Origin of the sequence: Chryseobacterium shigense (assembly GCF_900156575.1) — a bacterium.
In the GTDB taxonomy this organism is placed as follows: Bacteria; Bacteroidota; Bacteroidia; order Flavobacteriales; family Weeksellaceae; genus Chryseobacterium; species Chryseobacterium shigense.
Map to the genome: position 1 here is coordinate 115344 of NZ_FTNY01000006.1, position 57671 is coordinate 173014.

46 protein-coding genes, 16 tRNA genes and 1 pseudogene (2 of these 63 cut by a window edge) are annotated in these 57671 nt (G+C 35.5%); 49 read left to right on the plus strand and 14 right to left on the minus strand.

From position 1 onward, the window contains the following. The 3 genes from BW964_RS19115 to BW964_RS19125 all read right to left on the minus strand — a co-directional run. Positions 1–312 carry the beginning of a PDDEXK nuclease domain-containing protein gene (locus BW964_RS19115; RefSeq protein WP_076509896.1) on the minus strand. The gene continues 726 nt to the left of window position 1, outside the view, so the window shows 312 of its 1038 coding nt (coding positions 1–312); its start codon is at positions 310–312; its stop codon lies off the left edge, out of view. A 13-nt stretch (positions 313–325) separates the two neighbouring features. Then, positions 326–3328: a type I restriction endonuclease subunit R gene (locus BW964_RS19120; RefSeq protein WP_076509670.1), complete on the minus strand. Its 3003-nt coding sequence runs from the start codon at positions 3326–3328 to the stop codon at positions 326–328. Between the two features lie 97 nt (positions 3329–3425). Next, complete coding sequence (locus BW964_RS19125; protein WP_076509672.1) at positions 3426–4652, minus strand: site-specific integrase; 1227 nt, start codon at positions 4650–4652, stop codon at positions 3426–3428. 474 nt (positions 4653–5126) lie between these two features. On the opposite strand from BW964_RS19125, the pseudogene BW964_RS22850 reads away from it, so the two are divergent. From BW964_RS22850 to BW964_RS22750, 3 genes and pseudogenes are all read left to right on the plus strand, one after another. Then, positions 5127–5270 (plus strand): annotated as a pseudogene (locus BW964_RS22850) (Arm DNA-binding domain-containing protein); the annotation flags it as partial. 48 nt (positions 5271–5318) lie between these two features. Then, the gene (locus tag BW964_RS22855) at positions 5319–5690 is read left to right on the plus strand and encodes a phage integrase SAM-like domain-containing protein (RefSeq protein WP_262484551.1); all 372 of its coding nucleotides are present in this window, start codon (positions 5319–5321) and stop codon (positions 5688–5690) included. 26 nt (positions 5691–5716) lie between these two features. Then, positions 5717–6247 (plus strand): site-specific integrase, encoded by a 531-nt coding sequence (locus BW964_RS22750; protein ID WP_228431926.1) that lies wholly within the window; start codon positions 5717–5719, stop codon positions 6245–6247. A 12-nt stretch (positions 6248–6259) separates the two neighbouring features. Here the strand turns inward: BW964_RS22750 and BW964_RS19135 are convergent, their stop codons facing one another. Beyond that, a complete protein-coding gene (locus tag BW964_RS19135; RefSeq protein WP_076509674.1) occupies positions 6260–6754 on the minus strand; it encodes a hypothetical protein in 495 nt (164 codons plus the stop codon). Between the two features lie 173 nt (positions 6755–6927). On the opposite strand from BW964_RS19135, the gene BW964_RS19140 reads away from it, so the two are divergent. From BW964_RS19140 to BW964_RS19165, 6 genes are all read left to right on the plus strand, one after another. Continuing rightward, a complete protein-coding gene (locus BW964_RS19140) occupies positions 6928–7983 on the plus strand; it encodes a DUF3871 family protein (protein WP_228431928.1) in 1056 nt (351 codons plus the stop codon). Between the two features lie 66 nt (positions 7984–8049). Beyond that, a complete protein-coding gene (locus tag BW964_RS19145; RefSeq protein WP_076509676.1) occupies positions 8050–11478 on the plus strand; it encodes a tetratricopeptide repeat protein in 3429 nt (1142 codons plus the stop codon). Beyond that, the gene (locus BW964_RS19150) at positions 11468–11923 is read left to right on the plus strand and encodes a response regulator (RefSeq protein WP_165789163.1); all 456 of its coding nucleotides are present in this window, start codon (positions 11468–11470) and stop codon (positions 11921–11923) included. Before BW964_RS19145 ends, BW964_RS19150 begins: the two co-directional genes overlap by 11 nt. Then, entirely contained in the window at positions 11920–13014 is a 1095-nt protein-coding gene (locus BW964_RS19155) for a response regulator (RefSeq protein ID WP_076509680.1), read from the plus strand. Before BW964_RS19150 ends, BW964_RS19155 begins: the two co-directional genes overlap by 4 nt. 228 nt (positions 13015–13242) lie before the next feature. Then, positions 13243–13629 (plus strand): hypothetical protein, encoded by a 387-nt coding sequence (locus tag BW964_RS19160; RefSeq protein WP_076509900.1) that lies wholly within the window; start codon positions 13243–13245, stop codon positions 13627–13629. A 444-nt stretch (positions 13630–14073) separates the two neighbouring features. Next, on the plus strand, positions 14074–14463 hold the full coding sequence (locus BW964_RS19165; protein ID WP_076509682.1) for a nuclear transport factor 2 family protein: 390 nt from the start codon (positions 14074–14076) through the stop codon (positions 14461–14463). 124 nt (positions 14464–14587) lie between these two features. Here BW964_RS19165 and BW964_RS22935 read toward each other — a convergent pair whose 3' ends face one another. Together BW964_RS22935 and BW964_RS19170 are read right to left on the minus strand one after the other, a co-directional pair. After that, positions 14588–14734 (minus strand): bacteriocin-like protein, encoded by a 147-nt coding sequence (locus tag BW964_RS22935; protein WP_449384817.1) that lies wholly within the window; start codon positions 14732–14734, stop codon positions 14588–14590. A gap of 116 nt (positions 14735–14850) precedes the next feature. Then, a complete protein-coding gene (locus BW964_RS19170; protein WP_076509684.1) occupies positions 14851–16992 on the minus strand; it encodes an outer membrane beta-barrel family protein in 2142 nt (713 codons plus the stop codon). 267 nt (positions 16993–17259) lie between these two features. Here BW964_RS19170 and BW964_RS19175 point away from each other — a divergent pair, with 267 nt between their 5' ends. Continuing rightward, on the plus strand, positions 17260–18306 hold the full coding sequence (locus tag BW964_RS19175; RefSeq protein ID WP_076509686.1) for an MBL fold metallo-hydrolase: 1047 nt from the start codon (positions 17260–17262) through the stop codon (positions 18304–18306). 124 nt (positions 18307–18430) lie between these two features. On the opposite strand, the gene BW964_RS22755 is transcribed toward BW964_RS19175, so the two are convergent. Next, the gene (locus BW964_RS22755; RefSeq protein WP_076509688.1) at positions 18431–19282 is read right to left on the minus strand and encodes a DUF4822 domain-containing protein; all 852 of its coding nucleotides are present in this window, start codon (positions 19280–19282) and stop codon (positions 18431–18433) included. 179 nt (positions 19283–19461) lie between these two features. On the opposite strand from BW964_RS22755, the gene BW964_RS19185 reads away from it, so the two are divergent. From BW964_RS19185 to BW964_RS19230, 9 genes are all read left to right on the plus strand, one after another. Then, the gene (locus BW964_RS19185; protein WP_076509690.1) at positions 19462–20175 is read left to right on the plus strand and encodes a DUF434 domain-containing protein; all 714 of its coding nucleotides are present in this window, start codon (positions 19462–19464) and stop codon (positions 20173–20175) included. A 2-nt stretch (positions 20176–20177) separates the two neighbouring features. After that, on the plus strand, positions 20178–20828 hold the full coding sequence (locus tag BW964_RS19190; protein ID WP_076509692.1) for a hypothetical protein: 651 nt from the start codon (positions 20178–20180) through the stop codon (positions 20826–20828). Between the two features lie 69 nt (positions 20829–20897). After that, a complete protein-coding gene (locus tag BW964_RS19195; RefSeq protein WP_076509694.1) occupies positions 20898–22262 on the plus strand; it encodes an SDR family NAD(P)-dependent oxidoreductase in 1365 nt (454 codons plus the stop codon). A gap of 5 nt (positions 22263–22267) precedes the next feature. Then, positions 22268–22337: transfer RNA gene (locus BW964_RS19200), tRNA-Ala, on the plus strand. Positions 22338–22452: 115 nt separating this feature from the next. Next, positions 22453–22878 (plus strand): hypothetical protein, encoded by a 426-nt coding sequence (locus tag BW964_RS22235; protein WP_084176030.1) that lies wholly within the window; start codon positions 22453–22455, stop codon positions 22876–22878. After that, complete coding sequence (locus tag BW964_RS19210; RefSeq protein ID WP_076509696.1) at positions 22865–24781, plus strand: hypothetical protein; 1917 nt, start codon at positions 22865–22867, stop codon at positions 24779–24781. The genes BW964_RS22235 and BW964_RS19210 overlap by 14 nt, the downstream gene beginning before the upstream one ends. A gap of 130 nt (positions 24782–24911) precedes the next feature. Further along, a tRNA-Ser gene (locus tag BW964_RS19220) sits at positions 24912–24980 on the plus strand. A gap of 20 nt (positions 24981–25000) precedes the next feature. Continuing rightward, a complete protein-coding gene (locus tag BW964_RS19225) occupies positions 25001–25327 on the plus strand; it encodes a hypothetical protein (protein WP_076509698.1) in 327 nt (108 codons plus the stop codon). Continuing rightward, positions 25311–26096, plus strand: a complete 786-nt coding sequence (locus BW964_RS19230; RefSeq protein ID WP_076509700.1) for a TatD family hydrolase — start codon at positions 25311–25313, stop codon at positions 26094–26096. The genes BW964_RS19225 and BW964_RS19230 overlap by 17 nt, the downstream gene beginning before the upstream one ends. Before the next feature lie 76 nt (positions 26097–26172). On the opposite strand, the gene deoD is transcribed toward BW964_RS19230, so the two are convergent. Beyond that, the gene (gene deoD, locus BW964_RS19235) at positions 26173–26883 is read right to left on the minus strand and encodes a purine-nucleoside phosphorylase (protein ID WP_076509702.1); all 711 of its coding nucleotides are present in this window, start codon (positions 26881–26883) and stop codon (positions 26173–26175) included. Between the two features lie 361 nt (positions 26884–27244). On the opposite strand from deoD, the gene BW964_RS19240 reads away from it, so the two are divergent. Genes BW964_RS19240 through BW964_RS19270 form a run of 7 tightly spaced genes read left to right on the plus strand, consistent with a single transcriptional unit; the run spans position 27245 to position 35534 of the window. Beyond that, complete coding sequence (locus BW964_RS19240; RefSeq protein WP_228431930.1) at positions 27245–27892, plus strand: hypothetical protein; 648 nt, start codon at positions 27245–27247, stop codon at positions 27890–27892. After that, positions 27882–28598: a hypothetical protein gene (locus BW964_RS19245; RefSeq protein ID WP_076509704.1), complete on the plus strand. Its 717-nt coding sequence runs from the start codon at positions 27882–27884 to the stop codon at positions 28596–28598. Before BW964_RS19240 ends, BW964_RS19245 begins: the two co-directional genes overlap by 11 nt. A 6-nt stretch (positions 28599–28604) precedes the next feature. After that, positions 28605–29738 carry an AAA family ATPase gene (locus BW964_RS19250; RefSeq protein ID WP_076509706.1) on the plus strand — a complete coding sequence of 378 codons (1134 nt, stop codon included), beginning with the start codon at positions 28605–28607 and terminating at the stop codon, positions 29736–29738. Beyond that, entirely contained in the window at positions 29711–30454 is a 744-nt protein-coding gene (locus tag BW964_RS19255) for a hypothetical protein (RefSeq protein WP_076509708.1), read from the plus strand. Before BW964_RS19250 ends, BW964_RS19255 begins: the two co-directional genes overlap by 28 nt. After that, positions 30445–32826: a hypothetical protein gene (locus BW964_RS19260; protein ID WP_076509710.1), complete on the plus strand. Its 2382-nt coding sequence runs from the start codon at positions 30445–30447 to the stop codon at positions 32824–32826. Before BW964_RS19255 ends, BW964_RS19260 begins: the two co-directional genes overlap by 10 nt. Further along, positions 32816–34522 carry a hypothetical protein gene (locus BW964_RS19265; protein WP_076509713.1) on the plus strand — a complete coding sequence of 569 codons (1707 nt, stop codon included), beginning with the start codon at positions 32816–32818 and terminating at the stop codon, positions 34520–34522. Before BW964_RS19260 ends, BW964_RS19265 begins: the two co-directional genes overlap by 11 nt. Next, positions 34515–35534: a soluble NSF attachment family protein gene (locus BW964_RS19270; RefSeq protein ID WP_076509715.1), complete on the plus strand. Its 1020-nt coding sequence runs from the start codon at positions 34515–34517 to the stop codon at positions 35532–35534. Before BW964_RS19265 ends, BW964_RS19270 begins: the two co-directional genes overlap by 8 nt. 226 nt (positions 35535–35760) lie before the next feature. On the opposite strand, the gene BW964_RS19275 is transcribed toward BW964_RS19270, so the two are convergent. Beyond that, a complete protein-coding gene (locus BW964_RS19275; RefSeq protein ID WP_076509717.1) occupies positions 35761–37140 on the minus strand; it encodes an SDR family oxidoreductase in 1380 nt (459 codons plus the stop codon). Between the two features lie 12 nt (positions 37141–37152). Continuing rightward, a tRNA-Ile gene (locus BW964_RS19280) sits at positions 37153–37222 on the minus strand. 757 nt (positions 37223–37979) lie between these two features. Between BW964_RS19280 and BW964_RS19290 the strand changes: the two genes are divergently transcribed. The 20 genes from BW964_RS19290 to BW964_RS19370 all read left to right on the plus strand — a co-directional run bounded on the left by BW964_RS19290 (position 37980) and on the right by BW964_RS19370 (position 45827). Then, a tRNA-His gene (locus tag BW964_RS19290) sits at positions 37980–38052 on the plus strand. 105 nt (positions 38053–38157) lie between these two features. Continuing rightward, positions 38158–38231, plus strand: a tRNA-Lys gene (locus tag BW964_RS19295). 74 nt (positions 38232–38305) lie between these two features. Next, positions 38306–38379 (plus strand) — tRNA-Arg (locus tag BW964_RS19300). 6 nt (positions 38380–38385) lie between these two features. After that, positions 38386–38457, plus strand: a tRNA-Asp gene (locus BW964_RS22600). Positions 38458–38526: 69 nt separating this feature from the next. Then, a tRNA-Pro gene (locus BW964_RS22605) sits at positions 38527–38598 on the plus strand. A gap of 107 nt (positions 38599–38705) precedes the next feature. Further along, positions 38706–38779 (plus strand) — tRNA-Ile (locus BW964_RS19305). A gap of 107 nt (positions 38780–38886) precedes the next feature. Next, a tRNA-Asn gene (locus BW964_RS19310) sits at positions 38887–38958 on the plus strand. 650 nt (positions 38959–39608) lie between these two features. After that, positions 39609–39692 (plus strand) — tRNA-Tyr (locus tag BW964_RS22610). 85 nt (positions 39693–39777) lie between these two features. Further along, a tRNA-Glu gene (locus BW964_RS19315) sits at positions 39778–39849 on the plus strand. A gap of 192 nt (positions 39850–40041) precedes the next feature. Further along, a tRNA-Leu gene (locus tag BW964_RS19320) sits at positions 40042–40115 on the plus strand. 89 nt (positions 40116–40204) lie between these two features. Beyond that, a tRNA-Phe gene (locus BW964_RS19325) sits at positions 40205–40277 on the plus strand. A gap of 7 nt (positions 40278–40284) precedes the next feature. Further along, positions 40285–40357, plus strand: a tRNA-Gln gene (locus BW964_RS19330). Between the two features lie 9 nt (positions 40358–40366). After that, positions 40367–40437, plus strand: a tRNA-Trp gene (locus BW964_RS19335). A gap of 108 nt (positions 40438–40545) precedes the next feature. Beyond that, complete coding sequence (locus tag BW964_RS19340) at positions 40546–41031, plus strand: ribonuclease H-like YkuK family protein (protein WP_076509719.1); 486 nt, start codon at positions 40546–40548, stop codon at positions 41029–41031. A 47-nt stretch (positions 41032–41078) separates the two neighbouring features. Next, positions 41079–41450, plus strand: coding sequence for a cyclic-phosphate processing receiver domain-containing protein (locus BW964_RS19345; protein WP_084176033.1), 372 nt, complete (start codon positions 41079–41081; stop codon positions 41448–41450). Positions 41451–41609: 159 nt separating this feature from the next. Continuing rightward, a complete protein-coding gene (locus BW964_RS19350) occupies positions 41610–42626 on the plus strand; it encodes an RNA ligase, Rnl2 family (protein ID WP_076509721.1) in 1017 nt (338 codons plus the stop codon). 48 nt (positions 42627–42674) lie between these two features. Next, complete coding sequence (locus BW964_RS19355) at positions 42675–43619, plus strand: MBL fold metallo-hydrolase (RefSeq protein WP_076509723.1); 945 nt, start codon at positions 42675–42677, stop codon at positions 43617–43619. A gap of 323 nt (positions 43620–43942) precedes the next feature. Continuing rightward, positions 43943–44518, plus strand: coding sequence for a metallophosphoesterase family protein (locus BW964_RS19360; protein WP_076509725.1), 576 nt, complete (start codon positions 43943–43945; stop codon positions 44516–44518). A 123-nt stretch (positions 44519–44641) separates the two neighbouring features. After that, positions 44642–45187 carry a 3'-5' exonuclease gene (locus BW964_RS19365; RefSeq protein WP_076509727.1) on the plus strand — a complete coding sequence of 182 codons (546 nt, stop codon included), beginning with the start codon at positions 44642–44644 and terminating at the stop codon, positions 45185–45187. Positions 45188–45275: 88 nt separating this feature from the next. Beyond that, entirely contained in the window at positions 45276–45827 is a 552-nt protein-coding gene (locus tag BW964_RS19370; RefSeq protein WP_076509729.1) for a 3'-5' exonuclease, read from the plus strand. A gap of 149 nt (positions 45828–45976) precedes the next feature. Here BW964_RS19370 and BW964_RS19375 read toward each other — a convergent pair whose 3' ends face one another. The 4 genes from BW964_RS19375 to BW964_RS19390 all read right to left on the minus strand — a co-directional run bounded on the left by BW964_RS19375 (position 45977) and on the right by BW964_RS19390 (position 51956). Further along, entirely contained in the window at positions 45977–48835 is a 2859-nt protein-coding gene (locus BW964_RS19375; RefSeq protein WP_165789164.1) for a thiopeptide-type bacteriocin biosynthesis protein, read from the minus strand. A gap of 148 nt (positions 48836–48983) precedes the next feature. Then, entirely contained in the window at positions 48984–50468 is a 1485-nt protein-coding gene (locus BW964_RS19380; protein ID WP_076509733.1) for a vitamin K epoxide reductase family protein, read from the minus strand. After that, positions 50461–51615, minus strand: a complete 1155-nt coding sequence (locus BW964_RS19385; RefSeq protein WP_076509735.1) for a TlpA family protein disulfide reductase — start codon at positions 51613–51615, stop codon at positions 50461–50463. Before BW964_RS19385 ends, BW964_RS19380 begins: the two co-directional genes overlap by 8 nt. Positions 51616–51731: 116 nt before the next feature. Beyond that, positions 51732–51956 (minus strand): hypothetical protein, encoded by a 225-nt coding sequence (locus BW964_RS19390; protein ID WP_076509737.1) that lies wholly within the window; start codon positions 51954–51956, stop codon positions 51732–51734. A 379-nt stretch (positions 51957–52335) separates the two neighbouring features. Here BW964_RS19390 and BW964_RS19395 point away from each other — a divergent pair, with 379 nt between their 5' ends. The 3 genes in view from BW964_RS19395 to BW964_RS19405 are tightly spaced (at most 2 nt apart) and all read left to right on the plus strand, a layout consistent with a single transcriptional unit that may run on beyond the window. Further along, the gene (locus tag BW964_RS19395; protein WP_076509739.1) at positions 52336–54876 is read left to right on the plus strand and encodes a DUF6493 family protein; all 2541 of its coding nucleotides are present in this window, start codon (positions 52336–52338) and stop codon (positions 54874–54876) included. Then, positions 54857–57553, plus strand: a complete 2697-nt coding sequence (locus tag BW964_RS19400) for a DUF6493 family protein (RefSeq protein ID WP_076509740.1) — start codon at positions 54857–54859, stop codon at positions 57551–57553. Before BW964_RS19395 ends, BW964_RS19400 begins: the two co-directional genes overlap by 20 nt. A 2-nt stretch (positions 57554–57555) precedes the next feature. Next, positions 57556–57671: the 5' portion of an SWIM zinc finger family protein gene (locus BW964_RS19405; protein WP_076509742.1), read on the plus strand. It continues 1228 nt past the right edge of the window; 116 of the gene's 1344 nt are visible here — the first part of the coding sequence; the start codon lies at positions 57556–57558; the stop codon falls past the right edge of the window.

Genomic DNA, 57671 nt, shown 5'->3' on the forward strand with positions numbered 1-57671 from the left:
TAGCAGTTTTGTATCTGATTGATAATAACGCTCATAGAAGCGTTTCATATTCCATAAATTACGAGGCGAAAGTCCCATATCAGGAAACTCATTTTTGAGGTCAATGGATAATTGTTTTACAACGCCACTTCCGTAACCCTCTTCCAATTGTTTTTCAAAGAGTAATTTTCCCAAATTCCAATACACTGAATTTGCAGAACTGTTTACCTGTTTTGCAATTATGGTTCGGGCAGTTTTGATTTGGTTAATCGCTTGAAATAAAATTTCGCTATAATCCGAATCGTTTATGTTTGTCTGGGGTCTGTTGCTCATTTCATTCTTTTGATTATTCATAAGCTGCCAATCCACTTATTTCCTTGCCATTTGCCAATTTTTTTAATTGAGGAACTAGGTCTTCCATCAATACTAATTCTTTTGTTCTCCTTTCTTTCCAGCTTAATTCGAAGGGCACTAGTAAATCTGTTAGTTTTTCACCATCAAATATCATTCGGCTCATTATTTCATCGATAAAGATTTTCAGGTCATTAATATGTAAGCCATTTTTTTGAGCAATGGCTGCCATTTCTTTATCGTATTTATTATTTATAAATTGTTCAAAATTACGGTTTAGTTCAGTTTCAGTTTGCCCAACTGACCAATCGAGTTGATCGATAAACTCTGCCAAATCTTCCTCTTGACCTATGAAATTAGAATTGGATTTCAGCAATCTTTTTATCTGTTCTTTAGACATATTCTGTTTACCCGGCTTCTTACCCAAATTTTCTGCTGTCAATTTCATTATGTAATCGTAATCAATTACGGCAGAAGCAAATAAAACGAATTCAAAATCTAATTGTTGAATTTCAAGAGGAGTATTTTCACCATCTTTTTGTTGTCTTTCTTGAAATTTCTTAGCAGTTTCTATATATGAACTTCGGAATTCTTGAAAGGTTTCTTTTGGTAAAATAGCTTCAATTTTAGCTTTTTGCTCTTCATCTAAATCGGTGTATTGATCTAATTGGGTTTTTAACCTTTGTACTTCTTTAAAGTTCTTCACAAAAGCAATCCGAGCAGTATCTCCTTTCAAATTATAAACTTCTTTCGGTTCATTAACCAAGTTTTGATCCTGCATAAATATCCCTAAAGTTTCTACCGCTTCTATAAATTTATCAATTACTTTAGGTGCAGGATCAACCAACCAAATTTCTCTTGCACTTTCGCTACTTTTGCCACAGAAAAGAGCAATTGCTTGATTCACAGATTCTTGCTGCGAACGGAAGTCCAAAATATTACCATAAGGTTTTGTATTGTTCAAAACACGGTTTGTTCTGGAAAATGCTTGAATCAATCCGTGGTATTTCAGATTTTTATCTACGTAAAGTGTATTTAGATATTTACTATCAAACCCTGTAAGCAACATATCCACAACAATGGTAATATCAATTTTCTTTTTATGAGGAAGTTCTTTATTAGTCCATTTTTGATCTTTAATACGTCTCTGTACATCTTGATAATACAAATCAAATTCATTAATCGTATGACTTGTACCAAATTGTTTATTGTAGTCGAGAATAATTTCCATTAAAGCTTTTTTCTTTTCTTCAGGATTGGTTTGATTATCTAGCTTTTCTTGTTGTAAATCTTCTTGCAATTGCTTTACATCGGCAGCATTTTTTTGACTTTTTTGATCGCCATCTTTCGCAATTAATTGAGAAGGGGGAGAAAATACACAAGCAATGTTCAAAGGAACATATTCAGAATTTTCCGATTGTTTTTTTATTTGAGTTTGTTTTAATAGCTGATAATATTCAATTGCATTATTAATGGAAGCTGTTGCAAATACAGCATTAAATTTTCTTGAATTGGTGGCATCATCGTGCTTTTTCAAAATAGCCTCCACAATTGCCTGCTGCGAAATAGCTTCTCCAGATTTAGGATTTTGTGACCCTTCTCCTTTATAGTAATCTATATGGAAACGTAATACATTTTCATCATCAATGGCGTTTGTAATAGTATATTCGTGAAGCGGTTTTTCAAAAATATCCTTTGTCGTTTTGTAGGTTTCATATTCTCCTTCTCGTATTTTATAAGTGGAATTGTCGGGGAAAATGGGTGTGCCTGTAAAACCAAATAACTGAGCATTAGGAAAGAACTCTTTGATTGCTTTATGGTTTTCTCCAAACTGCGAACGGTGGCATTCGTCAAAGATGAACACGACACGTTTATTGCTTAACGGTTCCAAGCGCTCTTTGTAGTTTCTTTTATTGGATCCATCAAGAGCTAATCCTAATTTTTGGATTGTAGTAACAATCACTTTATCAGCATAGTCTGTTGATAATAGTCTTCTGACTAAAGTTTCTGTGTTGGTGTTTTCTTCAACACTGCCTTCCTGAAATTTATTAAATTCTTCTCGAGTTTGTCGGTCAAGATCTTTTCTATCTACCACAAACAAACACTTTTCAATATCTGGATTGTTTTTTAATAAAGTAGAAGCCTTGAAAGAGGTAAGAGTTTTTCCACTTCCTGTGGTGTGCCATATATATCCGTTGCCCCTATTGTCTTTTATGCAATCAACAATTGCCTTTACAGCATAAATCTGGTATGGTCTCATCACAAGAATTTTCTGCTCAATTTGAACCAATACCATATACTTACTTATCATTTCCCCCAGTGTACACTTTGGCAAAAAATTTTCAGTAAAATCATTGAGATTGTTGATCTTTTTGTTATTTATATCTGCCAATTCATATACAGGTAAGAATTGCTCTTCTGCATTAAAAGAAAAATGTTGATTTTTGTTATTGGCAAAATATAAAGTTTTACCACCATTACTCACGATAAATAATTGCATAAAGCAAAGTAGAGAATTGCCATAACCATTGCCAGATTCATTTTTATAATCTACAATTTGTTGCATTGCTTTCCTATGCGAAATATCTCCTTTTTTTAATTCAATTTGAACCATTGGCAAACCATTAATGAGCAATATCACATCATATCTTTGGAAACTATTTTCAGTATTAATACGTAATTGACTGATAACTTCAAAATCATTTTTGCACCAATCTTTAATATTCACTAAAGTATAGTGTAGAGGTGTCCCATCTTCACGTAGAAAATATTGTTTTTCACGCAAAACCTTAGATGCTTCAAATACATCTGGTTTTATTATATCTTCTCGTAATCTTAAAAACTCGCTCTCGGTTAATCTCACACGATTAAGCTCTTCAAATTTTGCTCTAAAGTTTTGTTCTAGTGTTTTTCGATCAATTATATCAGAACGATAGATATATTTCAGATCGTTTAGTTGTTGAATAAGGGAGTTTTCAATATTGGTCTCTTTGGTCATAGTCGTTTGAGAAAATTTGGTCAAATTTATTTAAAAAGAATTGTAGTTTCGTTATATTACTAGATAAATATTGGATTATTAAGTTATCATTATTTTTTTAGAACATCCCTACAATTACATCATCAACTTCACTGTCCTTAAAATCATCAAGATAATTTTCAGTTGTGCTTAGCCTTTTATGTCCAAGCGATTGTTTAATAATATTGATATTTACATCTTTCCTGAGAGCTGTCGTCGCAAAAGTATGACGAGCTGTATAGAATGTGATATTTTTATCAATTTTGCAAAGTTTCAAAATCTCTTTTAGTTGTCTATTGTAATATGAACGCACGCTGTCTTTTCGTTTTTTCATTTCGTCAGGCGTATACTCTTTGATAGTTTTATTTAAAATAGGGAAAATGTACGGTGTTTCGGAGGGTCTGTATATTTTATAAAATTGAAGTATTTCTTCTATAATAGGAATATTAGGGAGTTTAACTTTCAGTAAAACATCAGTTTTATTTCGATTGTAATTGAATTGAAAATTTTCCATATCTGACCATTTCAATTCTGCCAAATCGGTAAAATTCATACCTCGGGCATAATAACTGAATATGTATAAATATCTGGCATTTTTTGCAGAAGGTATCTGTTCTGTATCGAAATTTAAAAATATCCCAAATTCTTTTTCTGTTAAAGCTTTCCTTAAATTACGTTTTTTATACTTTGAGATTTTAAAGTCTCTAAATGGGTAATATTGTGGCTGAACAATCTTATAATTAATTGCTTTGTTGTAAATGGTGCGAATATTACGCATATAAACGCCAATTCCGCCATCATTTGCTCCTCGCTTCCTGAGAAAGTTTTCGAAATTAGTTAAAAATTGAAAATCGATATTTTCAAATTTATAGTTTGCTAAATCTTTTTTAAATTTTTGAAGTGCTTTCAATGCTTCATTCATTGAAGTTGAGTAACTAATCTGTCCATTTTCATAAAGTTTCTCGATTTCCTTTTGAAATAGTTCGCACAAAGTAAACCCTTGCTTATCTTTTTGAGAATAGTATTTATCAAAGAGAATAAGATTATAGCTTTCGTAATCTTTTTCTAACAGGCTAATGGCATCTGATGCCGAATCTTTCATTTTTCTTAGAGTTTTATTAAAAGAAAGATGATTACGGAATTTTGATGTAAATTCGCCTTGATTCTCATTCCATTCTGAAAGTTTACAAGAGAATGGGGTTGAATAGAATTTTGATTTACGATCAATAGTTACACGTAAATAAATTGGATATAACCCATTTTTTAATACGTTCTTTTTGCTTACAATTTTAATACTGGTGTTCATTAAGTTTTGTTTTAAGTTTAATATGAGTACAACATATTATACTTTACGGTGATAATTAATGAAACCAAAAATAGATTTAAAAGGTCGTAACTAAAAGATAATCAATGCTTTTGAATCTTAATGAAAGATAATGCAAAGCATCGGTAGTCTTCTCATAATCAGGTGGTCCCTGGTTCGAGCCCAGGTGGGACCACAATAAAATCAAACACTTACAGTAATGTAGGTGTTTTTTTTTGTTACTAAGGCTGTTTTTCAATAGTTTACTATACTGTTGGGTTTTTAAATACTCAACATTTTATCAATTTTCAAATTAATTTTATTGTCTAAAAGGCATTCTATTAGGTGTACCATTTTTCTATTTTGGTGTACCATATTCTAAATTATAAATCAATGAATAACAGTAAATTATCAATACTTTTTCTTTTGTAAAAAGTTAAAATAAATCAACAAGGAAAATGCCCTATAAGATGTAGGATTACATTCCAACAAGATAGGAAAGAGTTTTCTTTAGGGTTATTCATAAGCCCTAATTATTGGAATAACAAACAGCAGAAAGCTAAGCCACCTAATGAAGAGAATACTTTTATCAATTCCCAATTAAGCCTGATTAAGAATGAAATTAATCAGGCTTTTTTATTTTTACAGGTTAATGAAGAAGAGTTTGATGTGGAAGATATTTTCTTGCAGTACAAAGGAGATGCTCCTAAAAGGAATAAAACTATATTACAGCTCTTTCAAGAACATAATGATAGAATTGAAAAGCTGATTGATAAGGAATATTCTATAGCAACCTTATGGAAGTTTAAACAAGCAAGACAACTATTAAAAGACTTTATTAAGTACTCTTTTAATAAGGGAGACTATCATTTTAAAAATTTGGATTTAAAATTTATTCAAGATTATGAATTCTTCCTAAAGGCAGAGAGGTCTTTAGCTCTTGCAACTACTAACAAGATGATACAGAGGTTCAGAAAGATAGTCAACTTGCTATATATCAAGATATTATACATAAAGAGCCATTTACAAGTTACAAGGTAAAGCATGTCAAAAAAGAAATTACTTATTTGACTAAAGAAGAGCTATCTAAAATTGAAAAATATCAATTTACAGCAGAGAGATTACAAATAGTAGCAGATATGTTTATATTCTGTTGCTATAGTGGACTAGCTTATAATGAGATGGCTAATTTGGAAAAATCTCATATTATAAATGGTTTTGATGGGAATGAATGGATTAATATGAAAAGAGCCAAAACTCAGCAAACCTTATCAATTCCACTGCTTAATAAAAGTAAAATGATGATTGAAAAATATAAGAATGTTGATGAAACAAAAGTTTTACCCAGTTTAAGTAATCAAAAGTTTAATACTTATCTAAAGGAAATAGCTGATATAGTTGGAATAGATAAAAGGCTTACTCATCATTTGGCAAGAAGAACCTTTGCTACAACTGTTTTATTATATAATGATGTGCCTATGGAAATTGTGAGTGAACTTTTAGGACACTCAAAAATTACTATAACTCAAGAACATTATGCTAAAGTAGTTAATAAGAAAGTGAGTGAGCAAATGATTAAACTTAATAGTAAGTTATAATAAGAAAGGTGGTTACTCCCACCTTTCTATTTTTAATTTTGGTTTATTTCCAATGTAATCTTTCATAACTTTCTTCAAAACAGTTTGAACATAAATTACATTTTCCTGTGTTGTTATAATAGAGTCATGAAGTGTGAAAATTGGAACATGAGGTTTGTCTTGGGTAATTTTCTTACATGCTTTATACAAGACTAAGTCTGCTTCAAGATTTTGAAGAGCAATAGCCAATTCATTATGTTTTTCATTTTTTATTTCTCTAATTACTTTATATACATTTGGAAAAATTTTCTTAAAGATTTTTATTGAATTATTATATCTGATTACATTATTCTTGCTAAATATTGTGCTAAAAGTAATATCCTTAACATGACTCCTCATTTCATGATCAGGAATATCAAGAAATTCACCATTTTCTTGAAGAAGTTTTCCAAATTCCTCATAAAATTGTCCTGAAGAAACTATACTTTTAAAAAGTATTACATCTTTTTTCCTCTGAAATACTTTCAATCAAAACTCCAAACATAATAGAAGTAAGTGTAAGACCTCAAGAATCTCCTGTAAATCTAGAACTAAGAAGTGTAGCAGATAATGCTTCCTTTGAAAAGAAATCTATCAGAGACCTTTTCCTAGATGATAATGAGAGTAGTTTTGAAGATGCACAAGTTTTCTATCCAAGTAGGATGAATGAGGAGAACTCAAATGTACTAGTAGAAAAAGAGGTTAAGCAAGTAGAAGTTCAGCCTTTTTTAATGCCTATAAGTAAACAAAACGAAATACAGATTATTTCTACAAATACTACTCCTAATCAACTAGTGTCACAACAGTACTATGAACCTAGCCCTTTTATTCTAGCTAATACAGAGGAAGCTACATTACATCACTTACAGAATGATTGCATTATTCCTGTATTTAGAGACAGTGAGCAAACCATAGCTCATTTCCAGTTAATCAATACTGTGCAAGAATGTATTGCAAAGGCATTTCCATATCCTAGTTCAGATAAACCTGAAATTTGTGTCAGTCATAAAGTTTCTGGTAGGATTCCTAAGGCACTTCATAAACCTGTTAAAGAGCTATTAGATAATGAGAAAACCTTATTTTGGGAAAGAATGGCTTTTATCATCAAGATTCCAAGTATTATAAATGGGAATGAATTGTCTTTAACAATTGGAGGAATTAGAAGCTATAAATCTTCAAATCTATTCAATAAGAAGTCAATGGAGCATTTTAAGGTATTTTGTGGATTTCAAGTAAAGGTTTGTTCCAATTTATGTGTTTGGTCTGATGGTTTTGTTGATGATTTAAGAGCTAGTTCAGTTCAAGAACTGCAAGCTAAAATACTCCAGTTGTTACAAAACTATAATGCAGAACATCATTTATCTGAAATGAAACAGCTTACAGATTATTCACTTACAGAATCTCAATTTGCTAGTTTAATTGGTAGAAGTAGATTATATCAGCATTTACCTAAATCTGAAAAGCAGAATATTCCCTTGTTGAACTTTAATGACAGCCATATCAGCACAATGGCAAAGGATTATTATGAAGACAAAAATTTCTGTAGGCAAGAGGATGGTAGGATAAACTTGTGGGATGTCTATAACCTCTTTACACAGGCTAATAAGTCTTCATACATAGATACCTTCCTAGATAGAAATTTGAATGCTTTTGAATTTTCAAAAGGTATTCAGAAAGCACTCAATGATAGTTCTAATTATCATTGGTTTTTGAGTTGATAATATCCCCACTTCTATGTAAAAGTAATGTGGGGATATTTTATATTTGTAATAAAAATATAAAATATGTCTTCACAAGTTGTTAAAGAATTATTCAGAAGCAAAGACCCTATAATGTCAGTTATGGGATTAAAAAATTTTGAATTTGATGAAGCTTTAAAAAAAATTGGGCAGAGTATTCAACATCCTGCTGGAAAAAGTCTTCTTTTGGAAAAGAATCTTCTTCCTAAAAGTTATGCTAATATTAGAAACACAAGACAGACATATTTTACAGACAATTTAGAGGGGGAAATTGCTTGGATGTTAAAAATATTAATAATCAATAAAAAGGAATTGTCTTTTTTTATTAAAAAAGAAAAAGAATTTCAAGAACAATTATTGCTTAATAATTACGTCAACACTTTTAATATTATAAGTGAGATAAATGAAAAAATTTGTTTTTCCTATTGGGCAATGGAAAATATTTTTTCATTAAAAGATAAAAGTAAGGATAGCAAAGAGAACTGGGAATTTCTTAAAGAAATAAATAGTAGTGTTAATAATAATTTAACATTATTATTTGCTGAATTCTTTAGCAAAAAAGCAGAAAAAGAAGTTTCTACCCTACAATTTAAAAGAGAGTTAGAAAACATCATTAATGGGCTTAATGAAAAAGATACAGAAACTTTCATTTTTAAACTGGGAAGTATTTATTTTAATAATTTTAAATATGTTGAAGCTTTAACATTCATTGAGAGTACATCTTCTGTAATTGATCAATATTTATTTTTAATGGATTTATTACTCTATCTCCATTATGAAAAAAAGCATCATTCTTTAATAGTCAAGGTTTTAAATGAACTGATCAAAAATGGTTTTAAAGACTCAAGAATTCAAAGACTTTTGGAATTAACTTCAATTAATGTACCCATACAAGATTTTAATACTAAAATTCTTGAATTATTTGACATCTATTCTTTAGGTAATTATGATGAAGCATTGCTTGAGGTAAAAAAACTACTTAAAGAAGAACCATCATGTATAGAATTATATGAAATTTATATAAAAAGTTTAATTGAATTAGGGTTAGGATTTGTTGAAACACAAATAAGTCAAAATATAGACGATATTTTGGCAGCATTATATATTCTATATACAAAAGATAAGAGCTTTTATGATGCAGAAGAAACTTTAATGAAGTCATACTTAAGCTTCCCAAAGGTAAATTTTTTTAAACAATTAATTTCTCTAACATTAAGTTTGACAGGCTCTGAGCTAAATAATGGTTTTATAAATAAAAGTTACTACGTTAATTCAAAATATTCTAATCCAAACCTGTTAATGGGTGATAATATAGATAAAGGTTTATATTTTCCTGAGAATTTTTTGTCTAAGTATTTATCTCTGAAAATCAATTACTTCATAGGAATAGGAGACATTGAAAAATTAGATGAACTCAACTTGCAAATCCCTACTAATAAATTGGCTATTTATAAGGCTCGAATTGGTTATAACTATCAGGATAAATTTGATCTTAATTTGTTGAGAGATCTGAGTAGTAATTTGGCTTTGAATATTTTATTCGAACAGGAAATACTAACATATTGGTTTAAATATTATCTTAATAATAACTATATAGGAGAGTTAGTTGGACTATTGGTAGACGCTTATTTTAAAAATCCTTTCTTATTAAAAACTTTGCGAATTGATTCTTTGATTAGCAAAATAATCAGTGAAGATTATATCTTAGAAAAAACAGATATTAACTTACCAATAATTTTTTATATCGCAAATTCTGAAGATTATTTCCAATTCGCATCTCTTGATGTTTACCTAAATTCTTTAAATATTGAAAAACCATCAGAGCTTTTTACTTCTCAAGATGATCCTGAAATTAATAAGAAAGTATTTTTATTGGAAAAAATTTGCAATTTAAATGTTTTAAACAACTTTTATTTAGTTTTTGAAAATGACAAGGATGTTCTTGATGAAAGAGTTAATATTTTAAGGATTCTTATTTCTATCAATGATAAAAATTCTGATAAGTATTTTGAAGAAATAGCTGTATTATCAAGAAAAAAGAAAGTAGATAGTACTATTCAGAATTATAACGATGGAAAAATAAGTCTAAACTTTGAAAGAATAAAAGAGGAGAATATTCAAAGTTTGGAGACTAGCTTTAATAGATTTATAAAGCTTAGAGACTACTCAGAAAAGAATGAATTGAAGGTAATCGAAGGAGATGTACTTATAAAAAGAATTTTAGATGAATTTATTAATAGGGAAGATAACTTTCAAGATGCATCCTTCGTAGCTTTTAAAGCCATCTTTTTGGAAATGGTAAATGTATTTTTGTTTAGTAAGGAACATGGTTTAGATGGAGATTTAAGCACGAGAATAAGACATGGTGTATTAGAAAATAAACTAAGAATTGTTTTCCTCAATAATAATATTATTTCAACTAAAAATAATGATGTTTATATTGACATTGAATATTGGAAAAATATGTGTGAAACTCTTAGCTACATTAGTGAAATTTCAACTTCCATTCAAGATTCATTAAAGAGTTTTTCAAAAAAAATTGATGATTTAATTCTAAAAATTAAAAATGAATATATTCAGATTATTTCTTATAAACACAATTCGAAAGAAAAGGCTTTATTTAACTATACATTCACAGAAGAATATCTGTGGATTGTCTATAAAAGTATAAAAGACGAAGTTTCTGATTATGCAGAGTTTCAAAATATCTCTTTTGATATTTTAAAGTCGCATACAGAAAGCTTGTTGGAAAATATTTCAACTATTATCAAAAATGAACTGATTAATGATTTTATTGAATTGATTAACTCATTTGAATTGGAAATTGATTCAATTCCACATATAGGAGGAGAGGTTCTTTATGAATTAAAACAAAAAATAAAATTTGCTAAAACGCAGATTGAAAATGAATTATTAGAAGTTTCTAAATGGTTTAAATTAACTTCTTTTTTTGATATTTATACTTTGGATATAGAGACAATAATATTAACAGCACTTGAAATAATCAATAATGATATTGATGTAAAGATTAATCCTAAGTTAATTTTGCCTGAAGATAATTACCTAGTTGAAAAAGGGTATTCTTATATAGAAATTTTTAAAATTTTAATTGAAAATGCTGTAAAACATTCAAAAGTAAGTATTTCAGAATTAAATTTAGAAATTACTATTAATGAACCTATTTTAATTGATAAAGGCGATGACAAAGGTATTGAATCAATAATTCAATTCTCTATTTCAAATAATATTGATAAAGAAGTATCTGAAAACTGTAATATGGAATTTATATCTAATAATTGGAACTCATCTTTAATCAATGTTAATATAGAAGGAGGAAGTGGATACCAAAAAATCAATAGAATATTAAAACATGGAAATAAAATGAATAGTAATATAAGTTTTGATATCAATGATAAATTTAAAGTTAATTTTACTATTCACTCTAATTACAAATACATTGAAAATGAAAATTGAAGTTTTGCTAATTGAAGACAATAAAACAAAAGCAAGTGATATTAATTCTTTTTTGTCTAAGAAATTTCCATCTGTTGAAATTACTATCAAAGAATCTTTAACATCTGGACTAAGAGATTTATTTTCCAATGATTATAAATTTCTTTTGTTAGATATGAGTTTGCCTACCAGAGAAGGAGCAATGAGTAATACCATCAATAGTTTTGAGCAGTTAGGTGGGCATAGGATTTTAAGTGAAATGAAGAGAAAAAAAAAGAAAATCCCTACTATTTTGATAACAATGTTTTCAGAATTTGGAGTAGGAGAATCATTTCTTGATATTAACAGTTTAGATATTATTATGAGCAAAGATTTTAATGATTTTTATAAAGGAGTGGTTTTTTATTCATCTCAAAATGATGATTGGAAGATGTCACTAACTAAATTTGTAGAAGATTTACTATGAAAGTCCTAATTGTTGATGATAGCATTCACAAAATTGATGCTCTTTCCAAGTATATTAATATTCATTCTCCCAATTCTTTCATAGATACTGCTGAAAGTATAACGAATGCACTTAAAATTATTAAAGACAAAGAATTGATTTATAATTTGATTATAATAGATCAATATCTACCCCAAAGAAATGGGGAAAACCCAATTCCTGATGGAGGCAAAAAATTGTTACTTGAAATTAACAGAACTTTAAAAAATAAAATCCCTAATTATATAATTGGATTTTCTCAATATGATAATTCTGATATTGAGTTCTCTATGGTTTGGAAGGTTATTAAGTTTGAAATTGATTCAACTGATTGGCAACAACCATTTTCAGAACTTTTAAATCATGTTAAAAATAACAAGTTCAATAAAGAAAATGAACCTGTTTTACCAATTATATTTGTTGAAGGTTCTACAGATAAGTTTTATTTAGAACAGACCATTATAAACTATTTTCCTGCTGTTATTGATAAGCTTTCTATTAAAACACAATCAGGTGCTGGATCAAACTGGGTTGCAAACCAATTAGTTGCTTGGTCACATAGTATGTTCAAAAATACAAATGGTGATTATATTAAGGCTATAGGATTATTTGATTATGATGATTCTGGAAGAAAGGCTAAGAGGGATTTAGAACTTAAATCTTTCACTGACAATCAGAGAAAAACATTTAAATCTTTTCTACTTGCACCAAAATATAATCAGACTATATTAAATTTTTATAAAAAAGGATGTAAAATAGATGTTGATATTGAAGCTCTGTTTGATATAAATATTATGAAAGATGCAGAGAATCTCCAATATTTAGAAAGTAGAAATCCAATATTCGTAGAAGCACCTAGAGATTGGTCTCAATTAGAAATAAATGCAACGGAATTTCTGACTGGTAAAGGTTTTTCTCAGGACGAATTATTATATCTCAAGAAAGTTAAACAGTTTTCCAAAGAAGATTTTTTAAAATTAATTAAAAATCAAAAAAATATAGAAATTTGTTTGAATAACTTTAAATTGTTGCTTGATGATTTATTAGTAGAATTGGATATCCAGATTGAATAGATTTTTTTAATACTAATTATTTTATAAAAAAAAATTTTCCAGAACTTATTCTCATGTCACCCTTCTCAACATAGTACCCCCAACCATGTTGGAATGGGGAAATACCCCCTACCTTGTTCTGAGAAAACAAGTTTTTCAGGCAGATTTAACTTTAATTGAAAGTAAAGTTTGATTTTCTGTAAGCTTGTTTCTCAGAGAGGTCATTCATTAACTCAAAAACTTAAAACAATGGTAAGAATTATCAGTTGCAAAACAAGAACAAAAGAAGATGGAACAAACTTTTATCTTCTAGAGGTACAGGAGGGTGGTATTGAAATGGTATTAAGCAAAACAACAGGTCAATACTATGCCACAGCTAAAAGAGCTGCTATATCAACTACATTTGATGAATTAACCTGTAAAGGACTTGTAGGAGAAGAAATGGGAGGAAGAATTGTAAAAGTTCCTACAGAGCCTTATGCGTACACTATTAAGGAAACAGGAAAAGAAATCATGTTGGAACATAGGTATTCCTATTTACCTGATGGAGTTTCAACAGAAGAAGAAAAGCTGTCTTTAGAGTTGAAAAAACCATATCCAATAAGACTGAGCTTGAAGAAGCAATCTAAAATCTAAATGTCCATTTTATGTGGGAGTCTTATTTACTCTTGCACAGAATGTACATTTTTCCTTTTAAGAAAAGTAAGAGTTTTTGCAAGAGTATATATACTACAAAAAAAAATTCTTACTTTTTAATTTCTTATATGTCACGTCCAAAAATCTGGAGCTTATTGCTCAGTAGGTTAGGGATACTGGGGGTAACCCAGATGTACTTTGGTTCGAGCCCATTTGGGACCACAGTATAAGCCACTTACAGTAATGTGAGTGGCTTTTTTATGTTGATTAAGAAAATTGAAAGAGGTTGTTTGAACGAGATAGAATAAAACCTGTCAAAATAAAATAGCCAAGCTTACCTTATAAGGTGGAACCAAAAGTAAATAGCATAGGAGATACAATGTTGTAGTAGAACACCAATAGACTGTTCATATTTTTGTATATTATTTCTTAAAAGAACGAAAAATGACAAATCTTGAAATTGTAAAAAGTACTTACGAAGGAAAAACTTCAGAAGAAAACAGGGCAAACCTGGCCATTTATGCAGATGATCGTATTTTCTGGACGGAGGCAAAGGGTTTTCCTTATGCAGGAACTTATGTTGGTTTGGAAAATGTAGTAAAACATGTATTCAGCCGATTGGGAAGTGAGTGGATCGATTATAAATTTACTCCGGAAGACTATGTATCTGGTGACGATAAAGTCGTAGCCTATGGAACTTACACAGGTATAAATAAAATGACAGGGAAACAGCTTGAAGCTAGAGTAGCGCACATCTGGAAATTAAAAGATGGCAAGATTATTAGTTTTGAACAGTTTGTAGACAGCCAGACCGTCAATGATTCAATGAAATAAACTATTTAAAAGATTAAGTCACTTGTATGAAAACATACAATAGAAATCAAGTGGATCTATAATAAAAAAGCTTCTGACTGTTCAGAAGCTTGAATTTAAATCAATATATCAGATTATTTTCTGCTTATTGGCAGTAAGCGGAATCTATAGGTCGGCAGACTCCGTCAGCACAGCAAAATTTTATATTGCAATACCGTTGTTCATTACAATAGGAGAGGCCTCCTTTGATTGTTTTTAAATGGTCTCTTGAAACTTTCTTTAAATTTTTCATAATATTTTAGTTTGTAATTAGTCACTAATGTATGAATAATTTAAATATGATGCATATTTTTATTAAAGTCTTCTATTGAACTATTTTTTCAGGATTTACCAAAATTAAATCATTATTTATTTTCCACCACCACTGTTTTTCTCCACATCGGTCTTCGTATTCCCCTTTACCTTCTGATTTCCAAAACGCTTCACGAAAGAAAGTGAAAATCCATACCAATCCGATCTTGTTGCGGTTCTGGAGGTTCCTTCCTGGCTGTAACTTGTGGAGTCAAAATTAGGTCTGCCGAAAATATTCATCAGCTGAAGACTCACTTCCATTTGTGTTTTAGGGAATATTTTGGTCGCAGAAATATTATGGAAAATATTCGTTTTATTGGCGTATGAATTTCCGCTATTCTGGTTAGAAAGCTCTGCCCAAACGCTCAGATTAATATTTTTGTTGAACAGGTTAGTGTACGATAAATTAGCAGAGGCTCCCAGATAGTTGATGTATTTTTGACCTTTCAAATCATTGATTTCATTAAAGTCATGATTATCAATATAGTACCATCCAATTCCGACATTTACATTCAGCTTGTTTTTCAGGAAAGTCTGGTTGGTATTGGCAAAAAGGTAATATTTCTGCACTTTTCCGTTGAAATTATCCGGCAGGGTTACCAGTCTGCCGTCTTCCTCAGCTAAAGACGTCCAATAATCCTTATCCGTATACATATACCTTGCGGAAATGAAATATTTTTTAAGAATTCCCAGCTTCATATACACCCTGTGACTCGGGTTCGGTTCCAGATCCATATTTCCACGGGAGAATGTTCCGTCATTTGTAGGAACAAGAAAAGGATTGAATTCTGAGTACCAGGGGCGCCAGAGATTACGGTTGTATGTCAGGGTCAGATCATACTTATTAGAAAAAGAATATTTCAATAATATATTGGGAAGCAAAGTACTGTAGGAATCCTTTCTGTTTTTCCCGGATACATCTTCCCTCATTTTATAATCGATATATTCGTAACGTACCCCGACTCTTGTTTCCAGTTTCTCGAAGAAGGTTTTGCTGTAGTTCGCATACAGGGAATTGATATTGTCCTCGTAATGAAAAACATCATTGGTACGGAGATGATCCGCATTATTTCCTGAAAGCGTATTGGGGATCACATTATTATTGAAATCCATTTTTCCCCCCACTTCAAAGCTGCCGCCTTTTCCCAGAGGTTGGGTATAATCGACTTTGATGTAATAATTTCGGGTCTGCTCATGAGAATTGATTCCCAGCTGAGTTATTTTTGAATGATCGCTGTATGTTTTTAAAAATTCATTGAGATTTTCCTGAGAATTATAATTGGAACCTAGATTGATATCCAGAATCCTGTTTTTCTCCTTATCATAATACTTATAAAAAACATTCGTCCCCAGCGTGCGGTAGCGCCCCGTTACATCCTGATCCTGATGATAAGATTCCGGCTGAGCATTATCCCTTGTTCTCAGGAAATCCGCATCAGAAGTGGAAGAGTTTTTACTTTGATAATATTCCAGAATGACACCGATATTGTTTTTGTCATTCAATTCATATTCAGAAGTAGAGGACATCGATGGGCTTTTGCCACGTCCCAAAGTTTCATTGCTGCTCTGGGTAATATCATTATCCTTATACAGCATATTGAGACTGGTGTTTTTCTGAAAATAGGAATTATCACTATAACTTCCAATCAGAGTCTGAGTGAAACTTTTTTTATGGTAATTCAGGTTGAGGTTCGTATATTGAGAGTTTTTGGCATTCTGTCTGTTATTAAAGGTCACGCTGCCTTTCATCCCTTCATCATCCCTTTTTTTAAGAACAATATTGATAACTGATCCTGCCGTTTCGTAGCGCGAGGACGGACTTGTGATCACTTCAATTTTCATCAGGTTATCCGCCGGAATAGTTTTAAGATATTCCTTTAATTCCTTCCCCGTAAATACCGATTTTCGGTCATTGATATAGACTGTAACAGATTCACCTTCAGCTTTCACTGCATCATTATTATCAATACTTACCAAAGGCGTCATTCTCAAAACGTCCCAGGTCGTATTTCCAGCCAGAATAGAGCTGTTGGATACATTAAAGACCGTTCGGTCTGCTTTAGATTCTACCGTAGGCTTTCTTGCGGTCAGAGTAACCCCTTCAATCTGATTTTCCTTCTGCTTGATGGTGTCGTTTTTAGCCTGTGAAAAGACCAGAGATCCCATCAGTAAAGCTGCCGAACATATAATTATCTTCATTCAAAGTGATATTTCACCTATAAGACACTTGTTGTAGGACATTTGTTACATTAAAGTGAAAAAATAAATAAAAAGTTAATAAGAGAAAGTCAATAATGTAATTTTCAGGTATTTTAAATCAATGCATTAAATCTGTGTTTTATCCTGAAAAATAAAGTAAACTACCTTCTTTGTTCGTTCATCTGTTTACATAAGTAATCTAATCCTTATATTTATTATTCTGATTTAAACGTTAATGATCAAGATTCAGAACAAAACAACAACGGAATGAATTTAAAGAAACAAATGGGGCAGTTTCCCAACGAAAAAAGAAAAAGATATTTTAATACACTATCCAATTATACCAGCGGGAAATTTCAGAATATCCTGCCTACCCCCGCATTGCTCGAAGGACAAAGTATGACCAAATTACTTTTCCAGACCCTGTGCAAGATAGAGAATGTAACCCCCAAATTACCCATCCCATTTGTTGTAACAGATCTGAAAAACCTTCAACCAAAAGAAAATACCCTTGTATGGTTCGGACACAGTTCCTATTTTATACAAATTGATGGCAAAAAGTTTCTGGTAGATCCGGTGTTCAGTGGGAATGCTTCTCCGATGCCCGGCTCTATCAAAGCATTTTCTGGTTCAGATCACTACAAACCTGAAGATATGCCCGATATCGATGTGTTGTTAATTTCTCACGACCACTGGGATCATCTGGATTATTCAACCGTTCAGAGCCTGAAAGATAAAGTAGGTAAAGTCATCTGCGGATTGGGAACAGGACAGCATTTCGAGTACTGGGGCTGGGAACCCGAAAAAATAATTGAAAAAAACTGGTGGGAAAGCATTGACTTGTCGGATGGTTTTAAGATCACACTGACTCCTGCAAGACATTTTTCAGGAAGACTTCTGAACAGAAATATTTCCCTTTGGACTTCCTTTGTGCTGCAGACTCCATCCAAAAAACTTTTTCTGGGTGGCGACAGCGGTTATGGAAATCATTTTACAGAGATCGGTGAAAAGTACGGACCTTTTGATCTTGCCGTCATGGAATGCGGTCAGTACAATGAAAAATGGCCCTACATCCACAGCCTGCCCGAACAGATTATTCAGGAAGTACAGGAACTGAAAGCCAAAAACTTTATTCCCGTTCATAATTCAAAATTCAAACTGGCCCAACATCCTTGGTTTGAACCTTTGGAACTTGTTTCAAAATATGCGGAAGAAAACAGTATTCCGGTTACTCATCCGATGATTGGTGAAAAAGTAAATCTGGATCAGTTGGGAGAAGTGACCTGGAAGAAATGGTGGCAAGATCTGATGTAAGAAAAACAATGCTGTTTCAATGATTTTATTGAACATGATACGATCATAAGCTTATTTAAAAAAAGACTCCGGCGGCCCAAAGGGCCGCCGGAGTCCATCCATGATCAACTAACTTAAAAAATATCTATGGTTCCTTATGATCTACTTTGGTATGGATGATATCATAGTAGACCGAAGGATTTCCTGCATCAGGAGTGATTCTGTAGGTAAATTCAGAACTGTTCAGCGTCAGAATATCAACGGTTCTGGTGAAAAGTACGTTACCGTTCGCGTCCAGAGCGGTGATTGTTCTCTTCTTGCCGTCCGGAGAAATAGACCATGTTCCCTGGGATCTCAGCACATTATTCAGCCCGTAAATGGTAAAAGTACCATTCGCTTTAAAATAGGAATATCCAACAAAACCGGAAACACTAGGATCGGTTAAGGCTACCGGATTTCCGCTGCTGTTTTTAGCACCTGTCGTTTCCCACGGGGTAGAAGCCAAATTAAGCTGGCCATTAGCAGGTTCGGCATGAGCCGTTTTGGTATGGATAATATCGTAATAAACAGAAGGATCACTTGGATTGGTGTGAATTCTGTACGTGAATTCATTGTTGTTCAGCACCAGAATATCCACAGAACGGGTAAAGATGGTTGTACCGTCTGGGTTCAATGCGGTGATGATTCTGGTTTTTCCCAGCGGATCTACAGACCATGTTCCTCTGGATCTTAAAACGTCATTTAATCCGTAAATCACAAAATTTCCATCGGCTTTAAAGTAAGCAAAACCTACAAACCCGTTTACACTGGCATCGTTGAGGTTTACAGGCTGACCGTTCTTGTCTCTTGCTGCCGTAGTTTCCCAGGGAGTGGAAGAAAGTTTCTGTGAGGGAGTGATCTGTTCCATGACCATATTGTCGTTATCAGAACATGATACAAAAGCAGCAGATAAAAGCATTGCGGTCAGCAGGTAACATAATTTTTTCAAAGTATTCATAATCTATATTTTTTATTCTCTGCAAACATATTCCTTATGAAAATCAAAACGTTGTACGAAACATCTCTTTTGTTGTAAAATGTATAACTCCACCTTTCAGATGTTGATAAATTAACAGATAACAGAGGTTCATAAACAGATTCCTCTAATTATATCCGCTTAAAAAACTATTTTTGAGTATGAATAACAGAAACCGCGGAAAAAATACGGGTGATGATGTGATGTTCGGTTCACAGAAACAGGTTGATAAGCTGAAAATGGCGGTTCAGGACATGATGTATTTATTGAGCAGAGACTACGCAGAGAAAGCTTCCTCTGAACTCGTAGGAAACCGATACAAGCTGAAAACACGTCAGATTCAGGTATTGCGCGGGGCTTCTGCATCTGAACAGCAGATACAGCATAGAAAAAATAAACAGCTGGAAGTTTCGGATCTGAAAAACAAAATCCTTTATCTGGATGGTTTCAATGTATTGATTTTAATGGAAAGTTTACTGTCCGGTGCTTATATTTTTGAAGGAGCAGACGGATGTTTCCGCGATCTTTCAGGCGTTCACGGAACGTATAAAAGAGTCAATCAAACTCAAAAAGCGGTGGAATTGGTTGCTGGATTTTTTCAGAAAGCTGAGGTACAGAAGCTCGTCTGGATTTTTGACAAACCGGTTTCCAACAGCGGACGGATTAAAGAAATCGTCCTTGATTTTGCAGAAGAAAACAAACTGAACTGGGAAGCAGAATTGGAATTCAATCCGGATAAGTTCTTAGCAGAAAATTCAGAAATTGCCGTGTCGTCAGATGCATGGATTCTTGACCACTGTTCAAAATGGTTCAATCTCATTGCACATCTGATCACAGAGGAAAAGCTGGATGCTAATCTCATCAAAATGGTTTAAGAATGAATTTATTTATACCTTATATTCCATTAATTTCAACGTCCTGGAAAGAAAAATACCAGGCTATTCTTGCTGAAGAACATCTGCAGGCGATGGAAAGCAATATCAGAAAATTTCAGGATAATACGCTGGAATGGGAGCTTCCATATTTTAATGAAGAAATAAAATCGGACCGAACGGAAAGTTTTGAACTGTTCATCGATATATTCCAAAGCAACGACTCCGATGAGGTGAAAGCATCACGACTTGAAAATATCCCATTTGAGCATTGGCTGGATATTCTGGGGCAGCGCCTGACATCCGCCAGCATCCGCGATGAAAATGCTGTTCCGCCTTTAAAAGAGATGTTAATCAAAGCCTGCATGAAACCCTTTAATAATGAAATTACCATTGCACAGAGAGCCTGTGAAAAGCATATAGGAAGAATGGATGATCAGTTCTGGGGCGAGATCAAAGGAAATAACCTACAGAAACAGAAAAAAGTGATGGAAAAGATCAACTATATTCTGGACAACAGAACCTGGTGGAATGTTTTCTATCATTATAAACATGAGCTTGTTTTTGAAGTCAGGGAAAAAGAAGGTCACGGAATCCGGTGGAGCCACGGCGGGAAACAGCTGATCGGTTTTCTTGAAAAATTTCTCAACGAATAATACATAAAATTTCAGTGCGTAAAAAGATTGCGTACTGCGCAGATAATTTTGCAGATATAAACTGAAGATATGAATTTTTCAGATCAAAAATTTTCGCAAAACGAATGGGAAACATGTCTCAAGGTATTGGATGCTTTGAAAGACGATCCATTCCTCAATCCTGACAATAAAACATTTTCAGGATTAATCACGAAAATTCATAAGAACGCAAAAAAGCAGAACCGCCAGGAAAATTATTCCAGAATGAAATCTCATGATCTCGCGGTGAGTTCTGATGCTGTCCTAATGCAAAAGGCATTGGCAGGTGCTTCAGCTTTCTATGATGAAGAAAAAGAGGAAACGAAACTCACTCCGCTTCAGATCCCAAAAAACTGCTACTGCTGTAACCAGAGCTATCAGTATGCCCATTCTTTTTACACAAGACTTTGCCCGAAATGTGCCGCAGAAAACTACGAAAAACGTTTTGAAACGGCAGACCTCAAAGGAAGAAATGTTATCCTGACGGGAGGAAGAGTAAAAGTAGGATGGGCCACCGCACTGAAACTGTTGAGAAACGGGGCCAATTTGGTTTTGACAACCCGTTTTCCTGCATTAGCGCTGGAAATGATGCAGCAGGAAGCAGATTACGAAGACTGGAAAGAAAGACTTTGGGTATACGGTTTGGATTTGAGAAATCTTAAAGCGATACAGGATTTTATAGATTTTTATAAAACCCGTTTTGATACACTGGATATCCTGATCAATAATGCCGCTCAAACCATAAAATATCCGGATGAATACTATCTTCCGATCATCAGTCGTGAGAAAGAAAAGTGTTTTGAATTTAAAAATAGTCAAAATCTTTTCCCCAATCAGACAGAAATTTCAAGCGAAATTGCAAAACTTGAATATGCTCAGAACGATGAAACTCCGGTGGCGCTTACCCGTTTCGGACAGCCTGTGGATAACAGAGAAAAAACCAGCTGGAATTCTACACTGGAAGAAGTTTCCCTATATGAACTGGTAGAGGTGAATCTGATCAATCATATCGCCCCTTATTTTCTCATCAAAGAGCTGAAACCTTTGATGAAAAACTCAGCATTTCAGGAGAAATTCATCATCAATGTAACCTCTTCTGAAGGTATTTTCAGTTACGATAATAAAACTATATTTCATCCGCACACGAATATGACAAAGGCAGCTCTGAATATGATGACGCTTACCTCAGCAAAAGAATTTGAAAACGATCAGATTTATATGAGTGCCGTGGATGTGGGATGGATTTCTACAGGTGCGAAAGAAAGCCTTCGAAAGAAACAGTTTGAGCAGGGATATATTCCGCCACTGGATTCTGTAGACGGAGCTGCGCGAATTTTGCATCCGGTCGTTGAGGGAATAAAAGGAAATTATTACAGCGGAGTACTGCTGAAAAATTATAAAATAAATGCCTGGTAAAAGGAGAAACGTTAGCTCAATGGAAGAGCGCTGGTTCGGCAAGCCAGAGGCGCAGGTTCGAATCCTGCCGTTTCACAGAAAAATATAAAGAAAGAAATAGTTTAACCCGGAGAAAACCAGCTTCTAAGAGGCGAATTATCGGTTCGAATCCGATTTTCTTTCTGTTTTTTACCATCAAAAAATAAAAGCCATGTTGAAAAAGATATTTGATTTTTTTAGAGAAAACGGTCCCGTTGAAGAAATTATAGTTGTTCCTGTCCCACAGGAAAGTATCCTTCATTTTGTAGAAAACAGGAATGTTCCCGAATCATCTGACATTAAGCCTTACCTAAGAAAAAGTTCAGAGGCAAGAGAAAAAATCAACAACCTGGAAGAACACACCAAAACCTATAAAGAATACTGTCTGGAAAAGACAAGCAACCAGCATACCCTGAAAGCACACGGATATAAGATCATTGATAAAGATGGAAGTACGGAAACCTTTAGAATCTATGGGGACGGCTTTATTTTTCACGGTGAACATAAAATCCTCCGCATAGAAAGTGACCATTTTGTGAAATACATCCAGCAGGAATACAATCCCATAACCCAACTGACAGAAAATGCATACGACTGATCCCATCACAAGATATAAAGTATTCTCCGCGGAAGACCTTCCGGAGACGGCTTTTGATGACCCTGTGACTGTAGAAATATATGGCAGAAACATCACATGGGACATTGAAGAACTGAACGGAACCCTGCTTCTGCGTGGAGAAGGATGTCAGTTTCCAAACCTGAAAACAGTCAAAGGATCCTTGTCTGTAGATGCAGCAGACTGCTCTCTTCCCCATCTTAAGACGGTAGAAGAAAACTTCACCCTTCATTGTTTCGCCCAAATATGGGAGCTGGAAACAGTAAAAGGTCATTTCAAATGCATCATAGATTTTGATTTTAAAAAGCTGGCAACGATAGGAGGAAATATTTCCCTTAAAAAAGCTAATGTCATTGCAAGAGGTAAAAAACTGGTGCAGTCCAGAATCGTCATCCCGATCAATCATCAGTACGAAGTGGAATTTCTTCCGAAAGAAGGTATTTTTAATATAGATATTTTCGGGAACGATATTATTATTCCGCACTATGAAATCCGTGGAAGGATTAATGTTTACGGTAAAAATGTATCTTTTCCATACCTTGAATTTCTTCAGGGACAGATCAATATGGAATGCCGTGACAAAACCGGGCATTATTTTACCCACGATTTTCCGGAACTGAAGAAAATAGTCGGACACCTCAGATTTGAAAAGACAAAAGCTTCTTTTCCGGTACTTCAGGAAATCACGGGAAATATTCTATTGGAACAGGGTTGCTATGCAGATTTTCCATTGCTGGAGACTTCAGGTAACATTTCTGTTAACCGTAATTCAGGCGTAAGATTTCCATTATTGAAGAATGTGAACGGAAATATTCAGATTCAGGGGGAAACCTGTCATTTTATATCTTTGGAAAAAGTAAAAGGAACGTATAAAACCCACCAGACGATTGCCCCTAAAATTCAGGAAGTCGGGGATCTGGAGATGCATACTTCTTTGGAACTTGACCATCTTAAGAGAATTAATGGAAGGCTGATCAATGCATTTAAAGTTAATTTTAAATCTCTGGAGTATATTAATTTTTTCGGTGATGAAAGACAGAACGGTTCCCGTCTTCCGGCATTGAAGCAAATTAATTTTTATCTGTACCAGAAAGACGATCATTTTGAACATCTGGCTAAAAATATTTATTTTAAGATCAATGACAGGATGTATCTTTCCAAAGATAAACTGATCCTTTCCGGAGCGTCTTTCAATTATGTGGTGCATCAGCAGAATTACACCATCCGGAAACTGGTTTCTATCCTGAAGCTGCGTCACAGCAGTTTTCAGAACTTTATGACGAGAGAATATGAACGCCAGTGGACGAGGTTTGAAACTCCGTTTTTTACCAAAATTCTGGAAAAAATAGAAAAACTCTGGAATATAGTGGAAACCATACAGTTTGAAGAATTCTTCGAATCTACGGACAGAAATCTGCGTCTCTTCTGTTTTAATTATATTGGAGTCGGAAATCTGATGAATCGCCTGGAAGCAGAAAAGATCAATGAAGAAGAAGTGGAACTGAATTACAACGAATATGATCAAAACGGAAATAAAACCAAGATCAGAAGAATCAACCGTTATGAGGTGTATAAAATTGAAAATAAAAAATTAGGAATTTATACATGGCGTGAAACAGATAAGTATTCCTACGCTGTAAAATGCTGGTGCCCTTCCACAGAAAAGGAACACTGGCTTTGGATAGAACAGGAATATAAAGGAAATGCACTTACCGCCATCGCATCTACTTTCAGGATACATGAAAACATTATTCCACACATCAAATGTCTGAAAAGACAGGGCGATCTTCTGATCTGTGAACTGGAAAGGGAAATTACACCACGCGGCTTTCCCAGAGCGCTCACCGCTTCAGAATATTTAAGTCTGCTGGAAGTGGAAGCATAAATAAAGAAACAGTAGTTTAACTGGAAAAACATTCCCTTCACCGGAAGGTTGCAGGTTCGGGCCCTGTCTGTTTCTATTTTAAAATTAAAACAATGAAAAAATACTAAACTCTTAAATTTTCAAATAAACGGAGGCAATAGTTTAACGGAAAAACACACACTGCTAATGTGATACGCGGGTTCGAATCCCGCTTGCCTCCCTTTTTAATGTGAATAAAAGATGAGAAATACTTATAATAAAGGAGATTTCAGAGCCGGAGAAGATGGAAAAATCTCTCAGGAACTTAGAAAATATGGCAATAAAAAATGGCGAAGGACCGCAAAAGCAGTCATCAAAGATCAGTTAAGCGAGACCTTTACATTGAAAAAAGCCAGAAAAGCCAGACACAAAATCATCTGGGTGAAAATAACGAAAGAATTCAACGGAGTCAAGCGTTCGGATTTCAGAGGGTTTTATTCTGAAAAAGAATTCAAAAACGTTTTGAAAGGTCCCAACATTATAAGATATTTTATAAACAAAACAAAAACAAATGAATACATACATTGATATTGGCATTAACCTGACCAATAAACAGTTCTATAACGAACACGAAGAAATTATCAACCGCGCCCTGGATAATGGGGTAGAGCAAATGATCCTCACCGGAACAAGCGTACGCGGAAGTAAAGAATCTGCGGAGATCGCAGAAGAATATCCTGAGATTTTATTTTCTACAGCAGGAATTCATCCCCATGATGCCAAGTCTTTTAATCAGGAAAGTATCCGGGAACTTAGAAACCTTTTGCAATCAGATCAGGTGGTATCGGTAGGCGAGTGCGGACTGGATTTTGAACGGGATTTCTCTCCCAGACCCATTCAGGAAAAATGCTACAGAGCACAGCTGGAATTAGCCGTTGAGGTTAATAAACCTCTTTTCCTGCATGAACGATCAGCTTTTAAAAGATTTAATGAAATTACGGATGAATATCTTTCCCGGTTACCGGAAGCGGTTGTTCATTGCTTCACGGGAACATTAGCGGAAGCCAGAATTTATCTTGATAAAGGATTTTATTTAGGATTTACCGGCGCGATAAGTGATGACAAAAGATTTAAACAGCTGGAAGACGTGATCAAATACACTCCGCTGGACCGCATGATGATAGAAACCGACGCCCCGTTCATGCTTCCGAAGAATATGCCCCGAATGCAGAACCGCAGGAACGAACCGTCTTTCCTGCCTTATGTAGCACAGACGATCGCCCACTGGAAGAAGATGAGTATTTCTGAAGTCGCGGAGGAAACCACCGAAACCGCCAGGAATTTTTTCAAACTATAAAAAAGAGCTCTACTGATGAAGTAAAGCTCTTTTTTTATGGCGAAACTGCAAAACCGCAGCTTAACTTTCTTTTCTGTTAAAGACTTTTTATTGCAGATTCCAAAGCCAGTTCCATCATTGGTTTAAGGGCTTTTTCTCTTTCGTCAGCAGAAATTTTTTCGTGCGTAGGAATAATATCAGTTACCGTAAGAATTGTCGCTGCATTTTTTCCTAAATGCTGTGCATTTGCGAATAATCCGAAAGCTTCCATTTCTACAGCCGGACAGTTGTATTGGGTAGCAATGGCAGGAACATTAGGATCTTTTCTGTAGAAAATATCGCTGCTGTGTACATTGATCGCTTTGGTAGCTAAAGAAAGCTCCTGAGCGGTTTCATTGATCGTTCCGAAGATATTTCCCTGATGAGGAAGAATATCATTTTCAATTTCCCATGCATATTTTGCATACGTACTTTCGCTGGCTGCATTTTCAATATTTAAAATATCAAAAAGCTTAAGGTCTGTCGTATAAGCTCCGCACGTTCCGATTCTGATGATAGTATCTACTTCATACTCTGTAAATAACTCAAAAGAATAGATCCCGATGCTCGGAAAGCCCATTCCGCTGGCTCCTACAGTGATCTCTTTTCCTTTGTAAAGACCTGTATAATAAAAGATTCCTCTTGTTTTGCTTACCAGTTTAGCATTTTCCAAATAATTTTCAGCAATATATTGTGCACGAAGCGGATCCCCCGGCTGCAATACTACTTTAGCAATTTCTCCTTTTTTTGCACTGATGTGAATACTCATAATGTTATTTTGAAGGGACAAAGATAGCAACTTTTAGATTGAAATATCTAAAGATTTGTAGCTCAATATCCTAAGTTTTCTAAGCATAAATTCCCCTCCGCCGGAGGGGTGGCAGATCAAAGATCTGACGGGGTGGTCAAAAAAGGAAAAGATTCCCCCAAACCAACCTCATAGGTTTCCAAAACCTATGAGGTTTAAAATTAAATCAACGCAATCATCTGCACCATCTGCCCAATCCGCGAGAGCAAAAAAACAGAAAAAGACTTTCCTCAGTAATTAAATCACCAGATTTATGAATAATTCACCTCAAATATTATGTAACGATCAATGATTCTCTGCGAAATAGTTTTATTTTTGTTAGATGATGGAAACCAGATCCCCATTTCTAGACACTATTTTTCTGCTGCGAAACAGCGGATCCATTACTGTATTTTCAAACCTGCAGGAAATTTCTAAAAAAGAAGAACAGGAAGCCGGAGATTATTTCGAAACGGAATTTGAAAAAGAAAGGCTGGAATTTTTATCTGCCGACATCAAATGCAGTAAAGAAGCTGCAGTTTGGGGAGCAAAAGTTCTGTACCACAGTGCTCAGCTGTATCTTATCCGGGAAAATACATCAAAAGATCTGGATAAACTGATTCCGAGGATGAAAGTATCCTCTGATATTTCCTCTGTTTTGTCTGCAGATTTATCTCTGAGATTTTTATCACAGATCGCTTCCGTATTGCAGACCGCAGATCCATATGATCCTTTGGTGAAGATTCTGGAAAATATTCTCACACAGTTTCATTATTCAGGCATAGGATATCCGCTGAATTTAGATAAAATCAACTGGGAAAAGGAGCTTCAGGATAAGGTGTACAGGAAATTGTATCTCGAAAGAATTGTTGAAAAGAAAGCCTATTCGCTGGCAGAAATTCCCTATATTAATAAATTGCTTATGGCAGATTTTGGACTTCATAAGGATGTTTACTGGCGGGATCTAAAAATAGTTGCTCATGGAGATTAATACTGCAGTTGCATTAGGAGGAATAGTTGCTTCCTACTTTTTTGTGTTCTGTATTTTGGCATATTATGCCAATATTTTGATGTTTAAAACGAAAGTGAATGAGATTTGGATGTTCATGTCCTTTTCAAAACCCTTATATGCCTACACCATAAAAAATGATCTCAGAATTAAGTTTGGCTATATTCCCCTTTCCAGCCTTGTGAAAACGGATTCAGCAGGGGATGTGGGGCTTAATGATGATGAACTGAAGAAATATGATAGGCGGACTATGAAAAATGCCTTTATTTTTCATGGAATGATGGGAACTATGCTCACCGTTTTAATTGTTGCTGTCAGTTGGATTTCAGGGTATGATCCCCTTGTGATTTTTAAAGATTTCGGAAACCATATCTGGCTGCTGTTTTCAGGAAAGAATGACTTTTCTGGGTTTGTAAATTTTATTCACAGCCAATACACTGCATACGGGAAGCATTTTTTTATTTTTTTAAGTGTGGGAATATATTTTATTTTTATCTCATTGGTCCTGATGATTTCCTCACTGTATTCCTTCCTATCGGCGCTTATGGGCCTTGTGATCATAGTTGGATACTTTGTTGTAGGCTTTAAATTTCTAGAACTTCCATTTACTTTTTATATTGATCTTATTCTTTCACTGATTGTAATTGGATTTATATACTTTTTACTGTTAAGATTTTTCATTAAATAAATACTAATGACTCAAAATATTACAAAACTCAATACCGTTCTCAACTACGTAAAAGACACCTTCGTAGGAAAAAATGATGTGGTAGACCTGCTGGGAATATGTCTTCTGGCGAAAGAAAACGCATTTCTGTACGGGCCTCCGGGAACCGCAAAATCGGCAATTGTAAGAACGCTGTCCAAAACAGTGAAAGACGGCAAAAACTTTGAATATCTGCTGACCCGTTTCACAGAACCAAACGAAATTTTCGGACCGTTTGACATCAGAAAACTAAAAGAAGGTGAACTTCTTACCAATACCGAAGGCATGATGCCGGAAGCTTCACTGGTTTTCCTGGACGAGATCTTCAATGCGAATTCTGCCATCCTGAATTCACTGTTGACGGCTCTGAACGAAAAGATTTTCAAAAGAGGAAAAGAAACAAAACATCTGCCTGCGCTTATGTTTGTAGGGGCGAGTAACGTTCTTCCCGAAGATGAATCTTTGAACGCATTATTTGACCGTTTTCTGGTGAGAATTAATGTAGATTATGTAAATCCTGAACTGCTTCAGCAGGTTCTTCTTGCCGGGAGAAAGCTGGAAAACGAAACAGAAACGGATATTCCCGAAATTCTGGCAGACGAAATCAGAGAACTTCAGAATCTGTGTAAAGCAGTGGATTTGAGACCTATTTACGAAGTCTATTTAAATACGATTATCAGCTTAAGAAATACAGGAATTGCGATTTCAGATCGTAGAGCGGTAAAACTTCAGAACCTGATCGCGGCCAGCGCCCTGATCTGCGGAAGAAATGAAGCGGTACTTTCCGACCTTTGGGTACTGAAACATATCTGGGATACGGAAGAACAGATCGAAATCCTGGAAGGCATCATCAACAGAACCATTGAAAAAGATGACAACCCGAAATCCCATCCACAGGCGATGCAAAACAAAACTCCGAATCCGGAGGAAGTAATGAAAGACGTCAAGATCCTCGTAGAAAAATGGAATAGCGGAACGTTGAGTTTTGAAGAACAGAATGTGATCAAAGATAAATTGAGATACCTGCAGACCCGTTGCGACTGGATCAGAAATCCGGAGCAAAAGCAGTATATCCAGCAAGAAATTGAAAGCTTATGGCAGAAGATCCTTCAAAAGGTGTAAAAGAATTCTGGGCAGAACTTCCCCGCGCCGATGAAGATTTTCTGGGCGCTATCCGGGACTGGAAAAATGTACAGATTGCAGTAGACGACGAGACGGTTTGGCTGAAAGGCTTCACCGATGAGCAGGCTGTATCCGCAGATCTCCAGCAGCTCCCTAATTTTATGCTGTATGAACTGCGCGATGGACTTTTATTCAAAAAAGAAGCACTGGTCCCAAGCAAAAAGATGAGAACAGCTTTGCTCTGGTCACCGATAGATAAGGCATTACGGCTTACTTTTCCTGCTTCCAATAATAATTATTTTGGGATCAGCGAAAAAGTGGAAGTGAGATTGAAGCCTGGAAATGAAGAACATCCTGCCATTGCATTATTAAGTTCAATAACAGAAATTAAAGACAGCATTCCCGCACAGCCGAATTTCAAACTGGATAAAATAGAATGGGCAGTGATTGACGATAAAGCATTGTTTCTCGGAACACCTCTGTTGAGTCTGCCCGGAAAAACCTATTGGACCAGAGACGGTCACCTTTTGCCTTCAGGTTTTGATTTCGAATTTAAAAATTTGAGCTCACTCCTGCAGCAGCAATATAACAAAGCGTCGGACAAATGGCTGTTATGGAACGAAGACGGAACTTATCTTCCTGTGAAAAAAGAGGATTTCCGGAAACTGTCTGTAAGCTCATTCCGCCTTACTGAAAAAACAAAAGAATGGATTTAAACGAATATTTCCAATCCTACGAAAACTACTTTTGGGAGTGGGAGACCGACGAGGATATCGCCGGAGATTCCGGATACCATGATCATAATCTCATCTCGATTCCGGGCGTTGGGGCGATAGCCTACAGACCTTATGTAATGGAGATTCTGAAAGAACTTCAGCCGCAGGGATGGCCTCCTTTCGGGGCATTGCTGATGGTTTTATATGCCATGCAGGACGGTTATACAGATTTTGCAGGTCCTTTGAAACATACGGCTAATTTTCACAGCATTGGAAATTTTGATTTCACCGCCGAGAAGAGTATTGAGTTTCTTGAAAAGCTGAAATCACTAAACAGAGTTTACAAACATGGACAGAACAGAATTGTTCTGTTTCAGACTCTTTTTCAGAATGCCCATAATAGGATCGCTCCCGGCAAAGCAGAAATGATCCTGACCATCTACTACAAAAGACCATATATGCTGGCGGCAAGTGCGGAGAAAAAGTATGCAGGGCCATCGGCCATCAACAGAGATTTAAGTGCCCTTGATCTGCTAAATGAAAAATTTCCTACAGTACAGTCCATCATTGATGCCATGCGCGATCACATTGATGAGCCTGAGCTGGATGATGAAGTGGTGGAAGAGGAAACTACCGTAGAAACCGATAAGGATTTTATCCAGCAACTGATCGAAGAACCGAAAACTTTTCAGGTAGGAAGCCTGATCAAAAGAATATGGAGCGGACTGAGAATTACGATGCGTCATTTATCTCCCGGGGAACAACCCATTGGGGGAATTTCTGATATGGCGAATAAAGGCGACCTCCACAGAATGCTGCTTTCCGAATTTGCCAATGAAGATGAGGTGTTCATGAACCGTATTGCAAATAATGAAGCCCTGTACATCCAGAGAGAGATTCCACCGGAAGAAAATATATTTGAAAGAGCCATTTTAATTGATACCTCCCTGAGAAACTGGGGAACACCTAAAGTATTGGCGTTTGCATCGGCTATTGCTGTGATCAGACATCCGAAAGCCCATTCGGAATGCAAGGTTTTTGCTTTGGGACAGGCCGGATTACCGGTGTCTCTTGATAAAACGGAAGACGTTATTGAAAACCTGAATCAGGTGAGTCCTATTTTGGAAGTTTCGGAAGCGCTTGCGAAATTTTTTAATGAAGATCATCGGGAAAAAGATCTTGAAGTGTTCTTCATTACCCATCAGGAAAACCTTGCCGATGAAAAAGTGCGGAAAGTAATTCACGAAAACAGGGACTGCCTGAAATTCCTGATCACGACCTCTTCGGATGGCGAACTGAATTTTTATAAACACCATAAAGGAGCCCGAAAGCATATTCAAAAGATAAAACTTCCACTACAGGAGTTATGGGCCAATCCGCCCCAGCGTAAACTGAAAGCGACTACCATTAATGGCAAGAAAACAGATCTTCCACAAAATTATCCGATCCTGTTTCCGACTCCGTCCAATACAATTGCCCAGTTTTTGTACGAAGGGGAATTTTACATTTTAAGCTCAAAAAAACAATTGCTGAAAACGTATCTTTCTGATAATTATTATGACCGCAGCTCCTACGATTACTACAAAACGTATCATGGATGCGAAGTCCTGATCGAAGATATTTCCGTAAAACCGAGAGGACAGTTTGCCCTGGCGAAAAATAAGCAGCAACAGTTTATTCTCTGCCAATATCAGCCGGATAAAAAACTCATTTCCAAACTGAATCTGAATACGAAAGAATATTCTGAATTCAACGTTACAGGACTGAATATCCCAAGCTCGTATCATCTGACCTATTTCAGCAGAAATTTTTATCTGCATCAGCCTACGAATTCTTCCCTTTACAAAATCAGCTTGGAAGGAAATATATCGGTAGAATCTGTTTTTAATGATGACCGTGAAATAGACAAAAATATTGCAAAAGCTGAAACCGAAGTAGCTAAACTGAACCGAAGCGGGATGAAAATCATCAGCAATTTCAACCGGATGGGAATCAACGAAAATAATAATCTGGTGATCTCGGGAAATGAATTGTGCAGATTATATGACAATTCACTGAACCTTTATAAAAACAGGTTTACGGTGAAGATTCTTGCAGAGCAGAACAAAAATAAATTTACATTTCAGGACGGCAGTGAGATCATTACAGATCCCCGTGGAATGCTTACTTTTAATAGCAGCAATACCGGAATTCCTACCTTTTATATTCCCTCTACGGAATACGGTTTCCTGGCATTGTCCACCAATACAGAATATGGCGGTTCAGAATATTATCTTCCGAAACAGACGCTTTTGAAAGTGAGAACCCTGGAAGAAATATATTCCCAGTATTTAACAGCGTTTATTGATCAAATCCTGGATTATGGAGCTTAGAATAAAACCTTTTCCGAAAAACAGCTATCCTAAGAAAGGGGTTTTGATCAAAGACCCGTCACCAAAGGTATGGCTTCACGAAATGGAAGTATTGGGAATCGATCTCAATAAAGTAAAATCGTATGCAATTCCCGCAGATCAGCCTAATGTTCTGTACGGATGTCTGCTGGTATTTTATCATGAAGCTCCTCAGGAAATTGGGAAGAATGCCTATTTTCAATGTGTAGACGATCAACTTTTTATTCCTGAAAATACTATATTTTATCCTAAAATCAATCCGGAAGACTGGCAGTCTGCAGGAACAAGATTGATGATGATGCATCCTGATTTTGGGTTTGTAAAACTGTCGGAAGAAATAGACTGGCTTTCTGTGCTACAGGAACCTGAAATAGCACAGGGTAAAGTAAGAAAACCTTCGAATGGCGTGAAAACACCTCTGCATATTGAGAGTTTTACGGTTGAGATGGATGACGAAAAAATTCTTGCGGCCCTTCAGCAGCCGAAGAATGAGGAAGAGTGGATGAAAAACCTGCCTTTTGACCTTAAAAAAGTAATGGCCGGGAATAAAAAAGAGATTGAAAAATATTTACAATATATAGAAAAATATCCTGACAGAGCGGTAGAACTGGGTGTGCCATTGGATATTATGGGAACTTCCCGTGGTGATGGCTTTGGAAACTTTACTTTTGGAAACAGTTGGCTGAGCACCCTGTTTGGAGGCTCCGGAGATAAAAAAGAAACCGCCGGAACCCGCAATTTCAGAAGAATATTCTGGGCTGTTGTCGTCATTGCGATACTGTTCAGGATTTTTATGCCTTCAGATAAAGACAAGACGCTGAAAGAAGATTTTCTTGTTTCATCCGGTAAAATCATGAACGGTGCTGATAAAACCCGCGCCGATATGATTGCGTACCAATCCGGTGTGACGGATATTGATATGAAAATTGATTCCATTTACGGAAAAGAAAGAAAAAAACTCTCCCGTGAATATTCTGCGGCCGGTGCCGCCATGTCTAAAGATCAGAACGAAAGGGAACAGTATAAAAAAGCAGGAGGGAGAAATCTTGGAGAGGTTGGCAACGACATTGAAAAACTCAACAGCAGAGAACAGAGCAGCCGGGATTCTCTGAAAATTATTTACTCAAAAAAGATAACAAAACATCTGGTTCAGCAGGAAGCCACCATGAAACGCCGCATTTCGGATTCCCTGAAACAATACAGTAAGGGAAAACCTGTGAATGGTGAAGTTGTGAAATTTGTTTTAAAGAAAAAGCAGGTGCTCATGGCAGATTCTCTTGGAAAACTGTACGGGACCCTTGATATGATGGAACTTCCTCCGTCTCCAATTAAAGATTCAAAAATAGGAAAGCTTGAGTCCGGCGAAAGCAGTTCACCTGAAAAAACAAAAGTTTCAGATATCCTCTATCTTGTGATTTTTATGTTTGGGGCAGTGGGAATCTATTCTTTTATCTTCAAAAGAAAATCTTTAAACCTTGGCGGAGACAGTGTTCCGCTTTGGGTGAAGATTATTTTGTCGGTATTCCTTGTGTCCATGCTGGTGTATCTGTTTTATCCACTGATAAAAATGTTCGGTTACAACTGGTTTGTATGGATTCTGGTGATCTGCGTCATTCTTCTCCTGTACAGACTGTTCAGCGAAGACAAAACCATTTTAAACCCTGAAGACGATGAATAAACAGAAATTTATAGACAAATTCCTGATCGCATTTATGATCCTGGCGGTGTTTAAGATCATTGGGATAGGAGCACAACTATTTCACGAAAGCATTTGGAGTGTTGTAGGGACGCTGGCTATTTTCCTTGTGGTAGCTTTTATTATCATGATTGTAATCACTGCGCTGAAAGATAAAGAACAGAACAGAAAAAACTCAGGAAGACGCGGTTCCGGAGGCGGAAGTTTCTATCTCGAAGCCTCTTTATTCGACAGAATCCGAAGCAGGTATGAAGAACTTGCCGAAAAATATATCGCTGAAAAAGACTACAAAAAAGCAGCAAAAGTATATATGAACCTCCTTCAGGATCATTTCCGCGGCGCGAAAACACTGGAAGACGGAGGTTTCTACAATGAAGCAGCGGCCGTGTATCTTAAGAAATTAAACAATAAATCAGAAGCGGCCTCCTGTTATGAAAAAGCAAAACAGTACAAAAAGGCAATCGACCTGTACAAAGAACTGCAGCAGAAAGAAAAAGTAGGGGATCTTTACCGGGAAATTAGTGATATAAAAAATGCACACATCTATTATCAGATGGTTGCAGATGACTATACAGGCAATAATCAAATGGTAAAAGCTTCTTTGGTGTACAGCAAAAAAATGGAGCAGCCCGAGGAAGCTCAGAAAATTTTGCTGAAAGGCTGGGAGGAAGATAAAGATGCCTTCAACTGTCTGAATAATTATTTCGCCAATGTTTTTGATGTCAGAAAACTGGAAACGGAAATTCAAAAGCTTTATCATAAAACACCGTCCTATAAAAAGACGATCTACCTTGAAGCGATGAAACATGAGTTTAAAAAAGATCCGAAACTACAGCCTGTAACACGAAGTATCGCCTATGAAATTATTGCAGAAAAAGTAGGTACCCGTTCTGAGATCATCAATGAACTGAAATATTTTAACCCTGATGACAATGTTATCCTGAAGGATATTTCGAGGTTTAAGACGGGGAGGAATAAGATGTTGAGGAATTAATAATTTAAGGATTAAAGGATTTAAAGATTTAAAAATGGTAGGTGGCTTCGAGGTCCTCAGCCACCCAGAACTGTAGCCTTAGTTTTAATGAAATACTTTCTGTATGAATGAAGGAGATAGTTATTTTAAAATTAAAAGATTTAAAAATTCAGGCATTAAAACGATTAGAAGAAATTTCATATACCGGTAAATACAAGGTGGCTGAGGTACTCGAAGCCACCGCCTTTTACCATCCGGTCTCCTTATAATTCTTTAAAAGCTTTCCATAAAGATTCAAGTCACCTTTGTTGATTTGCATGATAGGGTGAAAGATCCTCATGGCACCATCCACAGAATCTAGCGGTGGTATTCTGGTCTTTTCAAACAGCTTTTCTCTTTTGCTTTCTGCTGCTCCTGTAGAAATCCAGCCGACATCTACTGCATTCATAAATATATTATCCTTCACAAAATCCGGTGCTGAGGTTTTGGTAAGCATATTGAGAGCCGCTTTGGTCATATTGGTGTGCGGATGAAACTCATTTTTACTTTTATAACTGAATTGCCCTTCGGTAGAGGTGACATTGATGATATGTCTTCTTTCTGAATGACTTTTCTTCATTAAAGGTTTTAACGCAGAGATTAACAAATAGGGAGAAATATGATTAATAAGATTCACTTCCAGAAGTTCTTCGGTCCCGATTTCATCCATCAAAGAATTCCAGCTGTTTTTATCTCTGAGATCTTTTGGCTGGCCGAATCTGTTGGCAGGAGCTACATCAAAATTTTCATGAGATAATGGTAAAAACTCACTCTTATCATTACTTATAGGTGTTCCATTTCCTATTAAGTTTCTGTTTTCAGCATATGATGATAAAAGAAGTTGTTCTTTGGCCAGTAGAGGTTGGTAATAATCAGCAGGATATTTAATGGTTTGAGCAGCATTATTCACCAGGATTTCAATACTTTCAAAATTCTGATAACAGTATTCTGTAAATTCATGAACCGATCTGATGTTTCTGAGATCGAGACCATAGAGAAATAGCCGGTCTTTCCACTGTTCATAATCTTTTTCTTTCCGGAACTGCTCAAACCCAAGAGCCGGAAACCTCGAGGTAGCAATAACTTTCGCACCGCTTCTTAAAAACTGTAGAGTAGCAGCGTATCCTATTTTCACCCTTCCGCCAGTAATGATAACGGTTTGCCCACTGAGATCATAGGTAAGACTTCTGTTTTTATAATTTTCATCTGCACAAGTTGGACAAAGCTTATGATAGAAAAAATGAATGTCGTGATAAGGCTGATGACAGCAATAGCACAGTTGAGGTTTTTGAATGGTAGAAAATGATGTTTCCTCTTCTGTATGAGAATATAGAGTCCGGTTTTCTAAAGCCTGCTGTACAATAACCGACTTTTTAAGAATTTCGAGATCTGAATCTTCATTATTCTTAGACGAAGTGAGATAATCATCCAGATTCTTTTGGATATTCTTCCTGGCTTTTTTCCGGATAGAGGAAATCAGGGTTTTGAAACGCTGGTTGTCTGGATTATTCAGAGGGTCGGTCTGAAGAGCTTCCAGAACTTTTAAGCAGGCTTCCCATTCTTCGGTACTGAATGGATATGGGTCCATAATACAATTTTGTGGGGGAGAAGGGTTCGAACCTCCGTTTTCACGTTATCAGTGTAGTGTTTTTCCAGTTAAACTATCCCCCTGCTCAGTGAACAAAAGTATTATTTTCATTGCTGAAAAACAATTTTTCCTATCTTTGCGCCATAAAATTATGACACTACAAAGAGCACATATCAATGTAAATCTATGCGATAGCCCTTCAATAAAAGGATTATTCGGATACGAATGGATGATATGGAATGAGGCGAAATGTGCTTGCTTTGAAAATTATTTACAATAAACCCGTAAGAATTTAAACAAAATACCACAGAAACGCCTCGATAACTCGAGGCGTTTCTTGTGTTTTAGGCCATAAATTATTTAGAATGAAAAAAAATAACCGTAAAAACAAAAATTTTTTAATTAACAATGTCAATTTAATACGATAAATAAGAGTGATAAGTAACCCGATGAGAGACAGTCATTTAGGTATTTAAGAGATCCGCAGGATATTGCGGACGGTTATTCTTTATGCTAAAAATAAGATTTAACTTATTGATTGTCAAGTATTTAATTGAAAAATAAATTTGCAGATTAAAAAAATTCATACTTACTTTGCAACCGAAAATTGAAAGCAACAGGTTTTCAGGATTTAAAACTTTTTAAATAACAAGAATATAATGAAACAATTACATAACATATCTAATCAGTATTCAGGACTAGACGGACAGGAGCCGAAAGGATATGCATGTATTCTGGATAGTGAATTTATTGATAAAAGGTGCTTATATACGTAGGTCTCAGTGATCTGACACGTCAAAATATATACAGCACCTCCCGAAAAGAGGTGCTTTTTTTATGGTTTCTTTAGCTTATTTGGTAAAGCGCCGGTCTGTGGAACCGGAGAACAGGGTTCGATCCCCGAAGATACCCAAAGTGAATAGGAATGGTGAATCGTGTTTACTGTGAATGGTCAATGGTCAATTTGCTTTGCTTGTCAATTTTAAATTCACTATTAACCATTCACATAAAAAAAACAATCTCATAGCTCAATTGGTCAGAGCACCGGTCTTTTAAACCGGGGGTTGAAGGTTCAATTCCTTCTGGGATTACGATAGAATTTAGAGATTAGATGTTAGAAATTAGAAGTTAGAACATGACGAATAATTATCATTTATCAATTATTAATTCTGTAGCTCAATCGGATAGAGCGTTGGTTTTCTAAACCGAAGGTTAGAGGTTCGATTCCTCTCAGAATTACAAAAAGGTCTATTGAGGTAAAGGCTAACCTGCCCGACTGTCTCTTGGGCACTGCGGGTTCGATTCCCGCATAGACCGCAAAGGTTCAAGGAAAATTTTAGCTCCGGCTGTCTCCCGGAAAGAAAATTGGAAACCGAACCTTAAAAACTGGAAAGATAACGGTGGTTGTTTACCCGTCTTGGACGCGGGAGGTCGCAAGTTCGAATCTTGCTTTCCAGACAAGTTTTGCCAGGGGGCAAAAGTGAATGGTGAATAGTGAATTTTGCTTCGCAAGTGAATTTTTAAAAATTGACAGTAAACGGATTGACCATTAATACACAAAAAACAATTTCGTAGCTCAAGTGGTTAGAGTGTCGGTCTGATACGCCGAAGGTTGAAGGTTCGAGTCCTTCCGGAATTACAAAAAATGAAAAAATGAAAAAGTGAATGGTGAATTCTGCTTAACAGGTGAATTTAAAAATTGACAGTAAAACGGATTGACCATTCACCATTCACATTAAAAAAAATGATTTCGTAGCTCAATGGTAGAGCGCCGGTCTGTTAAACCGGAAGTTGAAAGTTCGAATCTTTCCGGAATCGCAGATAACTAAATGTTAATTGTTTCAAAAGAGAAGAAATAAGGTGGGTCAAGAGCAGAAGATCTTTACGCCAAATATGGAAAATACCGACAGCCTTTTTCTTTTTTTATTAGAAGCTAGATGTTAGATGTTAGTGGGGTGTAAATTTACTATTAATCATCAACTATCGATCATCAATTATCATTTATAATCACATCTGATGGTTCGCCGAAGTGGAAGAGTCGGGGCGGTCTGCAAAACCGTTGCGTAAGCTGAGTGGGTTTAAAATGTTAAACATTCGTGAATTCAATAAAAAAATAAAATGGTTATGAACAATCCCATAACCATCTCAAATAACTAAAATGAGATTAGTTCCGGAGAAAAAGTAAAAGTTTGTCGAGCGAAGAAGTTCTTATATCAAACTAAAAATTAAGACAGGCTTTGTTTTTCTTCACATAGAGGTTAGAAGTTAGAGGTTAGAAATTAGAAGTGAATGATCACTTATCATTTATAAAATTTAGTTAGTTCAGAAGAAAAAATAAAAGTTTGTCAGGCGCAGAAGTTCTTATATCAAACAAAAAATTAAGACAGGCTTTGTTTTTCTTCAAATAGAAATTAGAGATTACAAGTTAGAAAGTTGCTCATTACTAATCGCTTATTACTCATTATACTGGAAGCTCGCCGGAGTTGGAGAGCCGGGGCAGACTGTAAATCTGTTGCTTTATTGCTGAGTAGGTTCGAATCCTACCGCTTCCACAAAAACCACTGATAATGTAACGGCAGCATGCAGGAAAAGTACTCTTGTTGTTCAGGTTCGATTCCTGGTCAGTTGGTTTAAAACACTCCATTCGTCTAACGGTTAGGACGCCTGCCTTTCGAGCAGATGATAAGGGTTCGATTCCCTTATGGAGTACAATGTGAATGATCAAAAATCAATTGTGAATAAATAATACCATGAAAGTTCAGATCAAGGAGATAAAATTGATCCGATCATTCACAAATTTATAAGTAATGAGTAATAAGCAATGAGTAATCAATTGTGAATGGTCAATAAGTCAATTTTTTAAAATTACTGATTACCGCTTACTCATTATTATTAAAACCTGCAGAAATGGCGGAACTGGCAGACGCGCTTGATTTAGGATCAAGATATTGAGGGTTCGAATCCCTTTTTCTGTACAAAACATAAATGATGAGAAATCATTGATGAATGCCAATAGGGCTATGTCGGGATTGCTCATTACCAATTACTCATTATATATAAACAGGGATCAGTGGTGTAGAAGGTCTGCACATTTGTCTGAAAAGCAAAAGGGAACCGTTCAATTCGGTTTTGATCCACAAAAAATGATTCATAGTGTAATGGTTTAGCACACAAGACTCTGACTCTTGTTGTTCAGGTTCGAGTCCTGATGAATCAACAAAAAACTACTCTGATAGTGTAATGGTAGCATCTCAGTCTCCAAAACTGATGGTATCGGTTCGAGTCCGGTTCGGAGTGCAAAAGTGAATCGTCAATGATGAATTTTACTTCGTAAGTGAATTTTATAAAATTGACAATTAACAATAGACAAATTAATATAAAACAGAATTTAAAACATGTAAAAAAATGGAAACGCAACAAGAAGTATGGCAGAATATGAAGGGAAATTTTTTCCTAAAACCTATCACACAGCTGGTAGAAGAAGCCATCATCCGCGAACAGGCTAACGGTCACCGCCTGAAAGTATGTGTGGGCTCAGATTCCCACGTGTACGGCGAAGCGATCAGCTATGCTACGGCAGTAGTATTTGTACGGGAGGGAAAAGGAGCGTTTACCTTTATCAGAAAAGACAGAGAAATACAGAAGATCAGTATCAAAGAACGAATGCTGAACGAGGTCAACAGATCCGTAGAAATTGCTTACGCTATCTGTGCCGTTCTGGATGCTTATGGTGTGGAAATGGAGGTACACGCAGACATTAATACCGACCCTGATTTTAAGTCAAATGCAGCATTGAAAGATGCTATGGGCTATATTCTGGGAATGGGCTATGTGTTTAAAGCAAAACCTTACGCATTCGCAAGCACCAATTGTGCTGATATGATGGTGTAATAAATAAAGATTGTATTCAAAGGCTTTCGGGCTAAAAAAATAACAGGATGGAAATCACCAAAAGATTATTATTTCTGGATGATATAAGATACCCGATTGAGGCGTTTCATTATACCAAACAGGATATTTTCCTCAGAAAAGACTGGCATATTGTTCGCAATTATGAGCAGTTTGTCAACAGAATTATGGAAAAAGGACTCCCGGAATTCATTTCTTTTGACCATGACCTGGCAGATGTACATTATCTGAAGCCCAATGCTGACGAGTACACTGAAAAAACAGGCTATTACTGTGCCAAATGGCTCGTAGAATATTGTATGGATAACTATTTGGGTCTCCCAAAATTCTATTGTCATTCCATGAATCCGGTAGGAAAGAAGAATATTCTAAGCCTTTTGGAAAATTTTAAACAATTATAATCAATATTTTCAGAGCAGCGCAAAAAGATTGCGTAATAACTTTTTTACTTTGCATAATGATAATATCAAAGATGATGCAAGGAAGAGGCTGAAGATGATTGATCTAAAGGCAGAAAGAACATTCAAAGCCCTTTAGAAAACTATTAAAAACTAAAAAAAATGATTTTCAAAACATATAACTCTATAGAAAACGCTTACCAAACCCGCGTGACCGATCAGATCAGGTTGCAGGGTTTTGGGGATGAGGTTTTCATCGTGCAGGAAAAGGTTCACGGTGCTAATTTCTCTTTCTTTACCGATGGAAAGGAGATTAAAATCGCGAAGAGAACCGCTTTCATTGAAAAGGATGAAAAATTCTACAACGCACACCTTATTTTAGAACGTTACAGAAAAAATGTAATTGATTTGTTCCAAAAAGTGAAAACCATTCATCCGGAATTGGAAACGGTAGTGATCTACGGTGAACTGTTCGGAGGTGGCTACAAACATACAGAAGTAGAACCCGTAAAAGAGGCCATCAAAGTACAAAAAGGTATTGAATACGCACCTCATAACGAATTCTATGGATTCGATATTAAGTTGAATGGGACTACTTATTTGGATACCGATGTGGTGAATCAGATTTTTGACGAAACCGGATTTTTCTACGCAAAGGTTTTGTTCCAAGGCAGTTTGGAAGACGCTTTGAGGTTCCCAAATGTATTTGACTCTAAAATTCCGGGCTGGCTTGGCTTACCCGAAATGGAGAACAATATGTGCGAAGGAACGATTGTCAAAACTTTGAAAACCAGATATTTTGGAAACGGCGCCAGAGTTATTCTTAAAAACAAGAATGACAAGTGGGTAGAAAGATCTAAAATGGTGAAAAAAGACCGTAAAGAAACTCAGAAACCGGTAGATTTTTCAGAAAATGCTCACAATATCTGGGAAGAAATTCAGAGGTACGCCACAGTCAACAGATTACATAATGTGGTGAGCAAAGTGGGAGAATTTGACCCCAAAATGATAGGCAAGATCATAGGTCTTTTTGCTCAGGATATTTTGGAAGATTTTGGAAAAGATTTTCCGGATGCTTTCACTTCAGTGAAAAAAGACGAACAGAAAAGAATCAACAAAAAGTTGAATACTTTAGTGATTGATCTTATAAAAGAAGAGTTAATGACTCTTAAAGTTTAGTTTCGGTATATTTTTACCGGAACTTTTTTATGTTTAAAAACTAATACAATGATACAGGCAGAGATAAAAAGTCTTTTGAGAGAAGACATCAGTATATTAATAAAAATAGCAAATACAGGAAAATATTATTTGTGTGACTGCGGTGAAGCCAGCCAGCTGACGGTAAAGGAAATACAGTCGGTTTCAGCGGTGTTTATCAGCCATACACACATTGATCATTTTTCGAATTTTGACGGAATTTTCAGACATCAGATTGGTAGCGGAGAAAGAGTTGTGATCTGCGGACCGAAAAATATCCATCAGCAGATTGAAGCGAGGTTAAACTCTTACACATGGAACCTGATCGATGAAAAAGCAATTGAATATGAGATCCGCGAAATCATTTCCCCTAAAGAAATTAATGTGTATATCCTTCGTCCACCACACTGGAATCAGGAACTTATACAAACGCAGAATTTCCTTTTTGAAGATGATCAGGTAAAAGTAAAGTTTGCCATTCTTGATCATAAAACGGATTCCATTGCATATCTGTTCAAAGAAAAAGATTCAGTGACCTTTCATGAAGAGGCTTCCGGTTTCAGAAAAGGAAAATGGATCAGCGAACTGAAAACGGCTTTTGAAAATAATGATGAAGATAAGGAAATTGACATTGAAGGAACCGTTTACAAAGCATCTGATCTGTTTCATTTACTGACCAGAAATCAAGGTTACAGGCTTGGGGTAATCATGGATCATGCGGCAGATCAGGAAAATTATGGAAAGATAAAAGCGGTGTTCAGTGAGGCAGATCTCGTGTATATCGAGAGTTTTTATAAAGATTCTGATCAGGAGTTTGCAAAGCTGAATTACCACAGTTTTGCTTCTGCATCAGGAAAGATCATGAAAGACTGTCAGGTGAAAGAAGCCGTTCCTATTCACTTTTCGAGAAGATATACGGAAACGGATGTTATGGAAATTGAAACTGCTTTTTATAAAGCATTTCGCGGAAATTAATTAAAATTTAAACTACAAAAGAATTGATTTTCTTAAACACAAATACCACAAATGAAGCCACAAATAAGCGCAATCATCTGTGTAAATCTGTGAAATCCGAGGTTAAGAAAACGGTCTTTTTTTAACACAAATACCACTAATAATCTTCACAAATATCCACAGTCATCTGTGTAAATCTGTGAAATCTGTGGTTAAGAAAACGGTCTTTTTTTAACACAAATCGCACAAATGATCTCCACAAATCAACACAACATCTGTGTATTCTGCGTAATCCGTGGTTAAAAAAGAGGTAGTAAAAATTAAACAAACAAATTATTAAAAAAATGAAACCTAATATATTTTTTACAGCGGACCACCATTTCGGTCACGCCAATATTATAAAATTTTCAGAGAGACCCTTCGAGTCCTTAGACCATATGAATGAAGAACTGATCAAAAGATGGAATGAAAGAATCGGTAGTAATGATACCGTCTACCACCTTGGCGATATCAGTTTAGGAAAACCGGATTTCACCAAAGAAATCCTCGACAGGTTAAACGGCAATATCCATTTGATCAGAGGAAACCACGAAGGTGCCGCGCTTACTTATCCCAAACGATTTGAATCCGTAAGAGATTATCATGAATTGAAAATTGATGAACCGGAAAACAGCAACGGCAAGCAGAAAATTATCCTCCTGCATTACGCCATGCGTACCTGGAACGGATCTCACCGCGGAGTCTGGCAGCTCTATGGCCATTCACACGGAACTTTACCCGATGATGAGATGGCTTTAAGCTTTGACGTGGGAGTAGATTGTCATGATTTCTACCCGATTTCTTACGAAGAAGTTAAGGAAATTATGAAACGAAAGAAATGGTCACCTCCTTTTGGAGCAAGAGACAGTAGAGAATTATAAGTTATGAGTTATGAGTTATGAGTTATGAGTGGCGGCCAGTGTAATACATTGGTCTAACACAATTATGAATACATTCTACTTTTTACATTATACATTATACACATTATACATTTTACAAAAAAAATGAACACAATCAACGAAATATTAATCATCGATCTGGAAGCTACATGCTGGGAAAATGACAGAATTCCCATTGGCGAGAAAGTCGATATTATAGAAATAGGGATCTGCAAGCTGGATTTAACATCAAAAGCCATTTCCCAAAAACAAAGCATCTATGTTATTCCCGAAAGGTCAGAGATCAACGATTTCTGTACCAAGCTGACGGGCATTACACCGCAGTTAATCGAAGAAAAAGGAATCTATTTTGAAGAAGCCTGCGAAAAGATTCTGGATGAATATCATTCTTCAGACCTTACCTGGGCTGGTTTTGGAAACTTCGACAAGGAGCAGATTTTCGAACAGTGCGACTGGCTCGGAATAGAAATTCCTTTTGGCGGACAATATCTGAATGTGATGGAAGAATTCAGAGAACATTTCAGACTCCATAAAATGATAGGCCTGAAGCGCGCCCTGGAATATCTGAAAATGGATTTTGAAGGCAACCACCACAGCGGAGCAGACGATGCTTACAATGCTGCCAAGATTTTACGAAAGATTTTGGAGTAAATAGTAAAGACAGAAGCTATAGGCCAAAAGCAAGAAGCCAAAAGCCAAAGCCATCTTCCCTCTTTTACAACATTAAAATTTTAAACAAATGAAAACAACAGAAAATATATTAATTATAGACCTGGAAGCCACCTGCTGGGACGACAGACCGCCAAGAGGCCAGGAAAGTGAGATCATCGAGATCGGGGTGTGCATTATGAATGCTGCCACCGGGAAAGTCTCAAAAAGTGAGGGTATTTTAGTAAAACCTCAATACTCAAAGGTGAGTACATTCTGTACAGAACTGACTTCCATTACACAAAATATGCTCGATGATGAAGGAGTTATGCTGGAAGACGCTCTGGATATCCTTAGAGCAGAGTACGATGCTGAAGACCTTACCTGGGCGAGTTATGGTAACTATGACCTGAATATGCTACAAAACCAGGCCAGAAGATTCAATGTGGATTATCCGCTGAGTGATGACCACATCAATGTAAAAACATTGTTCGGCCAACTGCATCCTACGGTCAGAAAAAGTGTAGGAATGAGCAGGGCTTTAGGTGAGCTGAACTTTAAGCTTGAAGGGACGCACCACAGAGGAGTGGATGATGCAAAGAATATTGCGAAAATTCTGCATTGGTGCTTAAAACAAGCTTAATATAACATTTTAGCAATACAATTGTAGAACAATAACTCCCTTTTTTAAGGGAGTTATTTACGTATGATGAAAATTTTTCTGAAAAGAAATAAGTGCTAATGGATGAAAAAGCCTTAGTCTAAGTAAAGATTGATAAAAAAGACGCAGTTTTAAAAAGAAACATCCAATGGATTACTGTTTTTTCTATCTCTGTGATAGGTTTCTTTCGTCTTTTTTTCTAATATACAGTAGATGATATACTCAAAAAAACGGTTATCTTTTTTTATGATTCGAAGCAAATGCATATGTATTAAATCGAAAGTTTGATGTTCTTTGTCATCGATATCCGGTTTTTCAAAATTAGTAGCAATCTCCAATCCGATTTTTTCTAAAATTTCATCCATTTCCCAATAGGAGGTAGATAAAACCGTATCAATGCTATCTTTATTTTCTAAAATAATTCTGTTGATATCTTTATTATTTTCAGAAGTTATCCCTAATTCTACTGCAAATGAGTCTTTTATCTTTTTTATATAATAGAGTTTATCCTCATAGGTCTGAAAAAAACAATCAATATAATATAATGCGGTCTTTATACAAAAAAGCCAGTCTTCAATATTGCTGTCCGGTGCATATTTTAAAATTTGATGGGCCGCTAAACTATCCCAATAATATATTTTTTCGAAAAATAAGATGTTGTCACCATGATACCTTGTGATTTCTCTGTCGTACGTGTCATATTGTAAGGTATCTATATGGGAGATTTTTTCCTTTAAAATTTTATTGAGCTCATCAATGAATTTTACGGGCTGAGTAGAAAAAACTCTGAACCTTATGTGAAAATCCGGAGCGTAATAATATAAAAATACAAAATGAGAAATAAACCCCTGATCAACCAGATTTTTCAGATAAGGGATCATGTCAAGTAGGAGGATGCTTGCAATATCCTTATTGACAAATAATTTAAAATAAACGCAGTCATGTATAAAAGGATAAAGCTTACTTAAAACATGGGTTGCTTCAGGTATTTTTTGAGAAGTGTAGGTAAGAAAATGTTTGTTTTTTAATGGAGTAATGATTTCTAAATTAATGGATTGATAGGACTCATCTCTAAAGAAGGGCTCATATTCGTCATGAATCGCTTCACAAACGATTAATCTATTTTTCTTTCTAAGTTCTTTCAGGAAAATCTCAACAGATATCGGTAGGTCTTCATTGATATAAAGTTCCTGTTCGCCATCCACAATGCAGAACGTCTTTTTTAGCCCTAGTTTACTGGCATTTTCTTTGTAAAGAGATAAGGCAGTATCTATATTTTCATTTTTATTCTTAAAAAAATCAGAGATCTTGATGAGCCAGTGAGCTTTTTTTAAAATATGATTTTTATAACGGATCTGTGGCGAAAATCCCAGAATATTCAGAATATTTTGAGTATCGATAAAGTTTTTATTCGGCTCATCATATTGTGTGCTTACATCTAGGAGGAATTTAAAAATAGGACTGTTTACGATATGGTTGTGATCAAAAAAAGCTGAAAATGTAGGGATTACATATTGATTGAGTTTCTTACTTCTCAAATATATTTTTGAGTTAAAAACATTCACATACAGATCATTGATGTCGATATATTTTTGATTATCATTGACAGGAGCATCATTCGGATATCTGATAATGTAGTCAAAATTGATCTCCCGTTTTACTATATGACCCGCCAGATAGGTGGGCAAGTGTTCGATTTCCGCCAAAATAAAATGGGGTCCGATTGTTTTTTTTTGATGTTGATGTATTTCCTCTGCTAATGAATGGATTTCTTTATTTTCTGTAAATCTTCCTAATACTTTTATGGGGGATGCGTATGAAACAAAATTAATATTTAAAATTTTCCTTCCGGCATGCTGAGAATCTTTGAAAATAGAGTAGGAGCAGTATTGGGTAGCGGTGTCGGGAATGCGGTAGGTAAAGGCAGACAATTCCTGTTTTTCTATTTCTATCTCTCTTTTTCCATTCCTGATCGCTTCAAATGATTTTTTTAAAATAAGTGACTCTACTTTATTCAATTCTATAGAAGAGCCCGTATAGCGGTTATTGTTACCTTGATGATGACCATATCCTGTATCTAAAGCTTCCACCAGAGACACTTCTTTCTCGCCATATTTTTTATTAAAAGCATCAATAAATTTCTCTAAGTTTGTTTCTTTTGAATGGGAATTTTGAGATAACTTTTCAAATACTGATAATGCATCCTTTAAATTGTTAACGACATCAAGACTAATTTGAACATTGCTTTGAAAATTTAAATCACTCCTTACGCTATCCGTTAATGTATTTCCTATAACTCCATGGTTCTGAAATGCATACAGATCACTCAATGAGTCAAATAAAAGGGGATGATCTCTTCTCAACTCTTCCGAAATAATAAGTTCCAGTAAATGAGCAGGAATGAAATTCTTTCCTATGGTCGAATAGTTAAGATTAGAAAAAATAATTGACTCATTCACCAATTCACTAAAAAATGCATGGGACTCCTCCTCACTCACATCAAAATTTTCTTGTAGGAAATTGATAATCTCAGCCATCGATTTTCCTTCCACACAAAAGTTTAGAAAGGAACTCATAACCTCATCATTCTCTATGCTGTTTTTTTTGTATTTTTTGATTACACTTTCAACATCTTTCTGGATGTATACCAGCTCAGAATCAATAGGGTACATTGTATTATTAAGAGTATACGTAAGCTTCTCTTTAATAATTTCGTTTTCATTGGCCTCCTGTATGATCCCATCCAGATAGTGGTAATCGACTTTTGACAATAACTTTTTTTCGTAATGGGGAATAGCTGTTCCATCATTTTGAGAGTAGTCCGCTAAACCAATTCCTGAAAACATTCCAAAGGGGGTAGGCCTGTTGGCTGCCCGGGAGAAATATTTATAGAACGTAAGTTCGATATTCTTTTTTTTATCTGGAGACTTGTTATCATAATCCAGTAAAAACTGGTAAAAGTTTTCAGAAGACATTCTTACTGAATTCATAAATAATTCATTCTCTTGTAGATGTCTGTATATTTCCGGAAAAGATGGGTTGGAAAGACAAAGGCTCTTAAAAAAATCCAGACTCAATAAAGGCCTTCTTATGATGGATTTTGTAAACAGGGTATCAGGCATAATGTATAAGCAAAGATTATTTTTTTTGCATATCGCTTATTAAATCAGGAATAAAATATCTAAGAAATGATCTAGAATAGTTTTCCGGAAAGAGATATTTATTTAAAAGCAGGGTCGGTGAATGTTCAAAATTGGTAGACAATCCAAAGCTGTTCTGTTTCAGGATCATATCCTCGATCTGAGCATCTGGCTCCTCCTGAATGGATTGCTTTTTTTCAAAGAAATTAAAGTCGTGAGCCAGCATTTCCAATGTAGAACTACCGCCTGACTTCAAATAATGATGTAAAATATTTTTTATTACTTCTTTCCCGTTGGAAGTAAAGTTTTTATCATAAAATATAATTTGAATCATGACATTATCTGAATCAGAAGTATGGATGTCCCATAGAGTTTTGTACATCTCTTTACAATATTTGCAGGTGGGATTGGATACCATCGTAATTAAAGGTTTATAATGACTCTTTTCTCCGATAAACACGCCTACATCTTCTATATCAAAATCAATTCTTTTACTCTTGATTAAAGAATATTTAAACAGGTCAAAGTTTCTGTAAAATTTGATCAGTCCATTATTTGTTTTTTTTAGCCTTTCGATTAACGCGATATTCTGAGAAATAAAATGAGTAATAAGATAAGATCCCATGGTTATGATCAGGACGACCAGAATTTTGTTGAAATTTAAATTCCATTGCAGTGGGTCGAAAGAATAAATGCTGACCAATGCCTGCAGATATAAAAGAGCAATGATCGTCATGCATATGGTACAGATCTTTTTTTCTACAAAAAACTGGAAATACAAAGAATAGAGGGTTATCGGAATACTTACCATGACACCAATAAAAAACACACTATACAATTCGGGAATAGCACGGCTTAAAATCAATAAACAAAACTGGTGAATAAAGAAAAAAAAGCTCAGATGTCCCAGTTTTACCTTTATTTTTTTATCTGAATTGATAACAGAATTGCAACTTGATTTTTCTTCTTTTGATGAACAAAACTTATTGGAAAAATCTGATTCTATTCCCAGCTCAATGGATAAACCACTATAAGAAATATAAACTCCAATGATAGAACATAATGAGAGAATGGGGATGTAGATAGAGCCAAAAGCTGAGCAGATGAAAATGAAAGCCAGAAAAATGACCAGTAAAAATGCGATTTTTGGATGAAAACGGAATGACCATTTCACAGGAAGCTCTTCAGCTATTAAAATCAGAGAATTTTCTAAAATTGATGAGCTCAGTGATTGGATGTATTCCAATTTTAAAGCGCCGGATTGATCAAAAAAAACAGCGATATCCTTTTTATCAATTTCACTTTCTATATCCTGATAATTATAAATACTGTATTGAATGTTCATCATATCCAGTGTGTCAGCATATGACACGATATCCGGATAATTCGGATGAGAAGAGATCCCTGTTTCTAAATCAGAAAAGTCTACATCTATATTTTTTTTTTTTAAGTACTTGTAGAGAAACTGAATATTGTTATTCATTTTTGTTAATGTTTTTTAACAGGAAGCTATTTAATTGATTAACAGAAATATTTATTTGAATTATTTCATTTTTATCATTGAGTAAAAAATTGGTTGGAAAGGAATTGATTCCCCAGCGTGCAGCCTGCTCTCCGTTTTTATCTAAATATTGAGCCCAGGTCATCTTAAAATCTTTTATTGTTTGATTTAAATAAGGTATATCCTTCTTCCGGTCTGTCGCGATATTGATAATGGTAAAACCTTTCAAATGGTACTCATCATAAATTTCCTTATACTTCGGCAAATCCCTTCTGCAGGGTAGACAGTGACTAAACCAAAACTCAACTAAAGTGTATTTTTTTTGATTATTAAGTGTAAAAGTAACCGGTTTCTGATCCAGATTGCTTACTGCAGGAATTGGGAATACATTCCCGATGCTTAAAAGCTTTTTTCTTTTAATATCGTTCAATAATTCTTTTCCATAAAAACTCTGTTTTATATCTTTTGAAAAATTGTTGAATGCAGATTCAGCCTCTGGTAGCGTTAATAAGTTTTTTTCAAAAAAATCAACAAACTTCCAAAAACCCATAGGAGAATTGGGGTGAGTCCTGATATAATCTGATAATACCTTTTTTTCATCCGTTATTATTTCCTTCTCCGTTTTGTTATAGGATGTAAGGTAGTCTTTAGGTACATTTTGAAATCCTCCATATCGGGTTACCGCCTCATCTGCTTCCTTATAGAGCTGATCATATCTTTTCTTTAAAGGAAGAAAAGAAAAGTCATACGCCTTTTTTTCTTTAAGCAGCTGATCATTATAGTTGACGGATAAAGAGTCCATGTCGGAAAAGTTAATCAGGGTTTCCTTTGAAGAAATAAAAAAGATTGAACTTGAAGAGTAACCATTATCATCCCGATCAATAAATTTGTAAGGATAATTAGCTTTTACATTGCTGAGATTAAATTCAAAATTGCCATTACTGTCCACTGTGGAAGAGTCCAGTACCTTACCTTTTTCATAATACTTGTATTGATAAGCATTGGTAAGATAGATCTTTGAATTCTTAAAATTATATTTTGTTTTACCTTTAATGATAGTATTCTGAGAAATAAGGCCCTGACTGCATAATAGTAGAAATAGTAAACAGTATTGAGATAGGATTTTCATTTAACGTATGAATTGATTAAAACAGGATGAATAAAGGCTGTCTTACAAATAAAACAGCCTTTATAATAATTTAATGACAGGTAAGGTCTTGTATCACAAGATCTCCTGATATTTTTTTAAGCGCAACAGTTGGTATGTGGTTTTCCGGAAAAATTATTCCAGATTGATCTTCCTGATGCACAAATTGAATCAGAGTTGCAACCTCCTTCAGGTTCTAAACCGGTTTCTATACCTGTTTGTAGATTAACACCACCTTTAAAGTCTTTTAATGTTTCTCTGGTTAGAGTTGATGATTTCACAACTAATGATTTAACTGATTTTTTAATTGTTAGTTTTTTCATAAAATGAGTGCTAAATTTGTTTTAATGTGGAAACAAAGATAATTATTTATTTCATACACGCAAGATATATTTTTCCTCTGTCACTATAAATTTGTTTTATTTCTTAACCTTTCAAAAAGTAAAATAACAGTTCAAAATAAAGAGAATTTTTTGCAATAAAATTCTTGGGAAAAGCTAATCCCCGGAAAAACAGCTTCCAACAATAAAAAATATTCGAGCATTTTTCAAAGTTGAACGGGGGATTATCTTTAACTTTTATTCAGAAATGCTTGCAAAACTTTTCTTAAAAGCATAAATTTTTGTTAAAAAAATCACTTTAAAGGGATATTTCAATGTCTGTCGGCCATTTTTTATTATTTTAGTCCCCTAGATTGGAATTATGCTTATTGGAGATGAATTGAAGGCGATTTATTTAAATTATAGAATCAAGGAAATTGTTCCTTTTCTTATAAAGCTGAGCCCAAAAGAAAAGAAAGAAACTGCAGTCATTTTAAAGAAATTTTTAAATAAAGACTGGGGGCACAATCACATTTCTATGCTGGCCACTCTGGCTTGCAGCAGTACTCAGGAAGAATACGAAAAATTGGCTTCTGCTTATTATGCATGGCCAATCCATCTCCTCGATGAATTATTTGAATCTTATGTGCCCGGATGGATGGGAGATTGCGCTCTGTTTCTCAGAAGTATTGACTATCTCAAAGTCCTTGAATGGCAGCAGAAAGGTTACCTTCAACTGAATGATGAAGTGGGGGCCCAACTTCTTTCAGAATCAATCACGACCCATCATACTTCAGAAGAAATTCTTTTCACGCATCCTGTAACACTTGATTCCCATCTGTGGTTGATGTTTCAGTATGATTCAAGCATCAGCTGCCATGATCAGAACGGAAGAAACTGGAAAAATATTTTTCAGCACTACATCTGCGAAAATAAACAGAACCGTTCGAAAGTTTTAGAGTCTTGCCTAAAAGCAATTAATCTTAATCTGTCAAAAGACCATAATAGTTGGTTTCTCGAATTGTTTTCTCATCTTGAACCCTCCAGCAGAGAAATTTTAGAATTGCAGAACCATCTCTTTTCAGTCTTTCATTCCCCACAGTCTTCACTTTTTGTTCCGGTACTGAAAATAATAAACCGGGTGATCACCGAAGAAGATTTTGAAGCTCAGGATTTTCTTAAGTCCGCAGCGGCTTTACCTTCTGTTCAGGCTAAAAATATCTTGAATAGCCTCCTTCAAACCCTTGATAAAATCGCCGGAAATGATAAAAGATACAGAGACGAAATCTGTCTTTTTTTACTTCCCGTTTTCATAAGTAAAGATGCTGCGATACAGATAAAAGCTGCAAAAATCATCGCCAGATATGGTGATCCGGATTCCGGAAATATTAAAATTGAAATTCAGTCTTATGCCGAATGTCTTCTTTCAGACCCCAAAGTATTATTAAAAGAATTTCTTCCTGACACCGAAATTAATAAGTTTCATGAACCGGCAGAAAATGAGGAATATACTGCTTGGTGTATCAGTGAACCGGTTTCACCAATTAAAACGGTCAGCGATTTTATATTGTTCGCCCCCAGGGTTTTCAGTAACAACGATCCTAATGATTTTGATCTTTTCGTGGATGCACTCATGAGATTCAATACTGAGATCAGTAAAGAACAGGGTATCCGGTTGGAACCTGCATTCAAAGCTGCATGTAAAGAAAAAGGAAGTGTTGGAATGCATCATTTATATGCATCATTTTTTATTAAATATGGTTTGAAAAACGGATCGCCGTTACTGAATGAAGCCAGAAAAGAATTTCCTGATTTTGAAAACTGGTTGGGAAAACGGACCCCTTTGATCTTTAAAGCCTATCATCAGTTTCTTTCAGATATATTTGAACTTTTAAAACAAGGAAAAAATCTTCCCCTGCTTTCGGTTCCAGACCATACGCCATGCTGGATAGACATCCGTATGCTTGTAGATAAATTAAAAATATACCAGGACCAGAAAATAATTCCGGTTCCTTTCGATCTTCAGCGGGCAATCCTGAGGGTGAAAAAAGAGCATCTTGCAGAATCAAAAAAGTATGCACAGAAAGAACTGAGCAAAGAGTATTTTAAATATGTAGAACCTGTTTTTGATCCTGAATATTTCAAAGACAGATATGAAATCACCTATCTGGAAGGCAGTTTCGCCCGAAAATGGGGTATTAGAAAAATATACAAAGCATACGTTGCAGAAGAAGTTCCGGAGATGACGGTAACGATTGAAAATAAAGAAATTCCGGAAGAAGCCCCGCTTTTAGATCACTTATTTAATTCATATCACGGCGTTTATGATCATGATCTGATTCGTATTTTATACACAGCTCCCTATTTTTCCGGGTCTGTTTTTGCGAAAAAATGTAATGAAACCCTGTCCAATGCTGTTAATCAGTATAACAGCAGAACTAATATCGAATTTTTAGATGCATGGATGAAGCTGGATCTTCCATTTCAGCCGGTGCATTATTTATTTCTTTCCGCCGCCCTATTCAGTAAGGATAAAACCTTGTCTGGTACGGCTTTTGAAGCGATTCTTCATAAGATAGCTTCAGATGATTTTGACATGGGAACATTAGGAATAATGATCGGTGAAAAGATCAACTTCGGACTTGTTCCGGTTAAAAGACTGAGAGATGGAATTGATCGCTTTATAGGCCTGAATTCCAGTCATAACCGGGCTTTTGAAAAACTATTGATATCCATTCTTAAAACGATAGATCATCCTGTTTTTAATCTTAAAACGATTTTGGAGATGTATTACGAACTGTTACAGCTTAATCAGTCGGAAACGAATGCTGATGTAGTCGTGAGGTTAAAAGAATGGGAAAACGAAAATAACCTGAAAAAAATGATTATCAAATTAAAAACAAATGAAAGAAAGATTGTATGAGATCCTTAATGAGGAAAAAGCACATGAGATTATTCCGTTTCTGAAACAGCTTACCGCTGAAGAAAGAAAATCCCTGGTCCCTACGATAAAAAAATTAGATAGAGAGATCAGTAAGATTATAATGACCAAAAATTCCTACCATACTTCCGGATCTGCAGATCAGCATTCAATTATTGATATAGCTTCATTTGTCTGCATGGACCAAAAGCATTACGGAAAAAACTATTGGAGTCTTTTCAGAAATAAAGAACAGACCAGTACCATATTGGAATGGGGCTGCCCCCATTGGTTTTCAGATTTTATCAACGATTCTATAGATGCAGAATTTACAGCATTTGATTATCAGGATATTCTGGGTTGGACAGAGAAAGGATATGTACAGCCGAGACCTGAGTTGCTGGGCTATCATTTAAGTCTTCAGCCCTATGATCTGGATAAATCTCCGGAAACACTGGAAACCCACTTCTGGTATCTGTGTGAATTTCCTTCGAAATCGCTTCCTTTTAAAAGAGAGTGGCTACCATTAGTTCAAAAACTCATCGCTGAAAATAAAATTGACAGAAAAAGATTTCTCAAAGAATGCCTTCTGGCAGCGAACAGGAATTTTAATAAAAATGTCACAGGATGGTTCATGGAGGCATTCAATGCATTAAAGCCTTCTGATGAAGAACTGGTCTTGCTTCAGGACGAACTGATGGCGGGCCTTGCTTCTGTGCAGTCCAAGGCAGTCAATACCATGCTGACCCATTTGAAAAAAATAGTTCCCACCGTGGAATTTAAAACCAGCGAGTTTTCTCATTTCCTTCCAAACCTTTTGAGCTCAGAGGTGAAAACCGTTGTGGCAGCCAGCCTTACAGTATCCGAAAAGATATTTCAGAAAAAGAAACTCGACACGGAAAACCTGGAAATGGCTTTGAGTGCAGCCTTTGTAAGCAAAGACGAAAGTATTCAGAGCAAAGCCGCCAAGATTATTCAGAGGTATATTCCTGTTTCCGACAACATGAAGGAAGCACTGTCCCATTATGCGGATAATATTTTAGCTAATGTACGGCCCGGTTTAGTTCAATATATCGAAAAAACACAGCTGGAACTGGATATTGTAAATCCTGAAAAATTAGAGCTCATCCGTGAAGACAGCAAGATTCAGGAACCAGAAAGCTTTGAAGATCTCATGTTTTTTCTGCCACAAGCCATAGAAAATCCCGGGACTTTTTACTATGATCTCGCATTGGCAGGACTGGTTCGTTTTGCTGATGAAGCCGATGCCGAATCCGTAAAACTTTTTGAGCCCGTATTTCAGAAAGCCTGTAAAACCATTGCCAAATGGGAAGTGCATCATTTTAATGTTTTGCTGTGCAATCTCATTATCAATTACGGACTTTCCTTATTAGAGAAATTCCCTGTTCAGCTAAATAATCTTGACAAAATATATAAAAGAACCTGCGAAGACGAAGCCACAAGAGAAGCATATTCCAGTTATCACAAAAAACTGGGACCTATCAAAGATATCAAAGTAGGAGGATTGGCGATGAAGCCATTCAAAAACATAGCCGTACAGGTCTTTAATAAAATTACATCAGGAGATAAAATACCGTTATTATCTACTGTAACTCATGAACCATGCTGGGTAAGCCCGGAAGCATTGGTTGAAAGACTGGAAATTTATCAGAATGAAAATACAGCACCCGATGATCTTGATCTGCAACTTGCCTTACAGCGATGCTCAATGGAAAAAACGTCAGAGAGCATTAAAATTGTTGAACAAAAGTTAAAAGGTGAATACAAAGAACTTCTTCTTTTCTTTTTTAATAAAAAGGCTACCCCTAAAGGTGAATTTGAACATCCTTCATGGTGGATGACCGCAGGAATAACACGCTCTCCTGGAAAAATTTTTAAAGAATTTCAGGAGTTTGGATATGACGATATTCCTGAAGAATTTCTAACCGGTTCCTATATCTGGAAAACGATTGACAGCAAAAAGAATTCCTATTATCCGGTAGAACTGAATATCAGTGTTCCGAAATATCACTTGAAAAAAAGAGAACACCAGCTTTTCTCAGAATACTTTGTGGCAGAGCAGAAACATTTTTCTGAAACCCCTGCATTTATGTGGAGTTTCCCGAATACGCTCGGCAATGTTTTCGCCAAGATCATTAAAGACTGCCTGTTTTATTCAGGCATTGCAGAGGTTTATGAAAGAGGGCTGGTTCTGAATACCGCCCAGGCACTTCATCAGATGAAAAAGCCTTTGGATGATATGGGATATCTGTTTCTGGGAACTATTTTCCTGGACGGAGACAAAGTCATCCGCGGAACCGCTGCTGAGATCTGGCTGGAACATGTTTCCCATAAAGTAATGGATAATGTGGAATTGGGACGTGTGATAGGGCTGCATGAAAAACTGGAATGGGCACCTGTTAAAAGATTCACAGATCTTGTCCAGCATCAGATGCTGAATGTCAGCAAAGACCACAATCTGGCATTGGAAGAGCTTTTTACCCATATTTTACTACAGATGGAAACACCTGTTACCAATCTGAAAAAAATATTGGATATTTACCACGAAGTTCTGGCCTTAAACCAATCAGAGGCCGATAAAAACTTAAAAGAAAAACTGAATAGCTGGAAAGACAATTCCAGTCTGAAAAAAATCTGCAATCTTCTTCTAAAAAAATAGATATGGAAGATACGCTTGTTTATAACTATCAGAGGCCATCGTCTCTGGTAAAAAAAGATGCATCTGAAGAATTATTTCTGTCCAAGTACAGTGAGATTCAGAAGAACACGGATGCTCC

Bases quoted from the DNA above. Each gene is read 5' to 3' on its own strand.
- BW964_RS19120 (WP_076509670.1), bottom strand. From the start codon at position 3,328: ATGACCAAAGAGACCAATATTGAAAACTCCCTTATTCAACAACTAAAC.
- BW964_RS19125 (WP_076509672.1), bottom strand. From the start codon at position 4,652: ATGAACACCAGTATTAAAATTGTAAGCAAAAAGAACGTATTAAAAAAT.
- BW964_RS19140 (WP_228431928.1), top strand. From the start codon at position 6,928: ATGAATGAGGAGAACTCAAATGTACTAGTAGAAAAAGAGGTTAAGCAA.
- BW964_RS19145 (WP_076509676.1), top strand. From the start codon at position 8,050: ATGTCTTCACAAGTTGTTAAAGAATTATTCAGAAGCAAAGACCCTATA.
- BW964_RS19150 (WP_165789163.1), top strand. From the start codon at position 11,468: ATGAAAATTGAAGTTTTGCTAATTGAAGACAATAAAACAAAAGCAAGT.
- BW964_RS19155 (WP_076509680.1), top strand. From the start codon at position 11,920: ATGAAAGTCCTAATTGTTGATGATAGCATTCACAAAATTGATGCTCTT.
- BW964_RS19160 (WP_076509900.1), top strand. From the start codon at position 13,243: ATGGTAAGAATTATCAGTTGCAAAACAAGAACAAAAGAAGATGGAACA.
- BW964_RS19165 (WP_076509682.1), top strand. From the start codon at position 14,074: ATGACAAATCTTGAAATTGTAAAAAGTACTTACGAAGGAAAAACTTCA.
- BW964_RS22935 (WP_449384817.1), bottom strand. From the start codon at position 14,734: ATGAAAAATTTAAAGAAAGTTTCAAGAGACCATTTAAAAACAATCAAA.
- BW964_RS19170 (WP_076509684.1), bottom strand. From the start codon at position 16,992: ATGAAGATAATTATATGTTCGGCAGCTTTACTGATGGGATCTCTGGTC.
- BW964_RS19175 (WP_076509686.1), top strand. From the start codon at position 17,260: ATGAATTTAAAGAAACAAATGGGGCAGTTTCCCAACGAAAAAAGAAAA.
- BW964_RS22755 (WP_076509688.1), bottom strand. From the start codon at position 19,282: ATGAATACTTTGAAAAAATTATGTTACCTGCTGACCGCAATGCTTTTA.
- BW964_RS19185 (WP_076509690.1), top strand. From the start codon at position 19,462: ATGAATAACAGAAACCGCGGAAAAAATACGGGTGATGATGTGATGTTC.
- BW964_RS19190 (WP_076509692.1), top strand. From the start codon at position 20,178: ATGAATTTATTTATACCTTATATTCCATTAATTTCAACGTCCTGGAAA.
- BW964_RS19195 (WP_076509694.1), top strand. From the start codon at position 20,898: ATGAATTTTTCAGATCAAAAATTTTCGCAAAACGAATGGGAAACATGT.
- BW964_RS22235 (WP_084176030.1), top strand. From the start codon at position 22,453: ATGTTGAAAAAGATATTTGATTTTTTTAGAGAAAACGGTCCCGTTGAA.
- BW964_RS19210 (WP_076509696.1), top strand. From the start codon at position 22,865: ATGCATACGACTGATCCCATCACAAGATATAAAGTATTCTCCGCGGAA.
- BW964_RS19225 (WP_076509698.1), top strand. From the start codon at position 25,001: ATGAGAAATACTTATAATAAAGGAGATTTCAGAGCCGGAGAAGATGGA.
- BW964_RS19230 (WP_076509700.1), top strand. From the start codon at position 25,311: ATGAATACATACATTGATATTGGCATTAACCTGACCAATAAACAGTTC.
- deoD (WP_076509702.1), bottom strand. From the start codon at position 26,883: ATGAGTATTCACATCAGTGCAAAAAAAGGAGAAATTGCTAAAGTAGTA.
- BW964_RS19240 (WP_228431930.1), top strand. From the start codon at position 27,245: ATGATGGAAACCAGATCCCCATTTCTAGACACTATTTTTCTGCTGCGA.
- BW964_RS19245 (WP_076509704.1), top strand. From the start codon at position 27,882: ATGGAGATTAATACTGCAGTTGCATTAGGAGGAATAGTTGCTTCCTAC.
- BW964_RS19250 (WP_076509706.1), top strand. From the start codon at position 28,605: ATGACTCAAAATATTACAAAACTCAATACCGTTCTCAACTACGTAAAA.
- BW964_RS19255 (WP_076509708.1), top strand. From the start codon at position 29,711: ATGGCAGAAGATCCTTCAAAAGGTGTAAAAGAATTCTGGGCAGAACTT.
- BW964_RS19260 (WP_076509710.1), top strand. From the start codon at position 30,445: ATGGATTTAAACGAATATTTCCAATCCTACGAAAACTACTTTTGGGAG.
- BW964_RS19265 (WP_076509713.1), top strand. From the start codon at position 32,816: ATGGAGCTTAGAATAAAACCTTTTCCGAAAAACAGCTATCCTAAGAAA.
- BW964_RS19270 (WP_076509715.1), top strand. From the start codon at position 34,515: ATGAATAAACAGAAATTTATAGACAAATTCCTGATCGCATTTATGATC.
- BW964_RS19275 (WP_076509717.1), bottom strand. From the start codon at position 37,140: ATGGACCCATATCCATTCAGTACCGAAGAATGGGAAGCCTGCTTAAAA.
- BW964_RS19340 (WP_076509719.1), top strand. From the start codon at position 40,546: ATGGAAACGCAACAAGAAGTATGGCAGAATATGAAGGGAAATTTTTTC.
- BW964_RS19345 (WP_084176033.1), top strand. From the start codon at position 41,079: ATGGAAATCACCAAAAGATTATTATTTCTGGATGATATAAGATACCCG.
- BW964_RS19350 (WP_076509721.1), top strand. From the start codon at position 41,610: ATGATTTTCAAAACATATAACTCTATAGAAAACGCTTACCAAACCCGC.
- BW964_RS19355 (WP_076509723.1), top strand. From the start codon at position 42,675: ATGATACAGGCAGAGATAAAAAGTCTTTTGAGAGAAGACATCAGTATA.
- BW964_RS19360 (WP_076509725.1), top strand. From the start codon at position 43,943: ATGAAACCTAATATATTTTTTACAGCGGACCACCATTTCGGTCACGCC.
- BW964_RS19365 (WP_076509727.1), top strand. From the start codon at position 44,642: ATGAACACAATCAACGAAATATTAATCATCGATCTGGAAGCTACATGC.
- BW964_RS19370 (WP_076509729.1), top strand. From the start codon at position 45,276: ATGAAAACAACAGAAAATATATTAATTATAGACCTGGAAGCCACCTGC.
- BW964_RS19375 (WP_165789164.1), bottom strand. From the start codon at position 48,835: ATGAATTCAGTAAGAATGTCTTCTGAAAACTTTTACCAGTTTTTACTG.
- BW964_RS19380 (WP_076509733.1), bottom strand. From the start codon at position 50,468: ATGAATAACAATATTCAGTTTCTCTACAAGTACTTAAAAAAAAAAAAT.
- BW964_RS19385 (WP_076509735.1), bottom strand. From the start codon at position 51,615: ATGAAAATCCTATCTCAATACTGTTTACTATTTCTACTATTATGCAGT.
- BW964_RS19390 (WP_076509737.1), bottom strand. From the start codon at position 51,956: ATGAAAAAACTAACAATTAAAAAATCAGTTAAATCATTAGTTGTGAAA.
- BW964_RS19395 (WP_076509739.1), top strand. From the start codon at position 52,336: ATGCTTATTGGAGATGAATTGAAGGCGATTTATTTAAATTATAGAATC.
- BW964_RS19400 (WP_076509740.1), top strand. From the start codon at position 54,857: ATGAAAGAAAGATTGTATGAGATCCTTAATGAGGAAAAAGCACATGAG.